This is a genomic window from Streptomyces sp. NPDC005302 (genome assembly GCF_040607345.1).
Classification (GTDB): domain Bacteria; phylum Actinomycetota; class Actinomycetes; order Streptomycetales; family Streptomycetaceae; genus Streptomyces.
In genome coordinates, this window is sequence record NZ_JBEXGN010000020.1 from 1 (window position 1) to 57,383 (window position 57,383).

The 57,383-nt window shown below is 72.8% G+C and carries 49 protein-coding genes, 1 rRNA gene and 3 pseudogenes (1 of these 53 running past the window's edge); 39 read left to right on the forward strand and 14 right to left on the reverse strand.

Features of this window, described 5'->3' with window-relative positions; all coding sequences use genetic code 11:
* The first annotated feature begins 207 nt into the window (after positions 1–207).
* The 3 genes and pseudogenes from rrf (at position 208) to ABZT74_RS26025 (ending at position 2,997) form a co-directional block, all read left to right on the forward strand.
* A 5S ribosomal RNA gene (gene rrf, locus ABZT74_RS26015) occupies positions 208–324 on the forward strand.
* A 123-nt stretch (positions 325–447) separates the two neighbouring features.
* Positions 448–1,497: pseudogene (locus tag ABZT74_RS26020) on the forward strand (hypothetical protein); the annotation flags it as partial.
* A 531-nt stretch (positions 1,498–2,028) separates the two neighbouring features.
* Complete coding sequence (locus tag ABZT74_RS26025; RefSeq protein WP_356438722.1) at positions 2,029–2,997, forward strand: hypothetical protein; 969 nt, start codon at positions 2,029–2,031, stop codon at positions 2,995–2,997.
* A 114-nt stretch (positions 2,998–3,111) separates the two neighbouring features.
* Here the strand turns inward: ABZT74_RS26025 and ABZT74_RS26030 are convergent, their stop codons facing one another.
* Positions 3,112–4,404 carry a DUF1015 domain-containing protein gene (locus tag ABZT74_RS26030; protein ID WP_356438610.1) on the reverse strand — a complete coding sequence of 431 codons (1,293 nt, stop codon included), beginning with the start codon at positions 4,402–4,404 and terminating at the stop codon, positions 3,112–3,114.
* A gap of 72 nt (positions 4,405–4,476) precedes the next feature.
* Between ABZT74_RS26030 and ABZT74_RS26035 the strand changes: the two genes are divergently transcribed.
* From ABZT74_RS26035 to ABZT74_RS26050, 4 genes are all read left to right on the forward strand, one after another.
* On the forward strand, positions 4,477–5,505 hold the full coding sequence (locus tag ABZT74_RS26035) for an HAD hydrolase-like protein (protein ID WP_356177743.1): 1,029 nt from the start codon (positions 4,477–4,479) through the stop codon (positions 5,503–5,505).
* A 117-nt stretch (positions 5,506–5,622) separates the two neighbouring features.
* A complete protein-coding gene (locus tag ABZT74_RS26040; protein WP_355874669.1) occupies positions 5,623–6,666 on the forward strand; it encodes an iron chelate uptake ABC transporter family permease subunit in 1,044 nt (347 codons plus the stop codon).
* Positions 6,667–6,677: 11 nt separating this feature from the next.
* Positions 6,678–7,754 carry an iron chelate uptake ABC transporter family permease subunit gene (locus ABZT74_RS26045; RefSeq protein ID WP_355874698.1) on the forward strand — a complete coding sequence of 359 codons (1,077 nt, stop codon included), beginning with the start codon at positions 6,678–6,680 and terminating at the stop codon, positions 7,752–7,754.
* A complete protein-coding gene (locus ABZT74_RS26050) occupies positions 7,751–8,638 on the forward strand; it encodes an ABC transporter ATP-binding protein (RefSeq protein ID WP_356438613.1) in 888 nt (295 codons plus the stop codon). Before ABZT74_RS26045 ends, ABZT74_RS26050 begins: the two co-directional genes overlap by 4 nt.
* On the opposite strand, the gene ABZT74_RS26055 is transcribed toward ABZT74_RS26050, so the two are convergent.
* Entirely contained in the window at positions 8,622–8,969 is a 348-nt protein-coding gene (locus tag ABZT74_RS26055; protein ID WP_355874664.1) for an SCP2 sterol-binding domain-containing protein, read from the reverse strand. The two genes, ABZT74_RS26050 and ABZT74_RS26055, sit on opposite strands and share 17 nt — an antisense overlap.
* 42 nt (positions 8,970–9,011) lie before the next feature.
* On the opposite strand from ABZT74_RS26055, the gene ABZT74_RS26060 reads away from it, so the two are divergent.
* The 6 genes from ABZT74_RS26060 to ABZT74_RS26085 all read left to right on the forward strand — a co-directional run bounded on the left by ABZT74_RS26060 (position 9,012) and on the right by ABZT74_RS26085 (position 15,465).
* Complete coding sequence (locus ABZT74_RS26060) at positions 9,012–9,323, forward strand: hypothetical protein (RefSeq protein WP_356177741.1); 312 nt, start codon at positions 9,012–9,014, stop codon at positions 9,321–9,323.
* Between the two features lie 7 nt (positions 9,324–9,330).
* Complete coding sequence (locus tag ABZT74_RS26065; protein ID WP_355874660.1) at positions 9,331–10,146, forward strand: TlyA family RNA methyltransferase; 816 nt, start codon at positions 9,331–9,333, stop codon at positions 10,144–10,146.
* A complete protein-coding gene (locus tag ABZT74_RS26070) occupies positions 10,143–11,048 on the forward strand; it encodes an NAD kinase (protein WP_081223629.1) in 906 nt (301 codons plus the stop codon). Before ABZT74_RS26065 ends, ABZT74_RS26070 begins: the two co-directional genes overlap by 4 nt.
* 148 nt (positions 11,049–11,196) lie before the next feature.
* A complete protein-coding gene (gene recN / locus ABZT74_RS26075; RefSeq protein ID WP_356177740.1) occupies positions 11,197–12,927 on the forward strand; it encodes a DNA repair protein RecN in 1,731 nt (576 codons plus the stop codon).
* 136 nt (positions 12,928–13,063) lie between these two features.
* A complete protein-coding gene (locus ABZT74_RS26080; protein ID WP_356438616.1) occupies positions 13,064–13,837 on the forward strand; it encodes a hypothetical protein in 774 nt (257 codons plus the stop codon).
* A gap of 491 nt (positions 13,838–14,328) precedes the next feature.
* Positions 14,329–15,465: a glycosyltransferase family 4 protein gene (locus tag ABZT74_RS26085; protein ID WP_355874653.1), complete on the forward strand. Its 1,137-nt coding sequence runs from the start codon at positions 14,329–14,331 to the stop codon at positions 15,463–15,465.
* A gap of 58 nt (positions 15,466–15,523) precedes the next feature.
* Here the strand turns inward: ABZT74_RS26085 and ABZT74_RS26090 are convergent, their stop codons facing one another.
* From ABZT74_RS26090 to ABZT74_RS26100, 3 genes are all read right to left on the reverse strand, one after another.
* On the reverse strand, positions 15,524–17,152 hold the full coding sequence (locus ABZT74_RS26090; protein WP_355874651.1) for a PucR family transcriptional regulator: 1,629 nt from the start codon (positions 17,150–17,152) through the stop codon (positions 15,524–15,526).
* A gap of 141 nt (positions 17,153–17,293) precedes the next feature.
* Positions 17,294–18,685, reverse strand: coding sequence for an FAD-binding oxidoreductase (locus ABZT74_RS26095; RefSeq protein WP_356177735.1), 1,392 nt, complete (start codon positions 18,683–18,685; stop codon positions 17,294–17,296).
* Positions 18,686–18,828: 143 nt separating this feature from the next.
* A complete protein-coding gene (locus ABZT74_RS26100) occupies positions 18,829–20,631 on the reverse strand; it encodes a glycoside hydrolase family 15 protein (protein ID WP_355874695.1) in 1,803 nt (600 codons plus the stop codon).
* 538 nt (positions 20,632–21,169) lie between these two features.
* On the opposite strand from ABZT74_RS26100, the gene ABZT74_RS26105 reads away from it, so the two are divergent.
* The 15 genes from ABZT74_RS26105 to ABZT74_RS26175 all read left to right on the forward strand — a co-directional run bounded on the left by ABZT74_RS26105 (position 21,170) and on the right by ABZT74_RS26175 (position 38,394).
* Entirely contained in the window at positions 21,170–22,837 is a 1,668-nt protein-coding gene (locus tag ABZT74_RS26105; RefSeq protein ID WP_356177745.1) for a CTP synthase, read from the forward strand.
* Between the two features lie 112 nt (positions 22,838–22,949).
* Complete coding sequence (locus ABZT74_RS26110; RefSeq protein WP_356438621.1) at positions 22,950–23,576, forward strand: NUDIX hydrolase; 627 nt, start codon at positions 22,950–22,952, stop codon at positions 23,574–23,576.
* Between the two features lie 198 nt (positions 23,577–23,774).
* Entirely contained in the window at positions 23,775–25,856 is a 2,082-nt protein-coding gene (locus tag ABZT74_RS26115) for a tetratricopeptide repeat protein (RefSeq protein ID WP_356177734.1), read from the forward strand.
* A gap of 161 nt (positions 25,857–26,017) precedes the next feature.
* Positions 26,018–27,142 (forward strand): alanine dehydrogenase, encoded by a 1,125-nt coding sequence (ald, locus tag ABZT74_RS26120; protein WP_355874643.1) that lies wholly within the window; start codon positions 26,018–26,020, stop codon positions 27,140–27,142.
* 425 nt (positions 27,143–27,567) lie between these two features.
* Positions 27,568–28,704 (forward strand): ParA family protein, encoded by a 1,137-nt coding sequence (locus ABZT74_RS26125; RefSeq protein WP_355874640.1) that lies wholly within the window; start codon positions 27,568–27,570, stop codon positions 28,702–28,704.
* Entirely contained in the window at positions 28,689–29,270 is a 582-nt protein-coding gene (locus tag ABZT74_RS26130; protein WP_355874638.1) for a hypothetical protein, read from the forward strand. The genes ABZT74_RS26125 and ABZT74_RS26130 overlap by 16 nt, the downstream gene beginning before the upstream one ends.
* Positions 29,271–29,288: 18 nt before the next feature.
* Positions 29,289–30,563: a segregation/condensation protein A gene (locus tag ABZT74_RS26135; RefSeq protein WP_356438624.1), complete on the forward strand. Its 1,275-nt coding sequence runs from the start codon at positions 29,289–29,291 to the stop codon at positions 30,561–30,563.
* Positions 30,560–31,216 (forward strand): SMC-Scp complex subunit ScpB, encoded by a 657-nt coding sequence (gene scpB / locus ABZT74_RS26140; protein ID WP_355874632.1) that lies wholly within the window; start codon positions 30,560–30,562, stop codon positions 31,214–31,216. Before ABZT74_RS26135 ends, scpB begins: the two co-directional genes overlap by 4 nt.
* On the forward strand, positions 31,216–32,418 hold the full coding sequence (locus tag ABZT74_RS26145; protein ID WP_355874629.1) for a pseudouridine synthase: 1,203 nt from the start codon (positions 31,216–31,218) through the stop codon (positions 32,416–32,418). The genes scpB and ABZT74_RS26145 overlap by 1 nt, the downstream gene beginning before the upstream one ends.
* A 174-nt stretch (positions 32,419–32,592) precedes the next feature.
* Positions 32,593–33,561, forward strand: a complete 969-nt coding sequence (locus ABZT74_RS26150) for a sigma-70 family RNA polymerase sigma factor (protein ID WP_356177728.1) — start codon at positions 32,593–32,595, stop codon at positions 33,559–33,561.
* On the forward strand, positions 33,558–34,148 hold the full coding sequence (locus ABZT74_RS26155; protein WP_356438628.1) for a TIGR03086 family metal-binding protein: 591 nt from the start codon (positions 33,558–33,560) through the stop codon (positions 34,146–34,148). The genes ABZT74_RS26150 and ABZT74_RS26155 overlap by 4 nt, the downstream gene beginning before the upstream one ends.
* Positions 34,149–34,172: 24 nt before the next feature.
* Positions 34,173–35,651, forward strand: coding sequence for an MFS transporter (locus ABZT74_RS26160; protein ID WP_356438631.1), 1,479 nt, complete (start codon positions 34,173–34,175; stop codon positions 35,649–35,651).
* A 182-nt stretch (positions 35,652–35,833) separates the two neighbouring features.
* A complete protein-coding gene (locus ABZT74_RS26165; RefSeq protein ID WP_355874619.1) occupies positions 35,834–36,589 on the forward strand; it encodes an NUDIX domain-containing protein in 756 nt (251 codons plus the stop codon).
* Entirely contained in the window at positions 36,589–37,611 is a 1,023-nt protein-coding gene (locus tag ABZT74_RS26170; RefSeq protein WP_355874616.1) for an ADP-ribosylglycohydrolase family protein, read from the forward strand. The genes ABZT74_RS26165 and ABZT74_RS26170 overlap by 1 nt, the downstream gene beginning before the upstream one ends.
* Positions 37,612–37,614: 3 nt before the next feature.
* The gene (locus ABZT74_RS26175; protein ID WP_356177224.1) at positions 37,615–38,394 is read left to right on the forward strand and encodes a nucleotidyltransferase domain-containing protein; all 780 of its coding nucleotides are present in this window, start codon (positions 37,615–37,617) and stop codon (positions 38,392–38,394) included.
* Here ABZT74_RS26175 and ABZT74_RS26180 read toward each other — a convergent pair.
* The 4 genes from ABZT74_RS26180 to ABZT74_RS26195 are packed head-to-tail and all read right to left on the reverse strand — an operon-like array spanning position 38,391 to position 40,895.
* Positions 38,391–39,143 (reverse strand): nucleotidyltransferase domain-containing protein, encoded by a 753-nt coding sequence (locus tag ABZT74_RS26180; protein WP_356177223.1) that lies wholly within the window; start codon positions 39,141–39,143, stop codon positions 38,391–38,393. The two genes, ABZT74_RS26175 and ABZT74_RS26180, sit on opposite strands and share 4 nt — an antisense overlap.
* A 21-nt stretch (positions 39,144–39,164) precedes the next feature.
* On the reverse strand, positions 39,165–39,587 hold the full coding sequence (locus ABZT74_RS26185; RefSeq protein WP_356177222.1) for a Rieske (2Fe-2S) protein: 423 nt from the start codon (positions 39,585–39,587) through the stop codon (positions 39,165–39,167).
* Positions 39,584–40,168: a DUF6529 family protein gene (locus ABZT74_RS26190; RefSeq protein ID WP_356177221.1), complete on the reverse strand. Its 585-nt coding sequence runs from the start codon at positions 40,166–40,168 to the stop codon at positions 39,584–39,586. The genes ABZT74_RS26185 and ABZT74_RS26190 overlap by 4 nt, the downstream gene beginning before the upstream one ends.
* Positions 40,169–40,193: 25 nt before the next feature.
* The gene (locus ABZT74_RS26195) at positions 40,194–40,895 is read right to left on the reverse strand and encodes a hypothetical protein (protein ID WP_356177230.1); all 702 of its coding nucleotides are present in this window, start codon (positions 40,893–40,895) and stop codon (positions 40,194–40,196) included.
* A gap of 186 nt (positions 40,896–41,081) precedes the next feature.
* Between ABZT74_RS26195 and ABZT74_RS26200 the strand changes: the two genes are divergently transcribed.
* The 6 genes from ABZT74_RS26200 (at position 41,082) to der (ending at position 46,196) form a co-directional block, all read left to right on the forward strand.
* Positions 41,082–41,513 (forward strand): YidB family protein, encoded by a 432-nt coding sequence (locus ABZT74_RS26200; protein WP_356177220.1) that lies wholly within the window; start codon positions 41,082–41,084, stop codon positions 41,511–41,513.
* 136 nt (positions 41,514–41,649) lie between these two features.
* On the forward strand, positions 41,650–42,012 hold the full coding sequence (gene aroH / locus ABZT74_RS26205) for a chorismate mutase (RefSeq protein WP_081223608.1): 363 nt from the start codon (positions 41,650–41,652) through the stop codon (positions 42,010–42,012).
* Positions 42,009–43,094: a prephenate dehydrogenase gene (locus tag ABZT74_RS26210; protein ID WP_355874599.1), complete on the forward strand. Its 1,086-nt coding sequence runs from the start codon at positions 42,009–42,011 to the stop codon at positions 43,092–43,094. The genes aroH and ABZT74_RS26210 overlap by 4 nt, the downstream gene beginning before the upstream one ends.
* A gap of 178 nt (positions 43,095–43,272) precedes the next feature.
* A complete protein-coding gene (gene cmk / locus ABZT74_RS26215) occupies positions 43,273–43,968 on the forward strand; it encodes a (d)CMP kinase (RefSeq protein ID WP_355874597.1) in 696 nt (231 codons plus the stop codon).
* On the forward strand, positions 43,926–44,639 hold the full coding sequence (locus ABZT74_RS26220) for a lysophospholipid acyltransferase family protein (RefSeq protein ID WP_355874594.1): 714 nt from the start codon (positions 43,926–43,928) through the stop codon (positions 44,637–44,639). Before cmk ends, ABZT74_RS26220 begins: the two co-directional genes overlap by 43 nt.
* Positions 44,640–44,717: 78 nt before the next feature.
* Complete coding sequence (gene der, locus ABZT74_RS26225) at positions 44,718–46,196, forward strand: ribosome biogenesis GTPase Der (RefSeq protein WP_356438635.1); 1,479 nt, start codon at positions 44,718–44,720, stop codon at positions 46,194–46,196.
* 74 nt (positions 46,197–46,270) lie between these two features.
* On the opposite strand, the gene ABZT74_RS26230 is transcribed toward der, so the two are convergent.
* Complete coding sequence (locus ABZT74_RS26230) at positions 46,271–46,717, reverse strand: hypothetical protein (RefSeq protein ID WP_355874588.1); 447 nt, start codon at positions 46,715–46,717, stop codon at positions 46,271–46,273.
* A gap of 267 nt (positions 46,718–46,984) precedes the next feature.
* Positions 46,985–47,758 carry a hypothetical protein gene (locus tag ABZT74_RS26235; RefSeq protein WP_356177219.1) on the reverse strand — a complete coding sequence of 258 codons (774 nt, stop codon included), beginning with the start codon at positions 47,756–47,758 and terminating at the stop codon, positions 46,985–46,987.
* Positions 47,759–48,301: 543 nt separating this feature from the next.
* On the opposite strand from ABZT74_RS26235, the gene ABZT74_RS26240 reads away from it, so the two are divergent.
* Positions 48,302–48,979, forward strand: a complete 678-nt coding sequence (locus ABZT74_RS26240; protein WP_356177218.1) for a transglycosylase family protein — start codon at positions 48,302–48,304, stop codon at positions 48,977–48,979.
* Positions 48,980–49,095: 116 nt separating this feature from the next.
* On the forward strand, positions 49,096–49,806 hold the full coding sequence (locus ABZT74_RS26245) for a transglycosylase family protein (RefSeq protein WP_356177217.1): 711 nt from the start codon (positions 49,096–49,098) through the stop codon (positions 49,804–49,806).
* Here the strand turns inward: ABZT74_RS26245 and ABZT74_RS26250 are convergent.
* The 3 genes and pseudogenes from ABZT74_RS26250 to ABZT74_RS26260 all read right to left on the reverse strand — a co-directional run.
* Positions 49,757–50,422, reverse strand: coding sequence for an ATP-binding cassette domain-containing protein (locus ABZT74_RS26250; protein WP_356177216.1), 666 nt, complete (start codon positions 50,420–50,422; stop codon positions 49,757–49,759). The genes ABZT74_RS26245 and ABZT74_RS26250 overlap by 50 nt on opposite strands.
* Positions 50,419–54,000: an ATP-binding cassette domain-containing protein gene (locus tag ABZT74_RS26255; protein WP_356438638.1), complete on the reverse strand. Its 3,582-nt coding sequence runs from the start codon at positions 53,998–54,000 to the stop codon at positions 50,419–50,421. Before ABZT74_RS26255 ends, ABZT74_RS26250 begins: the two co-directional genes overlap by 4 nt.
* Before the next feature lie 116 nt (positions 54,001–54,116).
* Positions 54,117–54,590 (reverse strand): annotated as a pseudogene (locus ABZT74_RS26260) (hypothetical protein); the annotation flags it as partial.
* A 123-nt stretch (positions 54,591–54,713) separates the two neighbouring features.
* Here ABZT74_RS26260 and ABZT74_RS26265 point away from each other — a divergent pair.
* From ABZT74_RS26265 to ABZT74_RS26275, 3 genes and pseudogenes are all read left to right on the forward strand, one after another.
* A complete protein-coding gene (locus ABZT74_RS26265; protein ID WP_356177214.1) occupies positions 54,714–55,256 on the forward strand; it encodes a hypothetical protein in 543 nt (180 codons plus the stop codon).
* 6 nt (positions 55,257–55,262) lie between these two features.
* Positions 55,263–56,543 carry an ABC transporter substrate-binding protein gene (locus tag ABZT74_RS26270; RefSeq protein ID WP_356177213.1) on the forward strand — a complete coding sequence of 427 codons (1,281 nt, stop codon included), beginning with the start codon at positions 55,263–55,265 and terminating at the stop codon, positions 56,541–56,543.
* A 142-nt stretch (positions 56,544–56,685) separates the two neighbouring features.
* Positions 56,686–57,383: pseudogene (locus tag ABZT74_RS26275) on the forward strand (YafY family protein) (its annotated part continues 265 nt past the right edge of the window); the annotation flags it as partial.

The following is a 57,383-nucleotide window of genomic DNA, read 5'->3' on the forward strand; positions in this document are numbered from 1 at the left end:
GGTTGATAGGCCAGATCTGGAAGGCGGGTAACCGCTGGAGGTGACTGGTACTAATAGGCCGAGGGCTTGTCCTCAGTTGCTCGCGTCCACTGTGTAGTTCCCAGACAACGAACGGTTGTGCTGGCTGAACAGTTCCACTTAATTGAAAAGTGTGCTTGTTCGCTGCCCGTTCGAGACCTCTCTTTATTGAGAGGTGTCTGACAGGGTTTCGGTGGTCATAGCGTGAGGGAAACGCCCGGTTACATTCCGAACCCGGAAGCTAAGCCTCACAGCGCCGATGGTACTGCAGGGGGGACCCTGTGGGAGAGTAGGACGCCGCCGAACAATCTTTGGAGGACCCCTGGTCCCAGCGACTCGCTGGGACCAGGGGTCCTTTTGTTTTTCCGAAGCGCGCCGGGTACCCGGCTGCGCGAGAATGACTTGCGGTACCGAAGACAGGAGTCACCCATGTCCACCAACTCTCCCGACGAGCGACCGGAGCGCGACGAGCGCCGTCGTGACAGTGGTGACCGCGGTGGCTACCGCGGGGGCCCGCGCCGAGACAACGACCGCCGCGACAACGACCGTGCCGGCTCCGGCCGTCGTGACGACCGCGGCGGCGACCGCGGTGGGGACCGTGGCGGTTTCCGTCGCGACGACAACCGCGGCGGCAGTGGCAGCGGCGGCGGTGGCAGCTTCCGCCGTGACGACAACCGTGGCGGCGGCGCCGGCGGTAGCCGTCCGCCGTTCCGCCGTGACGACCGTCCCACCGGCGGTCCGCGTCGCGACGACAGGCCGAGCGGGCCGCGCCGTGACGACCGCGGCGGCTTCCGCAGGGACGGTGACCGTCCCGCCTTCAACCGCGACGACCGTCCCACCGGTGGCCCCCGTCGCGACGACAGGCCCAGCAGCCCCCGTCGTGATGACGACCGCGGTGGATTCCGCCGTGACGACCGTCGTGATGACCGTGGCGCCGACCGCGGTGGCGACCGTGGCGGTTTCCGCCGCGACGACAACCGCGGTGGCGGCGCCGGTGGCAGCTTCCGCCGCGATGACAACCGTGGCGGCAGTAGCAGTGGTGGCAGCTTCCGCCGTGATGACAACCGTGGCGGCAGTAGCAGTGGTGGCGGCTTCCGCCGTGATGACAACCGTGGCGGCAGTGGCAGCGGTGGCGGTTTCCGTCGCGACGACAACCGTGGTGGCTCGGGTGGGGGCGGCTTCCGCCGTGACGACAACCGCGGCGGCGGCGCCGGTGGCAGCTTCCGTCGCGATGACCGTCCGACGGGTGGCCCGCGTCGCGACGACCGGCCCAGCACCCCGCGTCGTGACGACGACCGTGGTGGATTCCGCCGTGACGACCGTCGTGATGACCGTGGCGGCGACCGCGGTGGGGATCGCGGTGGTTTCCGTCGTGACGACCGCGGCGGTGACCGTGGGTTCCGTCGCGACGGCGACCGTCCGGCCTTCCGCCGTGACGACCGTCCGACCAGTGGCCCGCGTCGCGACGACCGGCCCAGCAGCCCCCGTCGTGACGACGACCGCGGTGGATTCCGTCGCGACGACCGTCGTGATGACCGTGGCGGCGACCGCGGTGGATTCCGTCGTGACGACAACCGTGGCGGCGGCAGCGACTTCCGTCGTGACGACCGTCCGACCGGTGGCCCGCGTCGCGACGACCGGCCCAGCAGCCCCCGTCGTGACGACCGTGGCGACTTCCGGCGTGATGACCGCGGTGGTGACCGTGGTGGTTTCCGTCGCGATGACAACCGTGGTGGCGGCAGCGACTTCCGTCGTGACGAGCGCAGGGACGGCGACCGTCCGGCCTTCCGTCGTGACGAGCGCCGCGACGAGCGCGGCGGCGACAGCCGGGGTGGCGGCTTCCGTGGCCGCGACGACCGCGGGCGTGACGACCGTGGCCGCGGCGGACCGCAGCGTGACGACCGGGGCGGCCGCCCCGGGAGCTTCCGCGGCCGTGACGACCGCGGTGGCGACGACCGCCGTGGCGGCTACCGCGACGAGCGGGACCGCGACCGTGAGCCGATCAAGCGGCTGCCGATCCCGGACGACGTCACGGGCGACGAGATCGACAAGGACGTACGGCAGGAGCTCCTCAGCCTCCCCAAGGGGCTTGCCGAGGAGGTCTCCCGCAACCTGGTGATGGTCGCCCGTCTCATCGACGACGACCCCGAGGGTGCCTACGCGTACTCGCGGATCGCTCTGCGGCTCGCTTCGCGTGTCGCCGCCGTGCGAGAGGCCGCGGGGTTCGCCGCGTACGCCAATCAGAAGTTCAGCGAGGCACTGGCGGAGTTCCGTGCCGCGCGTCGGATGACCGGCAGTGTCGAGCTGTGGCCCGTCATGGCCGACTGCGAGCGCGGTCTCGGCAGGCCCGAGAAGGCGCTGGAGATGGCCGGCGCCCCCGAGGTGCAAAAGCTGGACAAGGCCTCCCAGGTCGAGATGCGGCTTGTCGCGGCCGGTGCCCGGCGTGACATGGACCAGCTCGACGCGGCCATCGTCACCCTGCAGAGCCCGGAGCTGGCGTCGAACTCCGTCCAGCCCTGGAGCGCGCGTCTGCGGTACGCCTACGCCGACGCGTTGCTCGCGGCCGGCCGTGAGGGCGAGGCCCGTGAGTGGTTCGCCAAGGCTGTCGAGTCCGACAAGGACGGCAGCACGGACGCCTCCGACCGGCTCGCCGAGATGGACGGTGTCGAGTTCGTCGACGCGTTCGTCGAGGACGAGGACGATGAGGAAGGCGAGCGCGCACAGGCGGTCGTCTCCGAGGAGGCCGGCACCGACGTCCTGGCCGACGACGAAGATGATGTCGACGACGACGCGGACGACGCCGAGGTCGCGGACATCGCCACGGACGGCGTGGCCGACGACACCGACGACACCGACGAGATCGACGGTGGCGACCTCGAGGACATCGAGGACATCGAGGACGACGAGGACGACGACCTCGACGACAACGAGGCCGAGGACGACGGCAAGGGTGACGCTCCTCAGCGTCCTCAGAGCTGACGTCCGACACAGCGGTTCATCACGTGGGCGGCGGGACTCCGGAAGGAGTACCGCCGCCCACGTGGCGTTCCGGGCGTCCTCGGCGACGTCGTTTCCGCGAATCCGCCCGGCGCGTCAGGAGGTGAGAGCGCGCAGGACCAGTCCCGACGCAGGCTTGGGGCCGAAGGACGTCGACTTGCGGGGCATCGTGACGCCCTGGCGGGCGAGATCGCGGACGACCTCCTCGCGGACCGGGTGCATCAGGACGGCCGTGCCGCCGTCGTGCTCGGCCTTCTCCACCGTGGCGACGGTGTCGTGGATGTACGCGATGTGCTCGGGCGAGTCCTCCGGGATACCCCAGACATGGTCGAGGAGCGTGGCGTGCAGGACCGTCGCGTCCAGCGTGCGCCAGGCCTCGGGGTGGCCGGCCGGGATCGTACCGGCCAGAAGGTCCCGTGACGGGCGGTCGATCAGGTGGAAGGCGCCGTCCCCGGCGAGGAGGAAGGCGTTCCCGTCGGAGGCCGCGGACGCCAGGGACTCCAGGGCCTGTGTGAGGGGCACGTCGAGGCGGCGGACCCTGAAGGTGTCGCCGAGGGCGGCCAGCGCCTCGGCGACCGGCAGGCGGTGCAGCAGGCGGTGGATGGCCCGGACCCGCAACGGGTACCGGGCGGTGTCCACCAGGAGGACGAGGCCGTAGTCCCAGGGGCTCGGCGAGGGATGCTCCGCGCGTAGACGCAGATAGGTCGCCCAGCGGTGATGGCCGTCGGCGATCATTGCCTGGTGGCGGCCGAGGTCCTTCCGGATCTCCGCGAGGCCGGCCGGATCGGTCACCGACCACAGACGGTGGCCGATGCCGTCCTCCGTCGTGGTCGCCAGCAGCGGAGGCAGTGCCGCGGTCTTCTCGATGACGGCGGCCGTGCCGCAGCCGGAGCCGTTGCCGCGGTAGGTGAGCAGCAGCGGTTCGAGGTTGGCGGAGGTGGCGCGCATCAGGTCCGCGCGGTCCGCGACGATGTGCGGCATCACGTCCTCGTGGGGAAGCACGACGCCGTCCGCCGGTTCGGACAGCCGCAGGGTGCCGATCACGCCACGCTGCAGCAGGTCGCCGTCCCGTTGCTCGTACACGTACAGGCCCGGCTCGGTGTCGGTCGTCAGGACGCCCTCGGCCCGCCAGCGGCGCAGGGTGTCGGCGGCCTGCTGGTTGCGGGCGGCGGGCGAGTGGTCCTGCGGGAGGATCAGCCGCACGATGTTGTACGGGTCCGCGGACTCGAGTTCGAGCAGGCCGTCGGGCCGGACGATCACGTCGTACGGCGGGGATGTCACGGCGGCCAGGCTGCCGACCCGGTCGGGGTCGTAGCGAAGGCCTTGGAACGGGGTCAGCTCGAGGCCGTTCCGTGCCGGTGTTTCCTCCTCGGGACCCGCATAGTTCATTGAGGCATCGTAAGTGTGTCAGTGGCATGAGCGATGATCGGGGCAAAGGGATCGAGCGAGGAGCGATGCGTAATGAGCCAGACCGTCAGGACGAGGCCGGAAGCCAGCAGTCAGGCCCTGAGCGAGGCGTACGACACGGCCCTGCTCGACCTGGACGGAGTGGTCTACGCGGGTGGGAACGCGATCGCGCACGCCGTGGAGTCCCTCGGGACGGCGAGCTCCGGCGGAATGCACCTCGCGTACGTCACGAACAACGCGCTGCGGACGCCGGACGCGGTCGCCGAACACCTCACGGAGCTGGGCATACCGGCGGCGGCCTCCGACGTGATCACCTCGGCGCAGGCCGTGGCCCGGCTCATCAGCGAGCAGGTGCCCGACGGCTCGCGGGTGCTGGTCATCGGCGGTGAGGGCCTGCGGGTCGCGCTCCGCGAGCGCGGGCTGGAGCCGGTCGACTCGGCGGACGACGAGCCGGTGGCGGTCGCGCAGGGGTACGGCGGTCCCGACCTGGTCTGGTCGCGCTTCGCCGAGGCCTGTTACGCCATCGCGCGCGGAGTGCCGTGGTTCGCCTCGAACACCGACCTGACGATCCCGAGCGCCCGCGGTATCGCGCCGGGGAACGGAGCGGCGGTCGAGGTCGTCCGAATCGCGACGGGCGCCGAGCCGCAGGTGGCGGGCAAGCCGCTGCCCCCGATGCACCGCGAGACGGTTCTGCGGACCGGCGCGAAGCGGCCTCTGGTGGTCGGCGACCGGCTGGACACCGACATCGAGGGCGCGTTCAACGGCGAGGTGGACTCGTTGCTCGTCCTCACCGGGGTGACGGACGGCGCGCAGTTGCTCGCCGCGCCGCCGCGGCACCGGCCGACCTACGTCGACGCCGACCTTCGCGGGATGCTCACCGGCCAGCCCGAGGTCGAGGAGGAGGGCGAGGGGTTCCGCTGCGGCGGCTGGACGGCGAAGGCGGGGAGCGAGGAGCTGGAGCTGTCCGGCGACGGCGAGGCCATCGACGGACTGCGGGCCCTGTGCGCCGCCGCCTGGACGGCCGCGGGGGAGTCCGGGAGCGAGTTGGACGGGGGGAAGGCGCTCGCGCGGCTGGGACTCTAGAACCGACGGGCCGAGCCGACGGGCCGTCCGGTGCGGGCTCTCATCTGGTCGTTGGTGCGTGGGCGTCGGGGCGGAGGCGGAACGAGAGCAAATACGAGGGTAGGCTAACCTAACCTCGTGTTGGTCGACAGTCCTCCAGAACAGCGCGCGGAAACCGCCCCCGCGCCCCCGAACCGACGGGCGATACGAACCCTCGGACTCCTGCTCTCCGTGGGGCTCCTGGTGCTCGTCGCGTTGGCGAGTATCGCGATCGGCGCGAAAGCGCTGCCGTTGGACCAGGTGTGGCACGGCCTGTTCCACGACTCGGGGACGTACGCCGACGTCGTGGTCGGCGACCGGATCTCGCGCACCGTCCTCGGACTGCTCGTGGGAGCGGCGCTCGGACTCTCCGGTGCCGTCCTCCAGGCGCTCACCCGCAATCCGCTGGCCGACCCGGGTCTGCTCGGCATCAACGCGGGGGCGTCCGCGGCGGTCGTCACCGCGATCACCTTCTTCGGCGTCACCTCGCTGAGCGGCTATGTCTGGTTCGCCTTCGCCGGCGCCGCGGCCGTCGGCGCGCTCGTCTGGTTCCTGGGCGGCAGCCGGGGCGCGACCCCGGTACGGCTCGCGCTCGCCGGTACGGCGATCAGTGCCGCGCTCTACGGCTATCTGCAGGCCGTGATGATCACGGACGACGCGGCGCTCGGCAAGATGCGCTTCTGGACGGTCGGTTCACTCGCCTCGGCGACCGACTCGACGATCAGGCAGGTCGCTCCCTTCCTCGCCGTCGGCACGCTGCTGGCGCTGGCGCTGGCCCGTCCGCTGAACGCGATGGCCATGGGCGACGACACCGCCCGTGCCCTCGGCGCCAACCTCAACCGCACCCGCGCGCTGTCCATGGCCGCGGCGACCGTGCTGTGCGGCGCCGCGACCGCCGCCTGCGGGCCGATCGTGTTCGTCGGGCTGATGGTCCCGCACGCCGTGCGGTCGTTCACCGGACCCGACCTGCGCTGGATCCTGCCGTACGCCACCGTCCTGTCGCCCGTGCTGCTGCTCGGCGCCGACGTCCTCGGGCGGATGGTCGCCCGGCCCGCGGAACTCCAGGTCGGCATCGTCACCGCGATCCTCGGCGGGCCGGTCTTCATCTTTCTCGTACGGCGACGGAGGACGGCGCAGCTGTGACGACCCCACGTATCCGAACCTCCCGCGCGCACGGCGATCCCGCGCCGGTCACCCGACGCGTCCGGTCGGTCCGCACGGCCGGAGGGCTCTCCGTCCGCCTCGACGTCCGCACGTTCGTCGTGGTCGCTCTGCTGCTCGTGGCCGCGGCCGCCGCGAGTGTGGTGCTCATCGGCACCGGCGACTTCCCGATCCCCGTCGCCGACGTGATCAGGACGCTGTTCGGCGACGGCAACGCAAGCCAGGAGTTCATCGTCAACGACCTGCGGCTGCCGCGGGTCCTGGTCGGTCTGCTGGTGGGTGCCTCGCTCGGGCTGGGCGGCGCGATCTTCCAGTCCGTCTCCCGCAATCCGCTGGGCAGTCCCGACGTCCTCGGGCTCGGACAGGGCTCCACGGCCGGCGCGCTCGTCATGATCGTCCTCTTCTCGGGCAGCGCCACCGAGGTGGCCCTCGGAGCACTCGCCGGAGGCCTCGTCACCGGTCTCGCCATCTACCTCCTCGCCTGGAAGCGGGGAGTGCACGGATACCGGCTGGTCCTGGTCGGCATCGGTGTCTCCGCGATCGTGACCGCGGTCAACGGCTATCTGCTCACCAAGGCCGACCTCGTCGACGCGGCCCGCGCCGTCGTCTGGATGACGGGCTCCCTCAACGGCCGTGACTGGGCACAGGTCTGGCCCCTGCTCATCCTCTGCGGCGTCCTGGTGCCCCTCGTCCTCGGCAACGCCCGCGGGCTGCGCATGATGGAGATGGGCGACGACGTGTCGTACGCCCTCGGAGTGAGCGTCGAGCGGACCCGCCTGCTGCTGATGGTGGCCGCCGTGCTGCTCACCGCGGGTGCCACCGCCGCCGCCGGCCCGGTCGGCTTCGTGGCGCTCACCGCGCCCCAGCTGGCCCGCCGGCTCACACGGTCGCCCGGCCCCAACCTGGTGCCGTCGATGTGCATGGGCGCGACCCTGCTCATCGTCGCGGACTGGGCCTCGCAGCGCGCCTTCGGCGCCGACCAGTTGCCCGTCGGCGTCGTGACCGGAGTCCTCGGCGGCGTCTACCTGCTGTGGCTCCTGGTCACCGAGCGCAAGGCGGGCCGGATATGAGCCGCCCGGCGAAGACCACCCCCGTGACCGCGGACGAGAACATCCCAAGGAGCACTGTGAACCGCCTGTCCGCCGACAACGTCACCCTCGGCTACGACCAGCGCGTCATCGCGGAGAAGCTGTCGGTGGAGATCCCCGACAACTCCTTCACGGTGATCGTCGGCCCGAACGCCTGCGGCAAGTCCACGCTGCTGCGCGCCCTTTCGCGCATGCTGAAGCCCTCCGAGGGCCGCGTCCTGCTCGACGGGCAGGCCATCCAGTCGATGCCCGCGAAGAAGGTCGCCCGCAGCCTCGGACTGCTGCCGCAGTCGTCGATCGCCCCCGACGGCATCACGGTCGGCGACCTCGTCGGCCGCGGCCGCTACCCGCACCAGGGCCTGCTGCGCCAGTGGTCCGCACAGGACGAGCGGGTGGTCCAGGAGTCGATGGCCTCCACCGGGGTCGCCGAACTCGCCGACCGCTACGTGGACGAACTCTCCGGCGGCCAGCGCCAGCGCGTGTGGATCGCCATGGCCCTCGCGCAGCAGACCCCGCTGCTGCTCCTCGACGAGCCGACGACCTATCTCGACATCCAGCACCAGATCGACGTCCTCGACCTGTGCGCCGAGCTCCACGAGACGCAGGGCCGCACCCTCGTCGCCGTGCTGCACGACCTCAACCACGCCGCCCGGTACGCCACTCACCTGATAGCGCTGCGCGACGGCGAGGTCGTGGCCGAGGGAGCGCCGAACGACATCGTCACGGCCGACCTGGTCGAGGAGGTCTTCGGTCTGCGCTGCCAGGTCATCGACGACCCGGAGACCGGGACACCTCTCGTGGTGCCCGCGGCCCGCAGGGCGCGCGTGGCCGCCGTCGCGGCACCGGCGGCTACAGAAGGGTCCTGAGCCGGAACAGGTCCCGCAGGCCCGCCTCCAGCTTCACCCTGCCCGAGCCCCAGGCCTTCGCGAAGTTCAGTCTGCCGTCCACCATCGCCACCAGATCGTCGCCGGCCATGGCCAGCCGGATCTGGGCCTTGTCCGGGGGCGGGCCCTGGAGCGTGTCGAGCACCTCGATCCGGCCGCCTTTGAGGCGGCCCACGAAGGTGACGTCCAGGTCGGTGACACGGCAGCTCAGCGACCGGTCCAGGGCCGCAGCGGTGCGTACGTCCCCTTCCGCGCTCGCCATGTTGTCCGAAAGCTTGTCGAGTGCGGCGCGGCACTCCTCAATCGTCGCCATCGTGATCGACGGTACCGCAGGCCTTCGCGGTAGCGTCGGGGCATGAGCGACTCAGTTCCCGAGGGCGAGGTCCCGCAGGCCGCGACGCCCGCGGACCCCGGCGGACCCGCACCGGCCCCGCCGGAACCGGCGTACGACCCCGCCGCACCGGCCCCGCTGAACGTCCCGCGTGTGCCCACGGGCGACGCCGACGTCGACGCCCGGCTCGACCGGCTCGCGGACGCCGACCACCTCGCGACGGACGGGCACGTCGAGGTGTACGAGGATGTACACCGGGGGCTGCGCGACGCGCTCACCGAGCTCGACGCCCGCCCGGGACCTCCGGCGCCCCCATCGACGTACACGAGGAGCTGAACCGAACGTGGCAGGAGTGGCGCGCCGACGCCTCGACGCCGAGCTGGTCCGCCGCAAGCTCGCCCGCTCGCGCGAGCACGCGGGCCAGCTGATCGCCGCGGGGCGGGTCAGCGTGGGCAAGACCCTCGCGACCAAGTCCGCCACCCAGGTGGAGACCGCGGCCGCGATCGTCGTCACGACGGACGACAGCGATCCCGACTACGTCTCGCGCGGCGGGCACAAGCTCGCCGGCGCCCTCGCCGCCTTCGTGCCCCAGGGCCTGAAGGTCGAGGGGCGGCGGGCGCTCGACGCCGGCGCCTCCACCGGAGGCTTCACCGACGTCCTGCTGCGCGCGGGCGTCGCCCACGTCCTCGCCGTCGACGTCGGTTACGGACAACTCGCCTGGTCTCTGCAGAGCGATGAACGCGTCACCGTCAAGGACCGTACGAACGTACGCGAGTTGACGTTGGAGGCGATCGATGGGGAGCCCGTGGACCTGGTTGTCGGGGATCTGTCCTTCATCCCGCTCGGACTGGTGCTGCCCGCCCTCGTGCGGTGCGCGGCGCCGGATGCCGACCTGGTGATGATGGTCAAGCCGCAGTTCGAGGTGGGGAAGGACCGGCTGGGCAGCGGCGGTGTCGTGCGCAGCCCGGAGCTGCGCGCCGAGGCCGTGCGCGCGGTGGCCGGACGCGCCCACGAGCTGGGGCTCGGAGTACAGGGTGTGACCGCAAGTCCGTTGCCCGGACCCTCGGGCAACGTCGAGTACTTTCTGTGGCTGCGGGCCGGGGCACCCGACCTCGACCCGGCCGACGTTGACCGTGCAGTGGCGGAGGGGCCGCGTTGACACAGACCCGAGCTCGTACTGTTTTCCTGCTGGCCCACACCGGGCGTCCGGCAGCCATCCGCAGCGCCGAGCTGGTCGTCGAGGGGCTGCTGCGCTCCGGGATCGGCGTGCGGGTCCTGGAGGCCGAGGCGGCGGACCTGCCCCTGCCGGACCAGGTGGAACTCGTCAAGGAGGCCACCCCGCAGTGCCTCGACGGCTGCGAGCTGCTCATCGTCCTCGGCGGTGACGGCACGCTGCTGCGCGGCGCCGAGTTCGCCCGGGCCTCCGGAGTCCCGATGCTCGGCGTCAACCTGGGGCGCGTCGGCTTCCTCGCCGAGGCCGAGCGCGACGACCTGGACAAGGTCGTCGACCGGGTCGTCACCAAGGCGTACGAGGTCGAGGAACGCATGACCGTCGATGTCGTCGTCCACCAGAACGGCGACATCGTGCACACCGACTGGGCGCTGAACGAGGCGGCCGTGCAGAAGGTGTCCGCCGAGAAGCTCCTCGAAGTGGTGCTGGAGATCGACGGGCGGCCCGTCACCGGGTTCGGCTGCGACGGGATCGTGTGCGCGACGCCGACCGGCTCGACGGCGTACGCCTTCTCCGCGGGCGGACCGGTCGTCTGGCCCGAGGTCGAGGCGCTCCTGATGGTGCCGATCAGCGCGCACGCGCTGTTCGCCAAGCCGCTGGTCACCTCGCCGGACTCGGTGCTCGCCGTGGAGGTGCTGCCGCACATCCCGCCGGGGGTGCTGTGGTGCGACGGGCGGCGCACGGTGGAGCTGCCGCCCGGCGCGCGCGTCGAGGTCCGGCGCGGGGCCGTGCCCGTACGCCTGGCGCGGCTGCACCACGCCTCCTTCACCGACCGGCTGGTCGCCAAGTTCGCCCTGCCGGTCGCCGGCTGGCGCGGGGCGCCCCACTAGACGTGCGCACGACGTGGGCTCCGGAAGGGCCGGAGCCCACTCACGCGGGTGACAACGGCCTCTTTGTGCGGCCTTGTCACCTGCGCCTTCGCACCTGCGGGGCGGGGCCCGTCGCACACCCCGCCCCTGACCTCGTAAGGTCGTGTCCGTGTTGGAGGAGATGCGGATACGGTCGCTCGGAGTCATCGACGACGCGGTGGTCGAGCTGTCGCCCGGCTTCACCGCCGTGACCGGTGAGACCGGCGCGGGCAAGACGATGGTGGTCACCAGCCTCGGGCTGCTGCTGGGCGGGCGTGCGGACCCGGCCCTCGTGCGGATCGGCGCCAAGAGCGCCGTCGTGGAGGGACGGATCACCGTGCCCCCGGGCGGGACGGCCGTCGTACGGGCCGAGGAGGCCGGTGCCGAGCTGGACGACGGCGCGCTGCTGTTCAGCCGTACCGTTTCGGCCGAGGGGCGCTCACGGGCCCACCTGGGCGGACGCTCGGTGCCGGTGGGCGTGCTCGCCGAGCTCGCCGACGAACTCGTCGCGGTGCACGGCCAGACCGACCAGCAGGGACTGCTCAAGCTGTCCCGGCAGCGGCAGGCCCTGGACCGGTACGCCGGCGACGCGGTCGCCGTGCCCCTCGCCAAGTACGCGGGCGCCTACCGCCGGCTGCGGGCCGTCTCGGCCGAACTGGACGAGATCACCACCCGCGCGCGGGAACGCGCCCAGGAAGCCGACCTGCTGCGCTTCGGGCTCGAGGAGATCGCGGCCGTCGAACCGCGCGCCGGTGAGGACACCGAGCTGGCGGCGGAGGCGGAACGGCTCGGCCACGCCGAGGCCCTCGCCTCGGCCGCCACGGTCGCCCACGCCGCCCTCGCGGGCAATCCCGAGGACCCCGAGGGCATCGACGCGGCCACCCTCGTCGCGGGCGCCCACCGCGCCCTGGAGGCCGTACGGTCCCACGACTCGGCCCTCGCCACCCTGTCCGGGCGGATCGGCGAGATCGCGATCCTGCTCGGCGACGTGGCGGGAGAACTCGCCGGGTACGCCGACGACCTCGACGCCGACCCGCTGCGGCTGGCGGCGGTCGAGGAACGCCGCGCGGCGCTCACCCAGCTGACCCGCAAGTACGGCACGGACATCGACGCCGTGCTCGCCTGGGCCGAACAGGGCGCCGCCCGGCTCACCGAACTGGACGGCGACGACGACCGGCTCGGCGATCTGACCGCCGAAAGGGACGCGCTCCGTGCCGAACTGGGCGGACTCGCACAGGCGTTGACCGACGCCCGCGCCGAGGCCGCCGAACGGTTCGCGGCCGCCGTCACCGCCGAACTGGCCTCGCTCGCCATGCCCCACGCGCGCGTGTCCTTCGACATCCGGCAGACCGAGGACCCGGAGGGGGTCGAGGTCGGCGGACGCACGGTGGCCTACGGCCCGGCGGGCGTCGACGAGGTGGAGCTGCTGCTCGCCCCGCACCCCGGTGCGCCGCCGAGGCCCATCGCCAAGGGCGCGTCGGGCGGTGAGCTCTCGCGCGTGATGCTCGCGGTGGAGGTCGTGTTCGCGGGGACGGACCCGGTGCCGACCTACCTGTTCGACGAGGTCGACGCGGGTGTCGGCGGCAAGGCCGCCGTCGAGATCGGGCGCCGGCTGGCCCGGCTCGCCAAGACCGCTCAGGTGGTCGTCGTGACGCACCTGCCCCAGGTGGCCGCGTTCGCGGACCGCCAGCTGCTCGTCGAGAAGACCGTCGACGGGTCGGTGACCCGCTCCGGCGTGAAGGTCCTGGAGGGCGAGGAGCGCATCCGCGAGCTGTCCCGGATGCTCGCCGGCCAGGAGGACTCGGAGACGGCCCGGGCCCACGCCGAGGAACTCCTGGCGACGGCCCGCGCGGACGGCTGAGACGGCCGCCGCGCCACTCCCGGCCGACGCTTCGGGGGAGGCGCGGGCCGCGACGCGGAGAGGGGCCGGACGGGGTGAACGGAGTGGACAGGGTGGTCGTGGTCCCGGCTCCGGCGCGACCTTCCGGAGGGGGCGCATGATCACGCCTCGGGAGCGACGGACCGTCGGATTCATCGCCGCCGCGGCGGCCACGCGCGCGTGCCTCGTCGCCCTGCGGGCCGAACCACCCGGAGGACGGGCCCGTTGGGTCCGCAGCAACCACGCGGGGCGGACCGTCGACCTTCTCGCGGGCCCCGCGACCGCCGTGGGCGCGACCTTCGCCGCCGCCCGGGTCCGGCCCGCCGCCGGGCTGGCCGTCGCCGTCGCCGGCGCGTGCGGCGTGTACGACGACCTCGTCGGAGCCGGTGACCCGCGGCGCGGCTTCCGGGCTCACCTGGGCGCCTTGCGCGACGGCGAGGTGAGCAGCGGGGCGGTCAAGCTGTTCGGGATCGCGGCGGCGGGGCTGGTGACGGGGGCGCTGCTCAGGAAGCGGCCCCTGGACAAGCTGCTCGCCGGTGTCGTGATCGCCGGCACCGCGCACTTCGTCAACCTGGTCGACGTACGGCCGGGTCGCGCCGCCGGCGCCGTCCTCGCCCTCGGCGTGCCCGGGGTGCTGCGCGGCGGTGACGCGGGCCAGGTGTCGGCGGGGGCACTGGGGGCCGTCGCCGCCGTCGTGGGTGACGATCTCGCGGAGCGCGCCATGATCGGCGACGCCGGGGCGCACGCACTGGGTGCCGCGCTCGGCTGCGCCGTCGTCCTCGGCACCGGGCGAGCCGGTCTCGCCGCCCACGCGGCGGCGCTGGTGACCGCGGCGGCCTTCGGACGCCGGGTCAGCGCGGCGGTGGGGGCGGCGGGGCACCCGGGGGAGTGAGGGGCGCGGACACGTGAGGGGACGCCTTGCGGGCCCTCCGGCGTTCGGGCGAGGAGCACCGAGCGGCCGAGCGCGCCGCCGCGGCGCACCGACGCGGCGCCTCCGGTCGACCCCGGCGGCGCGGTGCGGGGGAGCCGTCTCCGCGCGGCGGGCGCGGCCGTGCGGAGGGGCGCGCGGTGCGAGGGATGCGACCCGTGGTGGTCGTGTGAACCAGGAGGGTCCCGGGGCTCAGGGACCTCTTGGGGCCGGAGTTGGCCGACGCGGGGTCGGAGGCGGCCGGACCGGGGCGTTTCTCACTCGTGCGGGTGATCGTCGTCGCCGAGTTGCCTTCTCTGACGTGCCCTCGTCGCGATGGCTGTGCCGGAACACCCGTACGGCCTGGCATCCTTGGCGTAGATACGCCGTGCACGACGTGCGGTACGCCCCCTCCGCGCGAACCTTCTGTACGTTTCTTCGTGACGGTCCGACGCCGAACCAGGAGCCCCGGCCACGTGAGCCACGTGAGCAGCCACTCACCGCACGGCCAGTCGCCGCTGCGCACCGTGCAGGTGCTCGGCGGCGGCAGCGCGGGCAGCAGCGCGCACGTGCGGTCGCTGGCCTCGGGCCTCGTCGCCAGGGGCGTGCGGGTCACGGTGTGCGCCCCCATCGAGGCCGACCGCGCGTACGGGTTCTCCGGGGTCGGCGCGCAGCACGTCCCCGTCCCCCGCAGCAGCGATCCCTCCTCCGTGTCGGCGCTGCGGGCGGCCTGCGCGGAGGCCGATCTGGTGCACGCGCACGGACTGCACGCGGCGCTGCGGGCCGCTCTGGCGCTCAGCGGGCGGCGGGTACCGCTCGTCGTCACCTGGCACACACGTGCGGACGCCGAGGGGGCGCGGGCCCATCTGCTGCGACTCCTCGAACGACGGGTCGCGCGGGCCGCCTCCGTGGTCCTCGGCACCTCCTCCGACCTGGTGGACCGGGCGCGCCGCAGGGGCGCGCGGGACGCCCGGCTCGCCGCGGTCGCGCTGCCCGCGCAGCGGCCGCCCGTCGAGCCCACCGACCCGGACCGGTACCGGCACAAGGCGCGGGCCGAACTCGGTTCGACCGACCGTCCGTTGCTCATGGCCGTCGGCTCGCTCGACCGGCAGCGCGGATACGACACGCTGCTGGACGCGGCGCGCGCCTGGTGCCGGCTCGATCCCGTGCCGCTGCTCGTCATCGCGGGGGAGGGGCCGCTGCGTGCGGTCCTCCAGCGCCGCATCGAGGACGAGGAGCTGCCGGTCCGGCTCATCGGGCGGCGCGACGACATCACGGAACTGCTCGCGGCCGCCGACCTCGCGCTGCTGCCCAGCAGTTGGGAATCGCGGTCGGTCCTCGCGCAGGAGGCGCTGCACGCGCGCGTACCGCTCGTCGCGACCTCGGTCGGCGGCATCCCCGAACTCGTCGGAGACGCCGCGGAACTCGTCCCGTACGGCGACGCGAGGGCGCTCGGCGACACGGTCGTACGGCTGCTGGCGGACCCGGCGCGCCAGGAGGAACTGCGCGAGCGCGGCACCCGGCAGGCCGCGACCTGGCCGACCGAGGATGAGACGGTGGCCCAAGTACTCAGCGTCTACGACGAGTTGACGCAGCCCAGGCCGTTGGGCTGATCCGCGGTTCTCTCCGGGTGGCGGTGCCGCCCGGCCCGGGTCGGGCCACGCCGTCCCGCTACGGCACGTGCCTGCGGGCCCGCAGGGCCAGGCTCAACGCCAGGACCGTCTGCGGGTCGTCGAGGTCGGTGCCCAGCAACTCCCCTATCCTCGCCAGCCGGTTGTAGAGGGTCTGCCGGTTGAGGTGCAGTTCGCGGGCGGTCTCCGCCTTGCGGCCCGCGTGTGCCAGATAGGTCTCCAAGGTGGGCAGCAGCGGCGGCTTGGAGCGGCGGTCGTGATCACGCAGCGGGCCGATCGCCCGGTCCACGAAGGCGGCCAGGTCGGGATGTTCGCGCAGCCGCCACAGCAGCAGGTCGATGTCCAGGCGGCGGGCGTCGTACCAGGGGCGGTCCGACAGGCCCTGGGCCGCCGTCGCCGTCTCCGCCGCGTGCCGCAGGCCCGCCGACGCGGCCGCCCAGCCGCCCGCGACCCCGACGACCACCACCGGCGGCTGTGCTCCGGGCCGCTGCATGCCCGCGCGCTCCACGCCCGCGCGCAGCGCCGCCGCGACCCGGTCCGCGACGGTCGAGCGTTCCGACTCCGCGCGCAGGCCGAGGAGCAGCGGGACGCGGCCCTCGACGGGACGGACGCCCAGCAGGACCGGGACGCCGACCGAGGCCAGCTCCTCGGCGACCGCGCGGGCGAGGACCGCCCAGCCGCCGCCCGGGGCGAGACCGTCGGCAAGGCGCATCACGACCGGCAGGAGCGGGCTGGTGCCGGGCTTGAAGCCGAGCACGCGGGCCTGTGCGGGCGCGTCCCCCGCCTCGATGCGGCCCTCGGCGAGATCCGTGAGGAAGTCGCCGCGTCCGCGCGCGGCCAGCTCCTCCTCCTGGCGGGCCTGCATCAGTACGACGGCCAGGATGCCGGCGGCGCGTTCGGCGGCGAGCCGGTGCACCGGAGTGACGGGGCCGCTCACCGGCAGCACGACCAGGCGAGCCCGTACGGAACCGGTGCCCGGTCCGCCTCCGGGCACGTCCACCAGAGTGGTCCCCGCGGGCGGCTCCTCCTTGTGCTGACCGCGCATCCCTTCCCAGACCTGGAGCGGGTCGGCGCCCGCGGCACCGGCGCCGGCCGAGTACAGGAGCTGCCCGTCGGCGGTCTCCAGGAAGACCGGGTTGCCGCTGAAGTCGGCGAGAATGCGCAGCACTTGGGGCACTCCACCGCCGCCGAGGAGGGCCTCGGTGCAGCGCCGGTGCACCTCTTCGGCCTGCTGCAACAGGGTGTAGTGGCCGTTGACGATCTCGGTGTGGATCTCCTCCGTGACCGTCACGAAGGGCACCTCGCGGTGCAGCTGGACCAGCGGCAGGCCCGCGGAGCGCGCCGTCTCCACGAGGGCGGCGGGCAGCCGCGTGAAGCGCGGGCCGAGTTCCACGACGAGCGCGGCGATGCCCCGTTCGGCGAGGGTGCGGACGAACGCCCGCTGCTCGGCGGGGCGGGTGCCGAGGCCGTACCCCGTGGTGAGGAGCAGTTCGCCGCCCTTGAGGAGCGAGGCGATGTTCGGCACCTCACCGGCGTGCACCCAGCGCACGGTGCGCTGCAGCCGGTCGGCCCCCGCGAGGATCTCCGGCAGACCGCTCCGCAGACCGGGCAGCTCGAGGGCCCGCTGCACGGTGATTCCGGCGCCCTGGGTGTCGTAACGGCTGTCCATGCTGCGGACGCTACCCGCGGACGGGTCCTGGAGGCATCTCCGGGCGGCCCTCCTGCCCGTCCCGGGAGCCGGCAGCGGGACCGGACCGGCCGTCCCGGGGGCCCGGAACGGGACGCCACGCCCGGTCGGGGACCGTCGTGGTCAGGCCGCCGCCGCGGGCGCGATGTTGTGGTTGAAGCGGAAGACGTTGTCCGGGTCGTACGCGCTCTTCACCGCGGCCAGCCGCCGCAGGTTGTCCGCGCCCAGTCCGGCCACCACCCGGTCCCGGCCCTCGTCGCCGATGAAGTTCAGGTACACCGCGCCGGTGCTCCACGGGCGGACGTCCGCGCGGACCCTCCGCACCCAGGCGACGCACCGTTCGTCGTCGGCCGGGTCCTCCCAGATGCCGAAGGGGTGCACGGCCCACGGCGCGTCCCGGTAGGGGACCGGGAAGCGGGACGGTCCCGCGGCGATGGCGCCGCCCTGCGGGAACAGCACGTGCTGATTGCCCGTCGGCACCGGCATGGCGTCGCCGAGGGCGCAGAACACGGACACGAAGTCGTCGGGCGCGCCGGTCAGGTACTCCGCCGACCAGTAGTTCCGCAGTCCGGGCGGGTCGTCGAGCATGCACTGGAGGTCCGGGTAGGGAACCGCGGTGACCATCTCGACCTCGTGCGGCAGGGCCAGCAGCGGCTGCGCCACCTTGCGCAGGTCCTCCTCGCCGCCCGCGTACGTGACCAGGGCGGCGCACATCCGCCTGCCGACCAGGTGCTCGGGGACGAACTCCTCGGGCGGGGCGGTCAGATACAGCACCCCGCCGCTCACCTCCGGCGGCGCGCTCTCGATGACGTCCCGGTAGACGCGCACCACGTCGGGGCCGGTGTCGGGCTCGAACATCATGAGGGCGATGGAGAACTCCGGCAGCGGATGCAGCTTGAGGGTGAGCGCGGTGGCGACGCCGAAGTTCCCGCCTCCGCCGTGCAGGGCCCAGAACAGCTCGGGGTTCTCCTGGTCGGAGGCGCGGACCGTCGAACCGTCCGCGGTCACCAGCTCGACCCCCAGCAGGTTGTCGGCGGCGAGCCCGAACAGCCGGTCCAGCCAGCCGGTGCCGCCGCCGAGGACGAAGCCGCCGACCCCGGTGGTCGAGACGCGGCCGCCGGTCGTCGCGAGCCCGTAGGGCTGGGTGGCCTGGTCGAGCTGTCTCATCAGGGCTCCGCCCTCGACCCGTACCGTCTCGGAACCGGGGTGGACGGTGACCCCCCGCATCGGGCCGAGGTCGATGACCAGACCGTCGTCGTTGAGCGACATGCCGGAGACGCTGTGGCCGCCGCCCCGAACGGCGATGGGCAGGTCCAGCTCGCGGGCGAAGCGGACCGAGCGCGTCACGTCGGCCGCGTCCGCGCACCGTGCGATCACGGCGGGCCGGCGGTCGATCATCGCGTTGAACACGGTTCTGGCGTCGTCGTAGCCCGGGTCGTCCGGGGTGAGGACCTCACCGGTGAGAGCGGCGCGAAACGCGGTGAGCGCCGCGCCGGAACGCGAAAGGGGAGCCATGGCAGCCGCCCCCTTCCATGAGGGGACAGATGCTCTCATTCTAGGCCCGTCGCGCGGACCGGGCCGGACGCGCGAGGTCCGGGCGGACCCGGTGGACCGGGCGCGGCGGGGCGGATGCCCGGGCGCGCCCGATCCGGCCGGGATCAGCCGCCGTACGCCCCGCTCGCGGTCAGCCGCAGCGCCGTGTCGATCAGCGGGACGTGGCTGAAGGCCTGCGGGAAGTTCCCGACCTGCCGCTGGAGGACCGGGTCCCATTCCTCGGCCAGCAGCCCGAGGTCGTTGCGCAGGGCGAGCAGCCGCTCGAAGAGCTTGCGTGCCTCGTCGACCCGCCCGATCATCGCGAGGTCGTCGGCCATCCAGAACGAGCAGGCGAGGAACGCGCCCTCGTCGCCCTCCAGACCGTCCACTCCGGCGTCCTCGCCGGCCGTCGGGTAGCGCAGGATGAAGCCGTCCGCGGTCGACAGCTCCCGCTGGATCGCCTCGATGGTGCCGATCACGCGCTTGTCGTCCGGCGGCAGGAAGCCCATCTGCGGGATCAGCAGCAGCGAGGCGTCCAGCTCCCGGGAGCCGTACGACTGCGTGAACGTGTTCCGCTCCTTGTCGTAGCCCTTCTCGCAGACGTCCCGGTGGATGTCGTCGCGCAGCTCGCGCCACTTCTCGAGCGGGCCGTCGGCGTCACCGGACTCGATGAGCTTGATGGTGCGGTCGACGGCGACCCAGGCCATCACCTTGGAGTGCACGAAGTGCCGGCGCGGACCGCGGACCTCCCAGATCCCCTCGTCCGGCTGGTCCCAGTGGTCCTCCAGGTAGCGGATCAGCTTCAACTGGAGCAACGAGGCGTAGTCGTTGCGGGACAGGCCCGTCATGTGCGCCAGGTGCAGGGCCTCGGTGACCTCGCCGTAGACGTCGAGCTGGAGCTGGTGCGCCGCGCCGTTCCCGACGCGGACCGGCGCCGAACCCTCGTACCCCGGAAGCCAGTCGAGCTCGGCCTCGCCCAACTCCCGTTCCCCCGCGATGCCGTACATGATCTGGAGGTTCTCCGGGTCGCCGGCGACCGCGCGCAGCAGCCACTCGCGCCAGGCGCGGGCCTCCTCGCGGTAGCCGGTGCGCAGCAGCGAGGAGAGGGTGATGGCCGCGTCGCGCAGCCAGGTGTAGCGGTAGTCCCAGTTGCGCACGCCGCCGATCTCCTCCGGGAGGGAGGTGGTCGGCGCGGCGACGATGCCGCCCGTCGGCGCGTACGTCAGCGCCTTCAGCGTGATCAGGGAGCGCACGACGGCCTCGCGGTAGGGGCCGTGGTACGTACATTGGTCGACCCAGTCGCGCCAGAAGTCCTCGGTCGCCTCCAGGGACTGCTCCGGCTCGGGCAGCGCGGGCGGCTCCTTGTGCGAGGGCTCCCACGAGATCGTGAAGGCGATCCGGTCGCCCGGCGCCACCGTGAAGTCGGCGTACGTCGTCAGATCCTTGCCGTACGTCTCGCAGTCCGTGTCGAACCAGACCGAGTCCGGTCCGGCGACGGCGACCGTGCGGCCCTCGTGCTTGTGCACCCAGGGCACCACGCGGCCGTACGAGAAACGCATCCGCAGCGCGGAGCGCATCGGCACCCGGCCGGTGACGCCCTCGACGATCCGGATCAGCTGCGGGGCGCCGTCACGCGGGGGCATGAAATCGGTCACCCGGACCGTGCCGCGCGGGGTGTCCCACTCGGATTCGAGGATGAGCGAGTCGCCGCGGTATCTGCGGCGCGCCGCCGCGGGGGGTTCGGCGTCGGCCGCGTGAGCGGGCCCGAGCCGCCAGAATCCGTGTTCCTCCGTGCCGAGCAGTCCTGCGAAGACGGCATGGGAGTCGAAGCGGGGCAGGCACAGCCAGTCGACTGTGCCGTCCCGGCAGACCAGCGCGGCTGTCTGCATGTCTCCGATGAGTGCGTAGTCCTCGATGCGCCCGGCCACGTGCATCTCCAGTCGAACGGCCACGGCGCCCCTGCGCGGGGCGGTCGCTCTTGCGGTCAAGGGAACGTAGGTAGTGCGGAAAAGTAGGCAATGCGGAAGTTCGGTACTGCGGAGGTCGGGGGGTGGGGGGACGTAGTTCGTACGTCGCTGCGGAGCGTCCGTTTCAGTGTGATGGGCGATCCGATTGTCGTCTCGAAACGAACTGACAAGCCCTCTTTGTTCCGGATACGGACGGGATGATGCCGTGAACCGGCGGGACTCGGCAGCGAGTGTCCGAGCAGGATACGACGCACCTGGAAGATCCGCGTGCCGCTCCCGGCAACCCGGCTGGGCCGATCGAGTGAGCGGTGTGCGGGGTGTGTGCCGAGGTGTGCGCGGAGCGTGGCCGGAAGCAGCCTCGTTCGGTCGCTGATACCCTGGTAGCCCGTGGACCGGTGGGCAAGAAACCCCCGAACCGCAGCGACGGCGCCTCCGGAGATCTCCGGACCCCACGCCGGTACGCACCCCAGACCGCGACCACGGGAGCCCCCTCTTGGCCATGCCGCCCGCTGCTTTCCGAAACAGCACTGCCACGACGACCAAGCACATCTTCGTCACCGGGGGTGTCGCCTCCTCCCTCGGCAAGGGACTGACGGCCTCCAGCCTGGGCGCGCTGCTCAAGGCGCGGGGTCTGCGGGTCACGATGCAGAAGCTCGACCCGTACCTGAACGTCGACCCGGGCACCATGAACCCGTTCCAGCACGGTGAGGTGTTCGTCACCAACGACGGCGCCGAGACCGACCTGGACATCGGTCACTACGAGCGCTTCCTCGACGTCGACCTCGACGGCTCGGCCAACGTCACCACCGGCCAGGTGTACTCCACCGTCATCGCCAAGGAGCGGCGCGGCGAGTACCTGGGCGACACGGTGCAGGTCATCCCGCACATCACCAACGAGATCAAGCACCGCATCCGCCGGATGGCCACCGACGACGTCGACGTCGTCATCACCGAAGTCGGCGGCACGGTCGGCGACATCGAGTCCCTGCCCTTCCTGGAGACGGTCCGCCAGGTCCGCCACGAGGTCGGCCGCGACAACGTGTTCGTCGTTCACATCTCGCTCCTCCCGTACATCGGCCCGTCCGGCGAGCTGAAGACCAAGCCCACCCAGCACTCGGTGGCGGCGCTGCGCAACATCGGTATCCAGCCGGACGCGATCGTCCTGCGCGCCGACCGCGAGGTGCCCACCGCCATCAAGCGCAAGATCTCGCTGATGTGCGACGTCGACGAGGCCGCCGTGGTCGCGGCGATCGACGCCAAGTCGATCTACGACATCCCGAAGGTCCTGCACACCGAGGGCCTGGACGCCTACGTCGTCCGCAAGCTGGACCTGCCGTTCCGCGACGTGGACTGGACGACCTGGGACGACCTGCTCGACCGCGTCCACAACCCCGCCCACGAGATCACCATGGCGCTCGTCGGCAAGTACATCGACCTGCCCGACGCCTACCTCTCGGTCACCGAGGCGCTGCGCGCCGGCGGCTTCGCGAACAAGGCCCGCGTCAAGATCAAGTGGGTCACCTCCGACGACTGCAAGACCCCGGCGGGTGCCGCGGGACAGCTCGGTGACGTCGACGCGATCTGCATCCCCGGCGGCTTCGGCGACCGCGGTGTGTCCGGCAAGGTCGGCGCCATCCAGTACGCCCGCGAGAACGGGATCCCGCTGCTCGGCCTCTGCCTCGGCCTGCAGTGCATCGTGATCGAGGCCGCGCGGAACCTGGCGGACATCCCGGACGCCAACTCCACCGAGTTCGACTCCGCCACCGGGCACCCGGTCATCTCCACGATGGCCGAGCAGCTCGACATCGTGGCCGGCGAGGGCGACATGGGCGGCACCATGCGGCTGGGCATGTATCCGGCCAAGCTCGCCGAGGGCTCGATCGTGCGCGAGGTGTACGACGGCAAGGAGTACGTCGAGGAGCGCCACCGTCACCGCTACGAGGTGAACAACGCCTACCGCGCCGAGCTGGAGAAGAAGGCCGGTCTGCAGTTCTCCGGCACCTCCCCGGACGGCAAGCTCGTCGAGTACGTCGAGTACCCGCGCGACGTCCACCCGTACCTGGTCGCGACCCAGGCGCACCCCGAGCTGCGCTCCCGTCCGACCCGGCCGCACCCGCTCTTCGCGGGCCTGGTCAAGGCCGCGGTGGAGCGCAAGACGGGCAAGTAGCACAAGGGTTGTACGGTGGCCGGGGTGCGGGATCCGCGGATGAATCCGCAGGTCGCGCGCCCCGGCTCCGTCGACGGACCGGCTTTTCGTGGGCACGTGTGGGAGGACAGCCATGACGATCAAGGACACCCCCGAGGAGTGGGAGGTCCGGGCGACCGAGACCCCCTTCAAGGGCAACAAGACGTCGGTACGCACCGACGACGTGGTCATGCCCGACGGGTCCGTCGTACGCCGCGACTACCAGGTCCACCCGGGCTCGGTGGCGGTCCTCGCCCTCGACGAGGAGGGCCGGGTGCTGGTCCTGCGCCAGTACCGCCACCCCGTGCGCCAGAAGCTGTGGGAGATCCCGGCGGGCCTGCTCGACATCCCCGGTGAGAACCCGCTGCACGCCGCGCAGCGCGAGCTGTACGAGGAGGCGCACGTCAAGGCGGAGAGCTGGCGTGTGCTGACCGACGTGTACACCACGCCCGGCGGCTGCGACGAGGCCGTCCGCATCTTCCTCGCCCGCGACCTCTCCGAGGCCGAGGGCGAGCGGTTCGACGTCGAGGACGAGGAGGCGGACATGGAGCTGGCCCGCGTTCCCCTCGACGACCTCGTCCGCGGTGTCCTCGCCGGCGAGCTGCACAACAACTGCCTGGTCGTGGGCGTTCTCTCGCTCGTCGCGGCACAGCAGGGCGACGGACTGGACGCGCTGCGTCCCGCCGAGGCCCCGTGGCCGGCACGCCCCTTCGAGGCCTGACACCGGTTCCTCGCGCCACTCTCCGGACGGGGAGTACTCACCCGTCCGGAGGTACCGGTCCTACGATCGCCTGATCCGATCGGGGGACGCCCCCGCCGCGCTCCTCCCGGATCGTCGCAGAGCGTGAACTAGGCTCTGGAAACGCCCGAACCGGAGTCCCGGCGGGCTTGCGCGCTCAGTGGAACGGGAGTGTGGCCCGTGGCGGATCAGGCAGTGGACGACGGCGGCACGAAGGTGTCGGCCAAGGGGCGGCGCCCGGCTGCCGGGTCCGCTCCTACGGAGAGTCAGTTCCTGGGCCGTACCAGAGAGTTGAAGGAACTCCGGGCCGACATCGAACGCGCCGGGCTGGACACGCTGTCCGGCCGCAAGGCGCCCCGCGCGCGGGTTCTCCTGATCGCCGGGAAACCCGGATCGGGCCGTACCGCGCTCGCCGCGGAACTCGCCGCGCAGGTCGCCGAGAGTTACCCCGACGGCATACTGCGAGCCCGGCTCACCGAACCCGACGGCACCCCGGTGCCCACCGAGTCCACCGCGCGGGAGCTGCTCACCGCCCTCGGGCTGCCCACGCCCCCCGGAGCCGACGCGGACGATCTCGGCGAACGGCTGCGCGAGGCCCTCGCCGTCCGCCGCGCGGTGCTCGTCCTCGACGACGCGGCCGACGCCGGGCAGGTCGACGCGGTGCTGCCCGACTCCCCGGACTGCCTGGTCGTCGCCGTGTCCGAGGGGCCGCTGACCGGGATCGCCGACGTCCGCCCCTGCACCCTCGGCGGGCTGGACACCAAGTCCGCCCTCGAACTCCTCGGCCACTTCACCGGCTCGGTGCGCATCACCGTCGACCCGCTCGCCGCCGAGGGACTGGTCGAACTCTGCGCGGGCCAGCCCGCCGCCCTGGTGCTCGCCGGCGGCTGGCTCGCCGCGCGCCCCGCGTCCGCCGTGGCCGACCTCGCCAAACACCTGCGCTCCGAGGGCGAGGACGGCACCGCCCTGGCCCGCGTCTTCCGGCTCGCCTACACCTCGCTGCCGAGCACGGCCGCGCGGATACTGCGCCTGCTCTCGCTGGCGCCTGCGGGCCTCGTGGACCCGCACACGGCCTCCGCGCTGGCCGGCTGCTCGGTCCAGGCCGCCCGCACCACCCTCGACGACTTCGCCGCCCTCGGCCTGCTCCACGCCGTCCCCTCGCCGCTGCCGCAGTACGAGGTCCCCGGCTGCCTCCAGCCGCTGCTCCAAGGGCTGATCGAGACGCACGACCGCCCCGCCGAGGTGCAGCTGGCACGCGCGCGGATGCTGGAACGGACCGTACGGCTGCTGGTGTCCTGCCGTGCCATCACCGAGACCGACAGCTCGCCCGCCCAGGAGAAGCTCGCCGGGATGCCGCGCGCCCTGCGTTTCCCGAGCCCGCGGGCGGCGGAGGACTGGCTGAGCGTCCGCAAGCCCGCGCTGCTGGCCTCCGCCCGGCTCGCGGTCGCCGACGGGGAGCTGGACACCCTCGCCCGGCGGTTGATGGCAGCCCTGGTGCGGGCCATGGTCGCCCACTTCGGCACCCAGTCCGCCGCACCCGAGCTCTACGGCATCCACCGGCTCGTCCTGGACGTCGCCGAGCGCCGCAAGCTGCCCCGCGAGAAGGCCGCGGCCCTGCTGAACCTCGCCGACCTCGACGCGCAGACCGGCCGGACGACGGACGCCCTGGCCCGCTACCGGTCCGCGCTGGACGCCGGACGGGAGGCGAACGACCCGTACGCGACCGGCCGCGCGATGGAATCCGTAGGCGGCGCCCACCAGGAGCTGGGCGACTACGACCGGGCCGCCGACTGGTACGGCCGGGCCCTCGCCGAGCGGCTCGCCCGCGGAGAGCGGGTGGACGCCGCCCGGCTGTACGGACGCATCGCCACCGCGCACACCTACGCGGGCCGGTACGGCGAGGCGCTGGTCAACTGGCGCGCCGCCGTCGCCGGACACCGCAAGAACGGCGATGTCGCCGCGCAGGCCCGCGCGTTGAGCGAGACCGCACGCGTCCAGGAGTACGCCGGACGGCCCGAGGAGTCACTGCGCACCTGCCAGGAGGCCGTCGAGTGGGCGCGCCGCGCGGACGACGTACGGCTGCAGGCCGCGCTGCAGCTCCGGCTGGCCGACACCCTGGACCGGCTCGGCGACCCCGCGGCCGCCCGGCTGCACCGGGCCGCGGCCGAGCGCATGCTGGGAGATGAGCTCCCGGAGAGCGCGATCGACCCGGAACAGGACGCGAATGCCTGCGAAATCCGTAGTGCATCCTCAGAAGATTGATGCATTGAAAGGCTAGACAGAGAGAATCCCTTCATTAGACTGGCTCCGCCGCGTTCTTCCGTGGTGTCTCCCGGTGTGCTCCCGTATGCCAGGTATGACATGCATCGCCTGGCTTGCATCGCCTCGGCATGCATAGCCCCGAACCCTCTGAGCCAAGGACCGTGATCGACGTGAAGGTCGGCATCCCCCGCGAGGTCAAGAACAACGAGTTCCGGGTGGCCATCACCCCCGCCGGCGTGCACGAGCTGGTGCGCCACGGCCACCAGGTCTTCGTCGAGCAGAACGCCGGTGTCGGCTCCTCGATCACGGACGAGGAGTACGTCTCCGCCGGTGCGCAGATCCTCGGCACCGCCGACGAGGTCTGGGCCACCGCCGACCTGCTGCTCAAGGTCAAGGAGCCCATCGCGGAGGAGTACCACCGCCTCCGCAAGGACCAGACGCTCTTCACGTACCTGCACCTCGCCGCCTCCAAGGAGTGCACGGACGCCCTGCTGGAGTCGGGCACCACGGCGATCGCGTACGAGACCGTCGAGCTCCCCAGCCGCGCGCTGCCGCTGCTCGCCCCGATGTCCGAGGTCGCGGGCCGGCTGGCCCCGCAGGTCGGCGCCTACCAGCTGATGCGCGCCAACGGCGGCCGCGGCGTCCTGCCCGGCGGTGTGCCCGGCGTGCTCGCCGCGAAGGCCGTCGTCATCGGCGGTGGCGTCTCCGGCTGGAACGCCGCGCAGATCGCCATCGGCATGGGCTTCCACGTGACCCTGCTCGACCGCGACATCAACAAGCTCAAGGAGGCGGACAAGATCTTCGGTACGAAGATCCAGACCGTCGTCTCCAACACCTTCGAGCTGGAGAAGGCCTGCCTCGAGGCCGACCTCGTGATCGGTGCCGTGCTCATCCCGGGTGCCAAGGCCCCGAAGCTGGTCACCAACGAGCTCGTCTCGCGGATGAAGCCGGGAAGTGTCCTTGTCGACATCGCGATCGACCAGGGCGGCTGCTTCGAGGACTCGCGTCCCACCACGCACGCCGAGCCGACCTTCACGGTCCACAACTCGGTCTTCTACTGCGTCGCCAACATGCCCGGCGCGGTGCCCAACACGTCGACGTACGCGCTGACCAACGCGACGCTGCCGTACATCGTCGAGCTCGCCAACCGCGGCTGGGTCGAGGCGCTGCGCCGCGACAACGCCCTGGCCAAGGGCCTCAACACCCATGACGGCAAGGTTGTTTACCGCGAGGTCGCCGAGGCCCTCGGCCTCGAGCACGTCGCCCTGGAGAGCCTGCTCAGCTAGGACTCGCGCAGGCTCCGGGAGTCGACTTTTCAGGTCGACTCCGGGCCGACAAAAGGCGATACGTCAACACAGGTCGTCAACAGCGCGCACCCGGCCGGACCTTGCCCGACAAGGTCCGGCCGGGTGTGTGTCGGGTCACTTTGCGACACTCGTTCAACTCGCCACGAACGTAACTCTTTAACCGATTCGCACACCGGTGAAACCTGCTGTGCGACGGCCTTACGCCCTTGACAGAGGGGTGTTCGGTTGCCGACACATCGGGTCGGGTCCGGCGGATTGTGTTGCTGCGGAGCGGTGACACGCCATAGAGTCGCCAACCGTCGGCATGGTGCCACGCTGACCTATCGAGAAGTTTCCTGGTCACCAAGGAGGTAAGACGACTTGTGAATGAGTCGACATTTACTCCCGGGGGTGGTCAACCAGGAATGCCGGCGCGGGGCCAGAGCCCCACGGGGCTCGAGGCTGTCGGCTCCGTCGCTGTCCGCACCTTCGCGGCCCACCAGAGTCCCCCCAGAACAGGGCTGACCCAGCCAGCACACCAGAGCATGGATGGCCATCACGTGAACGCCATGGCCGGCAACGGAAGTGGCGAGAACCACACCCACTTCGCCGACTACGACGAACTGCCCGAGGGGCACTTCTACGACCCCGACGCCGAGTACGAGCCCGATCCGGAGTACGCGGCCACGCTCGCGCCCGACGCGGCCCGCCAGCGCCGTGAGCGCATCGGCCCGACGGGGCGGCCCCTGCCCTACTTCCCGATCCCGGGCCCGCTGACCAGTCACGGCCCCGCGACGATCATCGCGATGTGCAACCAGAAGGGCGGCGTGGGCAAGACCACGTCGACCATCAACCTGGGCGCGGCCCTCGCCGAGTACGGCCGCCGCGTGCTCCTCGTCGACTTCGACCCGCAGGGCGCGCTGTCCGTGGGACTCGGCGTCAACCCGATGGAGCTCGACCTCACCGTCTACAACCTGCTCATGGAGCGGGGCATGGCGGCCGACGAGGTGCTCCTGAAGACGGCGGTCCCGAACATGGACCTGCTGCCCAGCAACATCGACCTGTCCGCCGCCGAGGTGCAGTTGGTGAGCGAGGTCGCGCGCGAGTCCACGCTCCAGCGGGCCCTGAAGCCGCTGATGGCCGACTACGACTACATCGTGATCGACTGTCAGCCCTCGCTCGGTCTGCTCACCGTGAACGCGCTGACGGCCGCGCACAAGGTGATCGTGCCGCTGGAGTGCGAGTTCTTCGCACTGCGTGGTGTCGCGCTGCTCACGGAGACCATCGAGAAGGTCCAGGAGCGGCTCAACCCCGACCTGGAGCTCGACGGCATCCTCGCGACGATGTATGACTCCCGCACGGTGCACAGCCGTGAGGTGCTTGCACGCGTCGTGGAGGCCTTCGACGATCACGTGTACCACACCGTGATCGGCCGGACCGTGCGCTTCCCGGAGACCACCGTCGCCGGTGAGCCGATCACCACGTACGCCTCCAACTCCGTCGGTGCCGCCGCCTATCGCCAGCTCGCCAGGGAGGTGCTCGCCCGGTGTCCCGCCGAGTGAGTCTGCCGGGGGCCGACGAACTGTTCCGTACCACCGGGGGAATGGCGCTCCAGTCGTCCACGCCCTCGCGCCGGACCAACGGCGAGGCCCGGGTGCCGGCTCCGGCCGGTGAGAGCGACGCGGCGGCCGCCGGGGAGGACGCACCGCATGCGGTGCCCGTCCAGGGCGGTGACGGCGAGGGCGACGAACACGTCGCCGCCGACGCCGAGTCGTCCGACGCGGGGGAGTCCCGCAGCCGGGGTGGTGCCCCGGACCGTTCGGGGCGGCGCCCGCAGGCGCAGGAAGGTTCTGCCGCCCCCTCCGGGGGGCAGTCGTCCCGCAAGCGGGGGCGAGCCGCCGCCAACCGGCGGCCCAGCGGACGGGAGCGGCACGACGAGAAGATCACGGTGTACGTGTCCGCCGAGGAACTGATGGACCTCGAACACGCCCGCCTGGTCCTCCGTGGTGAGCACGGGCTCGCCGTCGACCGCGGGCGGATCGTCCGCGAGGCGGTCGCCGTCGTCCTCGCGGATCTGGAATCCCGCGGGGACGCGAGCATCCTCGTACGACGTCTGCGCGGGCGGTAGCGGTAGCCTGCGACGGCCATGACCTCGAACGACCCGCCTCCGACCGCCGCCTCCGGCGGCCGTAGGCGTGCGCTGGGGCGAGGACCGGGCACGGCACCGGAGCCCGGTTCGCAGCCCTCGCCGGCCCCGGACCCGGACGGCGTCTCCGCCGGGTCGCCCGAGCCGCCCGTCGAACCCTCCGCCGAGGAGCCCGGTGCGCCCGAGGCGACGGGCGTCCGACGCGAGATCCCCACCGAACCGCCTGAGACGCTCCCAGAGGCCCCCGACGCGTCCGACGGGCCCGCGAGCCCGGCCGGACGGCCCGAGGCGCTCCAGAGGCCCGCACAGGCCGTCGAGACGCTCCCGGAGTCCGGAGGCTCCGTCGGACCCGCCGAAGCCGCTCCGGCGAACGGCGCCGCCGCGGCCGACACGGACGCCACCGCCGCCGCGGCCGACGCGGCCGATGACGGTGTCTTCAAGGTGCGGCTCTCGAACTTCGAGGGGCCCTTCGACCTGCTGCTCCAGCTCATCTCCAAGCACAAGCTCGACGTCACCGAGGTCGCGCTGTCGAAGGTCACCGACGAGTTCATGGCGCACATCCGGGCGATGGGCCCGGACTGGGACCTCGACGAGACGACCGAGTTCCTGGTCGTCGCGGCGACCCTGCTCGATCTGAAGGCCGCCCGCCTGCTGCCGACCGCCGAGGTCGAGGACGAGGCCGACCTGGCCCTCCTGGAGGCACGGGACCTGCTGTTCGCACGGCTGCTCCAGTACCGCGCCTACAAACAGATCGCCGACATCTTCAACACCCGGCTCGACGAGGAGGCCCGCCGCTATCCGCGTACGGTCGGCCTGGAGGCGCACCACGCCGCGCTGCTGCCCGAAGTGGTCATCAGCATCGGGCCGGAGGGCTTCGCCAGGCTCGCCGTGAAGGCGATGCAGCCCAAGCCCAGGCCGCAGGTCTACGTCGACCACATCCACGCGCCGCTCGTCAGCGTGCAGGAGCAGGCGGGGATCGTGGTGGCCCGGCTGAAGGAACTGGGCGAGGCCAGCTTCCAGGCACTCGTCGAGGACACCGACGACACCCTCACCGTCGTCGCCCGCTTCCTGGCCCTGCTGGAGCTCTACCGGGAGAAGGCCGTCGCCCTGGACCAGGAGGAGGCCCTCGGGGACCTCATGGTGCGGTGGACGGGCGGTGAGGGCGAGGACCGGCCGAGGGTGACGGACGAGTTCGACCGGCCCCCGGAGCCGGCGGACGACGGGAACGGACGGGCGGCGAGGAAAGCCGCGGAGCCCGAGGAGCAGAAGACGTGAGCGAGGACACCATGGAGACCCCCGCGGGGCCGCGCACCGTCGCCGACCTCGACCTCAGGCCCGCCCTGGAGGCCGTCCTGATGGTCGTGGACGAACCCGCGACCGAGGAGCACCTCGCGAAAATACTGGAGCGGCCCAAGCGGCAGATCGCGGACGCCCTGCGCGCGCTGGCCGACGACTACACCGTCCAGGGGCGCGGATTCGAGCTGCGGCTGATCGCCGGCGGCTGGCGTTTCTACAGCCGGCCCGAGTACGCGGCCGCCGTCGAGCGCTTCGTCCTGGACGGGCAGCAGGCCCGTCTCACCCAGGCGGCCCTGGAGACGCTCGCCGTCGTCGCGTACCGCCAGCCGGTCAGCCGTTCCAGGGTCTCGGCGGTCCGCGGAGTCAACTGCGACGGCGTGATGCGCACCCTTCTCCAACGCGGTCTGGTGGAGGAGGCGGGCGCGGAACCCGAAACAGGTGCGATCCTGTACACGACGACGAACTACTTCCTGGAGCGAATGGGCCTGCGCGGTCTGGACGAGCTCCCGGAGCTCGCGCCCTTCCTCCCCGAGGCGGACGCGATCGAAGCAGAGACGCTGGAAGGGGTCCCGTCGTTCGATCCGGATGCACCGGATACAGACGCAGACGACACGACGACGACGGAACTTTGATGCGAAGCAGTGGCAGTGGCAGCGGCAGGAACAGCGGGCGCGGCAACCCGCGGGGAACCGGCGGGAGCGGTGGCGCGCGCGGAAGCGGCGGCAGCTCGCGTGGGACCGGCGGAGGTGGCGGCCCGCGTGGGACCGGCGGCTCGCGTGGGTCCGGCGGGAGCGCCGGCTCGCGCGGAACCGGCTCCCAGCCGAGGAGCGATGCGGGGCGCGACGACCAGCCGAAGCGTCCCAGCAAGCCCCGTCCCGAGGAGCGTCGCTACGACGTAGGCCCCGGGGGCACGCACGAAGGCCCGAAGTCCGGGCGCGGCGCCTCGGCACGCGGCGGCGCCAAGGGCGGCCCCAAGCAGGGCCAGCAGCGCGGCGGACGCACGGAGCCCTCGCGCTCCCGTGAGTACGAGACGCGGACCGAGGAGCGCAACCGCGACCGGTACGCGGGCAAGCCCGAGATCAAGCTGCCCAAGACCTTCCCGGGCGCCGAGGAGGAGGGCGAGCGACTCCAGAAGATCCTCGCCCGCGCCGGCTACGGTTCGCGCCGTGCCTGCGAGGAGCTGGTCGACCAGGCCAGGGTCGAGGTCAACGGCCAGATCGTCCTGGAGCAGGGTCTCCGGGTCGACCCGGAGAAGGACGAGATCAAGGTCGACGGCCTGACGGTCGCGACGCAGTCGTACCAGTTCTTCTCGCTGAACAAGCCCGCGGGCGTCGTCTCCACGATGGAGGACAACGAGGGCCGTCAGTGCCTCGGCGACTACGTGACGAACCGCGAGACGCGGCTCTTCCACGTAGGCCGGCTCGACACCGAGACCGAGGGCGTCATCCTGCTCACCAACCACGGTGAGCTCGCGCACCGCCTGACCCACCCCAAGTACGGGGTGAAGAAGGTCTACCTCGCGCACATCGTCGGCCCGATCCCGCGTGACCTGGGCAAGCGGCTCAAGGACGGCATCCAGCTGGAGGACGGGTACGCCAAGGCGGACCACTTCCGCGTCGTCGAGCAGACCGGCAAGAACTACCTCGTCGAGGTGACCCTGCACGAGGGCCGCAAGCACATCGTGCGCCGCATGCTCGCCGAGGCCGGCTTCCCGGTCGACAAGCTGGTGCGCGTCTCCTTCGGCCCGATCACGCTGGGCGACCAGAAGTCCGGCTGGCTGCGCCGCCTGTCGAACACCGAGGTCGGCATGCTGATGGCCGAGGTCGGCCTCTAGGTCCCCGAGGGGCGGTCGCACGACCCCGCCGCCCTCCACGCCTCGCGCGTACGACGGCCGGTTCCGGAAGTTCTCCGGGGCCGGCCGATTCGTTTTCGCCGCACCGACGGTCTGTACCGGTGAACGGACCACCGGTGTGCCGCCGTGCGGCCGGTGCGAACGAAGGGAGCGGCGATGACCGCGACGACGGACCGTGACGAGTTCGTCCGGCTGACCGACCCGTACCGGCGGGAGCTGCTCGCCCACTGCTACCGCATGCTCGGCTCCGTGCACGACGCCGAGGACCTGGTGCAGGAGACGTACCTGCGGGCCTGGCGGTCCTACGAGGGGTACGAGGGCCGGGCCTCCCTGCGCACCTGGCTCTACCGGATCGCCACCAACACGTGTCTGACGGCCCTGGAGGGGCGGGGGCGCCGTCCGCTGCCCACCGGGCTCGGCGGGCCGGGAGACGCGCCGGAGGGTCCGCTGGGGGCCCCGGCGACGGACGTTCCCTGGCTCCAGCCGCTGCCCGACTCGCTCCTCGACCCGGCGACGGTCGTCGCCGCGCGCGGCACCCTGCGGCTGGCGCTCGTCGCCGCGCTGCAGAACCTGCCCCCGCGTCAGCGGGCGGTGCTCATCCTGCGGGACGTGCTGGCCTGGCGGGCGTCCGAGGTCGCCGCCGTGCTCGACACGTCGACGGCGGCGGTCAAGAGCACCCTCCAGCGCGCGCGTGCCCGGCTCGACGAGGTCGCGCCGGAGGAGGACCTGGTGGTCGAACCCGACGGGGCCGACGACCGCGAACTGCTCGACCGGTACATGCGGGCCTTCGAGAACGCCGACATGGAGTCCCTGCTGGGGCTGCTGCGCGACGGGGTCGAGCTGGAGATGCCGCCGCACCTGGAGTGGTTCAGCGGCAGGAAGGACGTCCTGCGGTTCCTGCGGGTGCGGGTCCTCTCCGGCCGCGCGCCGGGATGGATCCGCATGCTGCCGGTCCGGGCCAACGGGCAGCCCGCGGTGGCCGCGTACGAGAGCGGTCCCGACGGTGCACTGCGGGCGCACTCCGTGCAGGTGCTCACCGTCGAGGAGGGCGCCGTCGCCCGGCTCACCGTCTTCCTGGACCCCGGCCTGTTCCCCGGCTTCGGACTGCCCGGGGTTCTCGCGTGAACCCCGGTGAACTGCTGGAGCGGTCCCTCGCCTACGCGCTGGGCGGTGTCGCCGCCGTCCCGCGCGCGGGTCTCGGCCGTCCGACGCCGTGCGCGCGGTGGGACCTCGGGGAGCTGCTCCAGCACCTCGACGACTCGCTGGACGCGCTCTACGAAGGGGTCGCCGAGGGCCGGGTCGGGCTGTGCCCCGTCGCGCCCGCCGCCGATCCGGTGTGCGCCTTCCGCGCGCGGGCCGGGGCGCTCCTCGGTGCCTGGGCGGCCGTGTCCGCCGCGCCGCCCGCCCCGGCCGTGGGGGACCGGTCCCTCGATCTGGGACTGCTCGCCGCGGTCGGCGCCCTGGAGATCGCGGTGCACGGCTGGGACGTGACGCAGGCGTGCGGCAGGCCGCGGCCGATCCCCTCCGCGCTCGCGGCCGAACTGCTGCCCCTCGCACCGGTCGTGGTGGCGGACGCCGACCGCGGGGTGCGGTTCGCCGATCCCGTCGCGGTGCCCGCGGGAGCCGGTCCCGGCGACCTGCTCCTCGCCTTCCTGGGACGCGGGCCCCGGCCACGATTCCTTTCCGGGGCGGCGCCGGTCCGTCTTCCGTGAGTGATCCTCACGGAAGGAACCGTCATGACCGACACCACCGCACGCGCCCCCGTCCAGCAGCCGACCCCCGTACCCGCACGCCGTACGTGGACCGTCGTGCTCGCCGGGCTGGGGGCGCTGCTCTGTTCTCTGGACGTGGTCGTCGTGGCCACCGCGCTGCCCTCGCTGCGGGCCGACTTCGGGGCGAGCCTGTCCGACCTGGAATGGACGATCAACGCCTACAACCTGGTGTTCGCCTGTCTCACCCTGACCGGTGCCGCGCTCGGCGACCGCTTCGGCCGGCGCCGCATGTACGTCGCCGGGCTCGCCGTCTTCACCCTGGCCTCGGCGCTCGCGGCACTGGCCGGGGGGCCGGGGCAGCTCATCGGCGCGCGGGTGCTCCAGGGCGCCGGCGCGGCCGTCCTGCTGCCGCTCACCCTGACCCTGATCAGCGAGGCGTTCCCGGCCGAGAAGCGGGGCGTGGCCATCGGGGTGTGGGGCGGGGTGACCGGCCTCGGGGTGGCGGCAGGACCCGTCCTCGGCGGGGCGGTCACCGAGGGCCTGTCCTGGCAGTGGATCTTCTGGCTGAACGTGCCCACCGGGCTGGTGATGCTGCCGCTGGCCGCGCTGAAACTGCGGGAGAGCCACGGGCCGCGTCCGCAACTGGACGTCGTGGGACTGCTGTTGGCGGCCGTGGGGCTGACCGGACTCGCCTGGGCGCCGGTGCGGGCCCCGCAGGCGGGCTGGGGGAGCGCCGAGGTGCTCGGCGCGCTGGCCGTCGGAGTCCTCTTCGCGACGGCCTTCCTCGGCTGGGAGCGGTCGCGGGCGCGCTACCCGATGCTGCCGCTCGGGTACTTCCGCAGGAGGGCCTTCTCCACCGCCAACGGCGTCGCCTTCCTGACGTTCATGTCGCTGCTCGGCTCCCTGTTCATGATCACGCAGCTGTTCCAACTGGGGCTCGGGAACTCGCCGTTGCAGGCCGGTGTCCGCATCCTCGTGTGGACCGGCATGCCGCTCGCCGTGGCCCCGCTCGCGGGCGCGCTCGCCGACCGGTTCGGCAACCGGCCCTTCATGCTCGGCGGACTCGCCCTCCAGGCGGCCGGCCTCGGTCTGCTGGCGTGGCAGGTGGAACCGGGCGTGGACTACGAGCGGCTCGTGCTGCCGCTGATCGTCGCGGGCATCGGCATCTCGATGGTCTTCCCCACCGTCGCCAACGCGGTGACCTCGTCGGTCCCGCCCGCCGACGCGGGGGTCGCCGCGGGCGTCAACAACGCGCTGCGCGAACTCGGCGGAGTGTTCGGGATCGCCGTCGCCGCGGCCGTGTTCAGCCGGTACGGGGGCTACGGCTCGGCCGAACGCTTCGTCGACGGCTGCGGTCCGGCGCTGTGGGTCTCCGCGGGCGTCGCGGCCGTGGGAGCGCTCGTGGCGGCTCTCGCCCCGGCGCGCACACCGGCGCAGGGACACGACGTACGCCGGTCCGGGGCTCGCGGGGCCGAGGCTTCGAACGCCGGGACCGGCGGGTGACCGAAGCGGCCCTCGGCCGGGTCCCGCATCCCTTCCGCCGCCTCCGCCCCAGGCGCCGACAGCTCTCCCGCGGCTGCCGGGAGAATCCGTAACTTCCCTGGTTGTGAACCTTGTTGGGGCCCTCGCACCCCCTTTATAGTCGTACTGACCATAGTCATGCTGACCATAAAGGGGGTGAGGGTGTGGCGTCAGAGGACGGCCGCGCGCCGGGCGGTACGAGGCCCGAGGGATACGACAAGTACGCCTTCGAGCCGTTCGCCGTCACCGTCGACCTGGCCGTCCTGACGGTGCGCGCGGGCGCACTCCAGGTACTGCTCGTCGAGCGCGGCCAGGAGCCGTACGCCGGCCACTGGGCCCTGCCCGGCGGCTTCGTGCTGCCCCACGAGTCCGCGGAGGCCGCCGCCCGCCGCGAACTCGCCGAGGAGACCGGCCTGTCGGACATCTCGGGGCTCCACCTGGAACAACTGCGCACCTACAGCGAACCCGACCGCGACCCGCGCATGCGGATCGTCTCCGTCGCGTTCGCCGCGCTCCTCGCCGACGCCCCCGAACCGCACGGCGGCGGCGACGCGGCGCAGGCCCAGTGGCTGCGGTTCAACGCCCTCGCGCCGCTCGCCTTCGACCACGACCGCATCCTCGCCGACGCCCACGACCGCGTCGGCGCCAAGCTTGAGTACTCCTGTCTCGCCACCTCCTTCTGTCCGTCCGAGTTCACCCTCGGAGAGCTGCAGCAGGTCTACGAGACCGTGTGGGGCACCGCTCTCGACCGGCCCAACTTCCGCCGCAAGGTCCTCGCGACGCCGGGTTTCGTCGAACGGGTCCCCGGCGCCGCCCGCCTCACCGGCGGACGCGGCAAGCCCGCCGCCCTCTACCGCGCCGGCGGCGCGAAAGCACTGCACCCACCCCTGCTGCGCCCCACCTCGGAAGGACGGCCCTGATGACCACCACGACCCTCGCGAAACGCGCCGCCACCGGCTCCCTGATCGGCCTGGCCCTCGGTGACGCGCTCGGGTTCCCCACCGAGTTCAACTCCGTGCCCGCCATCCTCGACAAGTGCGGTCCCTGGCGGCAGATGGCGCTGCCCCGGCCCGCGATCGTCACCGACGACACCCAGATGACGCTGGCCCTCGCGCGGGGACTGCGTACCGCCATGGACCGCGGCCTGCTCGGCCCGCTGCGGATGGAACGGCCGGTGCGCGAGGAGTTCGTGGACTGGTACCAGTCGCCGCAGAACAACCGGGCCCCCGGCCGGACCTGCCTCACCGCCTGCAACCTCCTCAAGAACGAGAAGCGCCGCTGGCAGGAGGCCAGCCAGATCGGCTCCAAGGGCTGCGGTGCCAACATGCGCGTCGCACCCGTCGGACTCGTCCGCGGACTCAGCGACGAACAGCGCGCCGGAGCGGCGCAGTTGCAGGCCGCGCTCACCCACGGCCACCCCACCGCACTCGCCGCCTCGGACCTCACCGCCCACGCGGTCTGGCTGCTCGCCCAGGGCACCGAGCCGATGGGACTGATCGGCCGGCTGCGCTCGTACGCGTACGAGAACCGGCACCGCTATCACGTCCGCTGGCTCGGCGACCTGTGGACGTTCAGCGAGGACGCGACGCCGGAGCAGTACATCTCCCGCGGCTGGGACGAGTGCCTCGACGTCCTGGACAACCTCCGGCACGCGGTACGCACCGTCTCGCCCGAGACCGACCCCTGTATGGCCACCGGCGGAGGCTGGGTCGCCGAGGAGGCGCTCGCCACCGGCCTGCTGTGCTTCCTCCTCCTCGTCGACGAACCCGTCACCGCGCTGCGCCGGGCCGCCTGCACCTCGGGCGACTCGGACTCGATCGCCTGCCTGACCGGGGCCTTCGCCGGCGCCTACCACGGCTCCGGCGCCTGGCCCCGGGAGTGGGCCGACCGGATCGAGTACCAGGGCGACCTGATGTCCCTGGGGGCGCTCTGGGACGCTTGAGGGATGACAGACGCCCTGGACCTCGGTACCGACCTCGCGAGCGTGGTGGCCGAACAGCCCGACCCCGTGCTCTTCGCCACCGTCTCCGGGGCGCACCTCTACGGCTTCCCCTCGCGCGACTCCGACGTCGACCTGCGCGGTGTCCATCTGCTGCCCACGGCCGATCTGGTCGGACTGCGCGAGCCCGAGGAGACCCGGTCGCGCATGTGGCTCCGCGAGGGCGTCGAGATGGACCTGGTCACCCACGACCTGCGCAAGTTCGTCCGGCTGATGCTGCGGCGCAACGGCTACGTGCTGGAGCAGCTCCTCTCGCCGCTCGTCGTGCACACCGGTGACGAACACCGGGAACTGGTCTCGCTCGCCCCCGGCGTCCTCACCCGTCATCACGCCCACCACTACCGGGGGTTCGCCTCGACGCAGTGGCGGCTCTTCGAGAGGACCGGCGAACTCAAGCCGCTGCTCTACACGTTCCGTGTGCTGCTCACCGGCATCCACCTCATGCGCAGCGGCGAGGTCCAGGCCGATCTGCCGACGCTCGTCGGGCAGGTCGCCTCCCCCGACTACCTGCCGGACCTGATCGCCGAGAAGGCCGAGCGGGAGCACGGGGCCGCGGACGTTCCCCGCGCGCGCGTGGAGGCGGACGTGGAGCGGCTGCACAGCGTCCTCGACGAGGCCCAGGACGCCTCGGCGCTGCCCGACGCCCCCTCCGTGCGTGACGCCCTGCACGAGTACGTCGTCCGGGTCCGCCTCGACGCCGACCGGCAGGCCGCGACGCTCTCCTAGGGCATGTCCGGCGCGCCGGAGTTCCGGAGCGCGGAGGCCCGGCGCACCCGGATCAGGAAGTCCTCCACGCGTGCGTGGTCCGGCCCGGGCGGAAGCGGGCTGCGGGACTCCGCCTGCTCGGCCTCCGCCGCCAGCCGGGACATCCACGTCTCGACCCCGGCCCAGGACACCTCGCCCCGCCGCACGGCGAGGAGCGGTTCGCGCTGGTCGCCCACGTCGACCGTGAGGACCCCGGTGCGCAGCAGATCGCGCGAACTCATCAGGAGCCGCAGCAGATGCATGGCGTGCTTCCAGCGCGGGACGCCGTGCCGCCGGACGTCGGCCTCCAGCTTCTTTCGCTGGCCGAGGGCGTAGCGGGCGAACGACTCGTACACGAGGCGGGACAGGAACGCCCCTCTGAGCGCGAGGAGTTCGCGTCCCACCTCGTCCGTGTACGCGACGAGGGGGGAGTGCAGGCACTCCAGGATGTTCGGATTGGCGCGCAGCGCGAGCGCGCAGAACCGCTCCAGCTCCCAGCTGAACTGCTCCTCCGCCGGACCCTCGACGTGGGTCGGCGGCTTCTCGAAGCGCCAGAACATCGGAGTCGGGGCGAGGAAGACACCCCGGCGGTCCGTGTCGCTGCCGTCCGTGGCCAGCCCGAAGGCCCGCGACCCCGTCACACAGGAGTAGACGGTGTGATCACGCACCAGGGAGAGCGGGGGGACGGGGGACGCCGCGCCGGGCTGCCGGGCGCCGGGTTCTGAACGCATGCCCGGAGCGTACGGGCCGTCTCACGCCGTGCGGATCGAATTTCCTTCCACGACGATCTTCTCCGCGGGCAGCGGACGCGGGGCGGGACCGGCCTTCACCGCGCCGTTCTCGACACTGAACCTGCTCCCGTGGCACGGGCAGTCGATCGTGCCGTCCGCGACGGCGTTCACCGTGCAGCCCTGGTGCGTGCAGATCGCGGAAAAGGCCTTGAACTCGCCCTTCTTCGGCTGGGTCACCACGATCTTCCGGTCCTTGAAGATCTTGCCGCCGCCGACCGGGATGTCGCCCGTCGAAGCGAGCTTCTCGCCGCTGGACGCCTTCGGCGAGGTGTTGTCGGAGGAACTGTCCGAGCCGCCTTCGTCCCCGTACTTGCTGCATCCCACGAGCAGCGCGGACGCCCCCGTCGCGAGGATCACGGTGCGCCGCGTCGAGCGGTGGGTCATGTCGTCACTCCGAACGTACGGAAGAACCAGAGGGCGGACGTCAGCCAGATGGCCGTGAGCACGGCGAAGACCAGGCCGCCGACGATCGGCAGCAGCCAGCCGGGCAGGCGCTCCCAGCGGAGCAGCAGCATCTTGGCACTGAAGGCACCGAAGAAGAAGCAACCGAGGAGCGAGTGCAGCAGGACGCGCGTTTCGTACGTCTGATAGCCCAACGCGTACAGACAGTGCACGGCGACCGGCACGGCCACCAGGAACGCGATCCGCCCCGACCACCGGTGCAGCGTCGCCGCCCAGCCCGGCCCCGGCAGTTTTCCGTACATCATGAGCGCCGACGCGAACTGGACGAGCGCGAAGAGGAACGCGGCCGTCGCGAGCCACGACTTCACGGCGCCGGTGCTGCTGAAGCCCGCGAGGTTGAAGGCCGTCCCGGCCGGGTCGTGCAGTCTGCCGTAGACGCCGAGGCCGAGGGCGACCGCGGCGGCGACCAGGGCGGGGACGAGATAGCGGGCCGCACCGCGCCGGCGGTGGGCGGGCGGCGGAACGGGGAAGCCCCGGGTGGCGGCGTTCGGGTCCACGGTCATGAGCTGCTCCCTGCGAGAGAGGGGGTCAGGGTGTGACGGGCCGCGCGACGATCCTGTGTCCGTCGATGGTCACGGCACCGGTCTCCGGGTCGATCGCCGGAGCCTTCGAGGGGGTGCCGTCCCGGTCGACGACGCCGACCTGTTTTCCGCCCGGCAGCACGATCCAGCCGCCGTCGATCTTCGCTCCGCGCACGGTCGAGGTCGCCCGGTACAGACCGGACGGCTTGACCGCCCGGTCGGCCGTGAAGCGATAGCGCCGGCCGCCGAGGTCGACGGCCCCGCGGATCCGCTTGCCGTCCTCGAGCGTGCCGTTCAGCTCGGCGCCGTCGCGGCTCGTGAGCTTCATGACCCCGTCGCCGCCGACGTCGCCCTTCAGCCAGGACTCCTTGTCGTGTCCGTCGCAGAAGTACGCGATCGCCTTCCCGTCGCGCAGGGAGACGGCGACCGCCGACGAGTCGTCGTCGGTGCGGCCCGCGTAGTCGGCGTCGGGCACCGGGCGGACCGTGGGCGAGGAGGAAGGGGACGACGAACGGGGCGACGACGACGAGCGGTCCGGTGAGGACGGGGACGCGGAGGCCCCGGGTGCGGCGGGCGACACCGTGGCGCCCCGTGGGTCCTTCTGGTCGGCCGACGCGGTCCTCGTCCCCGTCGCCGCGTTGAGCGACAGCAGGAACACGCCGAGCACGAGGCCCGCGAGAAGGGTGAGAAGGGGTCCTGGACGCTTCATGCGGGTCATACGGGCCTCCCCCGAGGCGAGTCTCCTGCCATGAGAGCGGACCCGCGCCCCCGCGTCCAGAGGCGCACAGGGGCGTTCTCACCACAAGTGGCGGAAAGGGGTGATTCCGGTGACATTGACAGGGCCTGAGGCCGGGTGGGCGCCTCCACCCCGGCCGCACTCACGAAAGGCGGGACCATGGCGGGTAACGATCTCGGCAGTCTGCTCGGCGGCCTTCTCGGCGGAGGCGGCCCGTCCGGCTCCTCCAACGGCGGCGCAGGCAACATCCTGGGCGCGCTGCTCGGAGCCCTCGGCGGCAGCGGCTCGGGAAGCGGCGGCGGCAGTCCGCTGGGCGGCCTGATGGACATGCTCACCAAGTCCGGCCTGGTCGACCAGGCGCAGTCCTGGGTCGGCAACGGCGAGAACAAGGCCGTCAGCGGTCAGCAGATCGCCGAGGCACTGCCCGACGAGACCCTCCAGAAGGTCGCCGAGCAGAACGGTGTCAGCCCCCAGCAGGCCGCCGACCAGATCGCCCGGTCGCTGCCGCAGGCCGTCGACAAGCTCACCCCGAGCGGGCAGATGCCGTCCGGCACCTCGCTCGAGGACCTCATCAAGCAGCAGGCCCTCTGACCCCGGGGCCCGGCTCGCGGACAGCCGGGTCCGGTGCGCGGCGCCGTCTCGTCAGGCGGGCGCCGCGCACTCCCGCTCCGGGCGCTGACTAGGCTGGTGACGAGACGACAGACGCAGACCAGCGAGGAGCATCACCGTGGCGGTACGAGCGGTCCGGGGCGCCGTCCAACTGGAACGGGACGAGGCCGGTCACATGGACGAGCAGGTCAGCGAGCTGCTCACCGCCGTCCTGGAGCGGAACGCGCTCACCACGGACGACCTGATCAGCATCTGGTTCACGGCGACACCGGATCTGCACAGCGACTTCCCGGCAGCCGCCGCGCGCAAGCTCGGCATCGTCGACGTCCCGCTGATCTGCGCGCAGGAACTGGACATCGAGGGGGCCATGCCGCGCGTCGTCCGCGTCCTCGCGCACATAGAGTCCGACCGGCCGCGCGCCGAGATCGTGCACGTCTACCTCGGTGCCGCCGGCGCACTGCGCAAGGACATCGCCCAGTGAGGACCGCGCTCGTCATCGGCACCGGCCTGATCGGCACGTCGGCCGCCCTCGCGCTCGCCGCCCGCGGCGTCGTCGTCCACCTCACCGACCACGACCCGGAGCAGGCCCGTACGGCCGCCGCACTGGGCGCGGGCACCGACGAACCGCCCGCCGGACCCGTCGACCTCGCCATCGTCGCCGCGCCGCCCGCGCACGTCGCCGCCACCCTCGCCGACGCCATGCGCCGCGGTCTCGCCCGCGGATACCTGGACGTCGCCAGCGTCAAGGGCGGCCCGCGCCGCGAGCTGGAGGCCGTCGGCCTCGACCTCGCCCCGTACATCGGCTCGCACCCCATGTCCGGCCGCGAGAAGTCCGGCCCGCTGGCCGCGACCGCCGATCTCTTCGAGGGGCGCCCCTGGGTGCTCACGCCCACCCGCGACACCGACACCGAGGTCCTGAACCTCGCCCTGGAACTGGTGTCGCACTGCCGTGCCGTGCCCGTCGTGATGGACGCGGACGCCCACGACCGCGCCGTCGCCCTCGTCTCCCACATGCCGCACCTGGTGTCCAGCATGGTCGCCGCCCGCTTGGAGCACGCGGAGGAGGCCGCCGTACGCCTCTGCGGTCAGGGCATCCGCGACGTGACCCGCATCGCGGCCTCCGACCCCCGGATGTGGATCGACATCCTCTCGGCCAACCCGGGCCCCGTCGCGGACCTCCTCACGGACGTCTCCGCCGACCTCGACGAGACGGTACGTGCGCTGCGCGCCCTGCAGTCCGCCGACGACACCAAGCGCCGCGACGGAGCCACCGGCATCGAGGACGTCCTGCGCCGCGGCAACGCGGGCCAGGTCCGTGTCCCCGGCAAGCACGGCTCCGCGCCGCGCGCCTACGAGGTCGTGGCGGTCCTCATCGACGACCAGCCGGGCCAGCTCGCCCGCATCTTCGCCGACGCGGGGCAGGCCGGGGTCAACATCGAGGACGTACGCATCGAGCACGCCACCGGTCAGCAGGCCGGTCTGGTGCAGCTGATGGTCGAGCCGAAGGCGGCGCCGGTGCTCAGCGCCGCGCTGCGGGACCGCGGCTGGGCACTGCGCCAGTAACCCCGGTCCCGGCCGGGCGGGCGGTCCGGCAGGCTCCCGGAGCACCGGGGCGGGGACGGCCCGCTCGCGGGGCCCGGGAAGGGCCAGTAATACGGGGTCCGCGGAGCCAGTAACCTTGTGCGGGGCGCGATCGTGCCCCGCACAGACCTCCACCCCGCACCAGGAAGGTGTTCCCACCGTGGAAAACGGCGCCGCCCGGACCGCTCCGACCGTCATCGTGGCCATCGACGGCCCCTCGGGCACGGGCAAGTCGAGCACCTCGAAGGCCGTGGCCGCCAAGCTCGGTCTGAGCTACCTGGACACCGGGGCCCAGTACCGCGCGATCACGTGGTGGATGGTCAGCAACGGCATCGACGTGACGGACCCCTCCGCGATCGCCTCCGCGGCCGGGAAGCCGGAGATCATCTCCGGGACCGACCCGTCCGCCCCGACCATCACGGTCGACGGCACCGACGTCGCGGGCCCGATCCGCACGCAGGAGGTCACCTCCAAGGTCAGCGCGGTCAGCGCCGTGGCCGAGGTGCGGGCCCGGATCACCGAGCTGCAGCGCACGCTCGCCGCGTCCGCCGCCGACGGCATCGTCGTCGAGGGCCGGGACATCGGCACCACCGTGCTGCCCGACGCCGACCTCAAGATCTTCCTCACCGCCTCCCCGGAGGCGCGCGCCGCCCGCCGCAGCGGCGAGCTGAAGGGCGCGGACGTCGCGGCGACCCGCGAGGCGCTCATCCGGCGCGACGCCGCCGACTCCAGCCGCAAGACGTCCCCGCTCGCCAAGGCGGACGACGCCGTCGAGGTGGACACCTCCGACCTCACGCTCCAGCAGGTCATCGAGTGCGTCGTCACCCTCGTCGAGGAGAAGCGGGCCGCCAAGTGACCGCACCCTCCGCGAGAGGCGCCGAGGTCGGGCGCCGTATCGGCGTCGGCCTGATGTACGGGCTGTGGAAGCCGCGTGTCCTCGGCGCCTGGAAGGTCCCCGCGACCGGCCCGGCGATCCTGGCCGTGAACCACGCGCACAACATCGACGGACCGATGGTCATGGGCGTGGCGCCCCGGCCCACCCACTTCCTGATCAAGAAGGAAGCGTTCATCGGGCCGCTCGACCCCTTCCTGCTGGGCATCGGCCAGCTGAAGGTGGACCGCCACACCACCGACCGCACGGCCATCACCGACGCCCTCGGCGTCCTGACGTCCGGCGGCGTCCTCGGGATCTTCCCCGAGGGCACCCGGGGCGACGGCGACTTCGCCTCGCTGCGGGCCGGTCTCGCCTACTTCGCGGTGCGCAGCGGCGCCCCGATCGTCCCCGTGGCGGTGCTGGGAAGCTCCGAGCGGAACAGCCGGTTGATAAGGGGGCTGCCCCCGCTGCGCAGCAGGGTCGACGTCGTCTTCGGCGACCCCTTCGAAGCGGGCGACGGCAGCGGACGGCGCACCCGCAGCGCCCTGGACGAGGCCACCGGCCGCATCCAGAAGCAGCTCAGCGCCCACCTGGACCATGCCAGGCGTCTCACCGGACGCCCGGAAAACGCCGGGCGCCCCACCGGGCGTTAGGCGACACTTGAGTAGTGGATCGGCCGGTTTGCGGTCGTTCCACCGATCACCACGATGGAACGACGAGGTACGGACTTCATGAACGACCACATCCAGCCCGAGGGCTCGGCAGAGCACGAGCACGGGGCGCTTGGCGATGCCGAGTACGCGGAGTTCATGGAGCTCGCCGCGGAAGAGGGCTTCGACGTCGAGGACGTCGAGGGCGCCATCGGAGAGGCGGGCCACGGCCCGCTCCCCGTCCTCGCCGTCGTCGGCCGCCCGAACGTCGGCAAGTCGACCCTGGTGAACCGCATCATCGGCCGCCGCGAGGCGGTCGTCGAGGACAAGCCCGGCGTCACCCGTGACCGCGTCACGTACGAGGCCGAGTGGGCGGGCCGCCGCTTCAAGCTCGTCGACACCGGCGGCTGGGAGCAGGACGTCCTCGGCATCGACGCGTCCGTGGCCGCCCAGGCCGAGTACGCGATCGAGGCCGCCGACGCCGTCGTCTTCGTCGTCGACGCCAAGGTCGGCGCCACGGACACCGACGAGGCCGTCGTCCGGCTGCTCCGCAAGGCCCGCAAGCCCGTCGTCCTGTGCGCCAACAAGGTCGACGGCATGAGCGGCGAGTCCGACGCCTCGTACCTGTGGGCCCTCGGTCTCGGCGAGCCGCACCCGGTCTCCGCACTGCACGGCCGCGGCACCGGCGACATGCTCGACGCCGTCCTGGAGGCCCTGCCCGAGGCTCCCGCCCAGACCTTCGGCGGCGCGGTGGGCGGCCCCCGCCGTATCGCCCTCATCGGCCGTCCGAACGTCGGCAAGTCCTCCCTGCTGAACAAGGTGGCCAACGAGGACCGCGTCGTCGTGAACGAGGTCGCGGGCACCACCCGTGACCCGGTCGACGAGCTGATCGAACTCGGCGGCATCACCTGGAAGTTCGTCGACACGGCGGGCATCCGCAAGCGCGTCCACCTCCAGCAGGGCGCCGACTACTACGCCTCGCTGCGTACCGCGGCCGCCGTCGAGAAGGCCGAGGTCGCGGTCATCCTGATCGACGGGTCCGAGACCATCTCGGTGCAGGACCAGCGCATCGTCACCATGGCCGTCGACGCGGGCCGTGCGATCGTGCTCGCCTTCAACAAGTGGGACACCCTCGACGAGGAGCGCCGCTACTACCTGGAGCGGGAGATCGAGACCGAACTCGCCCAGGTGGCCTGGGCCCCCCGTGTGAACGTCTCGGCCCGCACCGGCCGGCACATGGAGAAGCTCGTCCCGGCGATCGAGACGGCGCTGGACGGCTGGGAGACCCGCGTCCCGACCGGCCGGCTGAACGCCTTCCTCGGCGAGCTGGTCGCCGCCCACCCGCACCCGATCCGCGGTGGCAAGCAGCCGCGCATCCTGTTCGGCACGCAGGCGGGAACCAAGCCCCCGCGCTTCGTGCTCTTCGCCTCCGGCTTCATCGAGCACGGCTACCGCCGCTTCATCGAGCGCCGGCTGCGCGAGGAGTTCGGCTTCGCGGGCACGCCGATCCACATCTCGGTGCGGGTGCGTGAGAAGCGCGGCGCCAACAAGAAGAAGTAGCGTCCGGTGACACGGGTGAGGGGCGGCTCCGGATGGAGCCGCCCCTCACCCGTTGTCGCGTGGGGAACCGTTTCTCACAGGCCCCGGCGCGGTGCCGGCGGCAGCGCGGCCGGGATGTGGTGCATCCCGGTGCTGTGCTGACGACTGCCCGCCTGCCAGACGGCGGTCGCGCCCTGCCCGTTCTGCGCCGCGATCTGCCGGGCGGTGTGCGCCCCCGCGCTGTACGAGCTGTAGGAGTTGTACGAACTCGACGGGCTGTACGAGTTCGAACCGCGCGCGAGCCCTCCGAACGCCGTGAACCCCAGCTCCTCCTCGCCGTGCCGGTCGCCCGGCAGCGTCCTGAACGAGCGGACCCACTCGGCGTAGAGCGCGTCGTAGATCGGCGTGGCCGAGGGGCCGCCCGAGGCGTCCTGGGCCGATCGGGACGCCGCCACCTCCCTGCCGGAACGGAGCGGTAGAGGCGAGCCGGACGGGGGTACCGGCTGGAAGGGCCGGCGGCGGGGGGCGTCGTAGGTGTGCACGTACGTGCCAACGACCCCGCTGCGCAACAGATGCGGTCCGGCAACTGATTTCGCAGGTCACCGGGAGTGAGTGGCGCTCGCGGGGGCGCGGGCGACCGCGCGGACGACCGTCCGCGTCGGGTGCGCCCGTCCCCGCGCCCCCGGCCGCCCGGCTCCCGAGCTCTCGGCTCTCCCGCGCAGCAGGATGCGCCCCGCCGGGTGTGGGGATGCCCGGCGGGGTCGGGTGCGCGCCCGCCGTGGGGGTTCGGGCGCGCTACCGCGGTCGGCTCAGGTGCCGGCCAGCGGCATCGTGGCCGCGACCAGCTTGCCGTTGGCCGCCGCCTTGTCGAGCGCGTCGCGCAGCAGGTCCTCACGGGGCTGACGGCCGATCGAGCCGACGGGCGCCGCGAACAGCAGCACCTGCTGGTGCTTGTTGGCGGCCGCGCGCCAGCTCTCGGCGACCTGGAGGGCCTGGTGGGCCTGCCACCAGGCGACGGGGGAGCCGCCGCCGGTGCCCGGCTGGAGTACGGCGTGCAGCTGGCCCATGGCGAGCAGCACGGACCAGCCGTGCAGGACCGGCGGCACCGCGTTCAGTTCGGTCACCGGCATGAAGCCCTGCTCGATCAGCAGCGGCAGGAAGTCGTCGCCGATGTCGGTCGAGCCGGGGCGCACGATCGGGCCGGTCGGCTCGACCACGAGCGCCGGGTGCAGATCGCCGTTGATCAGCACGAGTCCGCTGGTGACACCCAGAACGGCCTGCTCGGGCGAGGTGTCGGTCGGATCGCCGTCGGGGTGGATGGAGCGGACGGCGCCCTGCAGTTGCTCCTCGGTGACCTGCACGACCTGCGAGGGCAGGCAGGTGGCGTGGGCGAACGCGAGGACGGCGGTCTCGTCGCCGATGAACAGGACCGTGCTGGTGCGCTCCTGTTCCGAGTCGCCCGGGGTGCGGCACGACGTGCAGTCGTAGCTGCCGGGGGCGTTCTCTCCGGCGAGCAGCCGGTCGGCTTCTTCGTCGCCGATCTCGGCGCGTACGTCGTCGCCGACGTCGAGCATGCGCGGCACGGTGGCTCCTCGGGATGCGGTGCGTGGCGGTGCCGGGGTGGCGCCCGGCCCATGAACCCGGGGGTTCCCGGCTCATGAAGATGACAACGGGTGACCTGTGGCCGGAGTCACGCTCGAGAGCGAACGGAATCGAACCAACCGCCGCCCAGGGTGAGGTGCGGCCCGGAATCGGTCACTCCATGTCAACTTGTCGCCGTGCAGAGGAAGTTGAACGGGTGAAGTAGCTCACAGGTCACCAAGGGGGCAGGTCGACAAATCATGAAATCACCCCATGAAGTGGGTGGCTGAAAATCGACGATACCCGCGGTAACGGGGAACTGGCCTCGAATGACGGGGAATTGGTTGATACCAGGGCGCCCCGCTCCCTAGATTCCTCCGCCGTGTGCACAGAGCACCGCTCGGGTACGTCCGCCGGCCGATCACAGAACGACCGCACCACAGCACAGCCTCCGGCGGACGGGGCGGAGCGCGACGACCGCGTCCTACACGTGGCACGTCGCGCCTCGGCCTTGGGGGATCCCGGGTGTTCGGAGAGGGAAATACATGTCCGCATGTGCCGATAGCGCTCACGGCAACAGTTCCAAGGCCCGTACGGCGAACAAGGCCCGTACGACGGCGGTTCTCGCCGGGGCGGCACTGCTCGCCCCGCTCGGCGTGCTCGCCGCCACCGGCGACGCCGCCGCGGCCGACAGTGGAGTGTGGGACCGTATCGCCCAGTGCGAGAGCGGCGGCAACTGGCACATCAACACCGGCAACGGCTACTACGGAGGACTCCAGTTCTCCGCCGGCACCTGGCGCGCGTACGGCGGCACGGCCTACGCGCCGACCGCCGACCAGGCCTCCAGGAGCGCGCAGATCGCCGTAGCCGGCAAGGTGCAGCGCGCGCAGGGATGGGGGGCGTGGCCCACCTGCTCGGCCCGCGCCGGAGCCTACGGAGGCGCACCCGCCTCCTCGGCCGGAGGCACGGCCGCCACGAAGTCGACACCGAAGTCGACACCGAAGCCGACGACGAAGTCGGCCCCCGCGAAGGCGCCGGAGCGCCCCGCGGCCCACACCAACCGCAGTGCGTCCCGCGGTGACTACACCGTCCGCGAGGGCGACACCCTGAGCGTCATCGCCGCTCGGCACGGGACCACCTGGCGGAAGATCTACGCCGCCAACAAGGCCGTCATCGGCGGCGATCCCGACCTGATCGTGCCCGGACAGCGCCTCGACATCTGAGCCGCGCTCCCGCACGCCGCGTGACGGGCCCCGCCCGGTCGTCCGACCGGGTGGGGCCCTGGGCGTGCCGGGCGCGGCTGGGCGGGCCCGCCGGGCGGGCTGCTTAGCGTGGCCCGATGTCTCCCATGTCGAACAGGTGCACCCCGCAGGCCTCCAGGACCGTGCCCGCGCCCGGACCGCTGAGCGGGCCCGCCCGGTACGCGGCCGTGACCGCCCTCGCCGCCGCCGTACTGGCCGCCCTGGTCCCCCAGGACGCGGTCGCCGCACCCCCGCCCCCGCTGCCGGCGGCCCGGACCGCGGGAGTCTCGTACGCGTGTGCGGCCAAGGGCTGGCCCTGGGGCTGTCTCGCCGACTGCGAGAGCAGCGGCCGCTGGAACGCGAACACCGGGAACGGCTTCTACGGCGGGCTCCAGTTCTGGCAGCCCACCTGGAAGGAGTTCGGGGGGCTCCGGTACGCCGCGCGGGCCGATCTCGCCACCCGCGCCGAGCAGATCAAGATCGCCGAGAAGGTCCTGGCCGTCCAGGGATGGGGAGCCTGGCCGGCCTGCTCCAAGAAGTACAAGCTGCGGGGCCGGGCGCACATCGTGAAGAACGGCGACACGCTGTCCTCGATCGCCCGCAAGTACCGGATCAAGGGTGGCTGGCAGGCGCTCTACCAGGCCAACAAGAAGATGATCGGGGCCAGTCCGGACAAGCTGAACCCGGGCACGCTGCTCTCCCTCCCGAAGGCCGGGAGCGGCACGCGCGTCCTGGAGCCCGCCGGGTTCGGCCCGCCCGTCACCTCCGGTGCGGCCTCCCGGGCATCCGCTCGGCCGCCTCTCCGCTGAACACGACCGCTCCCCGGCTCAGTTCGTGGACGCAGACGAACCGGCCCGTCCGCTGCCGCAGGGCCGGCGGCAGCCGCTGCTCGGCGACGACCACGCACGCGTCGAGGGCGCCGAGCAGTTCGTACGTCCGGGCCGCGACCGTCGGTGACATGCCCTGCGCCGGCTCGTCGACGAGCAGCACCCGTGCGCGTGCCAGCAGGGCGCGGGAGAGGGCGACCATGCGCTGTTCCCCGCCGGAGAGGGTGCCGGCGCGGCGGGGGAGGAGCGGAGCCAGCTGCGGGTAGGCGTCCAGGGCGGGGGCGAGGTCGGCCCCCGCCAGCTCCAGGTTCTCCGCGACGGTCAGCGAGCCGAACACGGCCCGGCGTTCGGGTACCAGGCGCAGTCCGCGCCGGGCGCGCTCGAACGCGGTCAGGCGCGTCACGTCGGTGCCGTCCCAGACGACGGCGCCGGCGGACAGGGGGACGGTTCCGGCCAGGGCGCGCAGCGCCGTCGTACGGCCCGAGCCGTTGCGGCCCAGCAGGACGGTGAGTCCGGGAGCGGGCGCGACCAGCGTCACGCCGTGCAGGGCCTCCAGGGGGCCGTAGCGCACGCGCGCGTGGCGCAGGGCGATGCTCATCCGCCGGGCCCCGTCTCCAGGACGCGGTCGGCGGGCCCGGACGTCACGACGCGGCCCGCCGCCATCACGTGGACGGTGTGCGCCAGGCCGGCGACCAGGTCGAGGTCGTGCTCCACGACCAGGAGCGCCATGCCGTCGGCGGCCAGTGCCCGCAACACCTTGGCCAGGGCGGCCACCTCACCGCCGTCGAGTCCGGCCGCGGGTTCGTCGAGCAGCAGGACCCGGGGGCTGCCGGCGAGTGCGCGCGCCAGTTCGACGCGCCGCAGGGTCCCCGTCGGCAGCCCCGCCGCGGGCAGTGACCGCACCGGTCCGTCCAGGCCGAGCAGCAGCGACGTGCGGGCCACCGCCGCCGGATCGGGGATCCGTCCCTGGTCGGCCCCGACCCGTACGTTCTCGGCCACGGTCAACGACGGGAAGACCGCCAGGTCCTGGAAGGTCCGCGCGATCCCCAGCCGTGTCCGCGCGTGTGCCGCGAGGCGGGTGATGTCGTGCTCCCCGAGCAGCACCTGGCCGCCCGAGGGACGCAGCGTCCCGGCGAGACAGTGGAAGAGCGTGCTCTTCCCGGCCCCGTTCGGCCCCACCACCGCGGTGATGCGCCCCGGCCGGACGTCCAGGGAGACCTCGTCGAGAGCGGTGAACCCGCCGTAGGCGACGCGGAGTCGGCGGGCGGACAGCGCGCGCGGGGGAGCGGGGCGAGGCGGAGGAGAGGTGCGCGGGAGGAGAGGAAGGGCAGGGGGAGAGGGGGCGGCGGGGCGAGGGACGGGGCGACGGGAGGGACGCGGGGACGAAGGCGAGTGCGCCGCGCCCGACGGCTCCCGCCCTCCGTCGCCCACCCCCGGACTCCCCGCGGCAGCCGCCGCCGTGGGCGCCCGGGACGGTCGCGATTCCGCCGGCACCGACCCGGGCGGCGCCGCCTCGGCCGTCGGCGAGCGGGACGGTCGCGCCTGTGCCGTGGTCGGTTCGGACCGCATCCCGTCCGCCGTCGTGGGTGCCCGGGAGGGCCGCGCTACCCCGGGGTGCGCCTCGGAGGGTCGCGCTTCTGCCGTGGTCGGCTCGGACCGCATCCCCTTCGCCGCCGTGGGTGCCCGGGACGGTCGCGATTCCGCCGACACCGACCCGGGCGGCGCCGCCTCGGCCGTCGGCGAGCGGGACGGTCGCGTCTCTGCCGTGGTCGGTTCGGACCGCATCCCGTCCGCCGTCGTGGGTGCCCGGGAGGGCCGCGCCACCCCGGGCGGCGCCTCGGACGGTCGCGCCTCTTCCGTGGCCTGCTCGGACCGCATCCCCTCCGCCCTCGTGGGCGCCCGGGACGGCCGCGCCACCGCGGGGGGTGCTCCGGACGGTCGCGTCTCTGCCGTGGTCGGCTCGGACCGCATCCCCTCCGCCGCCGTGGGTGCCCGGGACGGTCGCGATTCCGCCGGCACCGACCCGGGCGGCGTCGCCTCCGCCGTCGGCGCCCCGGACGGTCGCGCTTCTGCCGTGGTCGGCTCGGACCGTATCCCGTCCGACGCCGCGGGTGCCCGGGAGGGCCGCGCCACCCCGGGCGGCGCCCCGGACGGTCGCGGCTCTGCCGGGGGTGCGCCGGACGCACGTGTCCGCGTCGTGGGTTTTCCTGGCGGCCCGGCCTCCGGCGACGTCGAGCGGAACGGTCTCGCTTTCCTCGCGGGTGCCTCTGGCCGCCGCGCGAACGCCCGAACCTCCGCCGTGGGTACCCCGGACCGCGGCGTCTCCACCGCCGGGCGCAGCCGTCGACGGACGCGTGATCCCAGCGGGGTGAGAGTCGCCGGGCGGCGCAGCCGGGTCCTCGCCGCGTGCAGGGCCTCGTGCGGGCCACCGGGGAAGCGGCCGACGAGGACGGCCAGCACGCCGATCAGGGCGGCCGCCAGTCCGCCGCGGGCGCCCGCGTCGAGGCCGACCAGCAGAGCCGCCGCGGCGAGTGCGCCCAGCACGCTGTCGGCGCCGAGCACGACGACCGCGGCGAACCAGAGCAGCCCGCGCACGGGGTCGTAGGCGGTGGCGTCGAACGCGCGCACGCCCATGCCGAGCATGCCGCCGCCGAGTGCCGCCAGCGCCGCCCCCGTGACGAACGCGGCCAGTTTCAGGGCCGGTACCCGGACCCCCGCGGCGGACGCGCCCGCCTCGTGGTCGCGCAGGGCGGCCAGGGCGCGGCCCGTACGGCCCCGGCGCAGACCGCTCACGGCGAGCACCGCGACGGCCAGGAGCACGAGTTCGAGCACGTAGTACGCGCGGTCGCCGTCGAAGCCGGCCGGGCGGTCCAGGGACAGACCCGACACGGCGTACGGCTGCGCGAAGACGAACCGGCTGACGCCCACACCCACCGCGAAGGTGGCGAGCGCGAGCGCGAGACCGTGCCGGCGGATGGCGGGCCATCCCGTCAGCAGGCCGAGCGGCGCCACAAGGAGTACCGCCACCGCGAGGGCGGCCAGTTCGGGCAGTCGGGGCACGCCGGGGACGCGGCCCGCCGCCAGCAGCGCGGTGAAGAGGGCGCCCAGACCGGCGTACGCGGCCTGGCCCAGGGAGACCTGCCCGCCCCGCCCGGTGACGACCACCAGGGAGAGCAGGACGACGCCGAGCGCGGGCACCTGCACCGAGGTGTGCAGGTCCGAGCCCGCGAAGCCGAGGGGCAGCAGGAACAGCACCAGCGCGACGGCCCCGGCGCCGGGTGGGGTCCGCACGCGGGGCGCCGCCGGGCGCGGGAGCGCGTCGCGGCCGCCGATGCCGGGCAGCACGAGCGCGGCCACGAGCAGCGCGACCACGAACAGGTTGGCGCCGACCGCCTGGAGCAAGGGCCCCGCCGGGCCCGACGGATGCAGCCGGGTCAACTGGCCCTGTGCGACGCCGATTCCGAGGGCGACCACGACGGCGACCGGGAGACTCCGCATCCTGGCGGCGACCGCGACCGCCATCACCTCCATCACGAGCAGCGGCATGCCGTACGGGTCGAGCCGCACGTACGGGGCGAGGAGCACACCGGTCAGGCCCGCCGTGAAGGAGCCGAACGCCCAGCCCGCCGCGGCCACCCGGTCGGCGTCGACGCCGCCGAGCACCGCCAGCGCCGGGTCGTCGACGACGGCCCGCAGCTCCAGCCCGAACCGCGTCCGGCGCGTGACCGCGCCCACGACCACCGCCAGCACCCCGGCGACCGCCAGTTGGCCCCACGGGTCCGCCGGGACCGGCGCCGGCACGTCGGCCCGCGCTCCGGGACCCCACACCAACGCGGCCGCGCCGACGAGCAGGACGAAGACACCGATGGACGCGACGAGGGTCCGCGCCGGGTCGCCGCCGACAGCGGACAGCGGCCGGAACACGAGGCGTTCCAGCGTCACGCCGATCGCCGGCGCCACCACGAGCAGGGTCACCGAGGTACCGAGCGCGAGCGGCCAGCCCCACTCGACCGTGAACTGCCGCAACAGGTAGGCGCACACCATCGCGATCGCGCCGTGCGCGAGGTTCAGGACGCCGGTGGCGCGGTGCGTGACGATCAGACCGATCCCGGTGAGCGCGGCGGCCCCGCCGACCGAGAGTCCGGCGAGGGTGAGGTCGTACGTCAGCGACGCCATCAGTGGTCCGGGCCGCCGACGCCGTCCCGCGCGTCGGGCGAGGGCCGTTCGACGAGCGGCTCCGCGGGTCCCGCCGAGGGTGCCGGTGGCGCGGACTGCCCTTCACCGGCGGACAGTTCGTCCTCGGCATCCGGTTCGCAGATCGGGCAGGGCCCGAGATCGCCCCCGGCGAGGGCGTGCGAGTCGACCGGTACCGCCTCCGGTTTCCCCTCGACCAGGGGGCAGTCCGCCCGGTGGTACAGCGTGCCGCCGGGCACCATGAGGAGGCCGCCGCCGAGCGGGAGGGGACCGGCCGCGGCCCGAGCGGACTCCTCGGCATCGCCCGGATCCGAGGCCACGAGCAGCGCGTACAGCTCCTCGACACGGGAACCGGCCGCCGCGCTCCTGCCCTGTGCGACCAGCACCGCGCCGGCGACGATCAGGGCGGCGCCGGGGACGGTGCACGAGGCGAGGTAGGGGAGTTGGCGCTCCGCGTACCGCTCGCCGGAGATTCCGTACCAGCCGATGACGCACAGCACCGCACCGGCGGCGAGCGCGGCCCAGCCGGCCCACAGGACGGGCCGCACGGTCCGCAGTCGAGCTGTCCGCATCCGGACTCCCCCACGTCGTGTGTCTGTCCATGTCGGCCGATGGCTTGCACTATGCCTTCTGGAAGCTGACCCTGAAAGCGCCGGGCGCGCACCGCCCGGACCGACACCCGGCGGTGAGCCACGATGGTTCTCGGGAGCGACCCGAAGCGCTTACGCGGAGCGGGAGTTGTGGCGACGGCGGTCCTCGCCCTCGCGGCGTCCCTCACGGCGTGCGGCGACGACAGCGGCGGCGCGAGTACGACTCCGCCCACCCCCTCCGTGGAACGGACCACCGGCGCGGAGCCGAGCGCCACCGCACCGGCCGACCCGGCGGCGGCGGAGGCCCAGGTCCGCCGGAACTGGGAGAAGTTCTTCGACCCCGACGTCGCCACCAAGGACAAGCAGGCCGTCCTGGAGAACGGCGAGAGGATGACCCCGGTGCTCAAGGGGTTCAACGGCGACAAGCGCGGCCAGGAGGTGCGGGCCGAGGTCGGGAAGGTCGAGTTCACCTCTCCGACCGCCGCGAACGTGACCTACACCCTCACTCTGAAGGGGGCCACCGCGCTGCCGGACGCCGCCGGGACCGCCGTCGAACAGGACGGCACCTGGAAGGTGTCCGTCAACACCCTCTGCGCACTGGTCGAGTTGAGCGGCGACCCGTCGGCCGGCCCCGCCCCGGGCTGCTGAGCGGCCGTGCGCCGCACAGCGACCGGGGCCGCCGCCGCGGGGCTGCTGCTCCTGCTCGGCACGGCCTGCGGCAGCCGGCTGCCCGAGAGCGACTTCGGCCACCGCTCCCCGACCGGGCCGGCCCGCGGTGCCGAGCCCATCCGCGTCGGCATCGTCACCAGCGCCACCAGCCCCGTCGGCGGCTCCGCGTTCACGGGGCCGCGCGACGGGGCGAGGGCCTACTTCGACCGGCTCAACGCGCGCGGCGGCGTCGACGGGCGACGCGTCGAGGTGCGGCTGTGCGACGACGGCGGCAGCGGAGTCGGCAACAACACGTGTGTGCGCCGGCTGATCGACGAGGACAAGGTCGTCGCCCTCGTCGCCACGACCGTCCTCGACTACGCGGGCGCCTCCCACGTCTCCCACGCGCGCGTGCCCGACATCGGCGGCCAGCCCATCGGGCCCGCGTACGACACGTATCCGCACCTCTACGGGATCTACGGGAGCCTCGCGCCCCGCGACGGCACGCCCGGCTGGGGCGGGAAGCTGTACGGCGGCACCGAGGTCTACCGCTACTTCCGGCGTGTCCAGGGCGCCCGCACCGCCGCCGTCGTCTCCTACAACCAGTCCGCCTCCGCCGCCTACGCCCGGCTGGTCACCCAGGGACTCCAGGCCGAGGGCTACCGGGTCGTCACCGAACAGGTCGACTTCGCGCTGCCCAACTTCCGTGCCGCCGCCGCCGATCTCAAGGAGCAGGGCGCCGATCTCGTCTTCGACGCCATCGACACCCATGGCAACGCCCAGTTGTGCAAGGCCATGGACCAGGTCGGCGCGCACGTCGTCGCCAAGGTCACCAACGTGCAGAACTGGACGTCCACCGTCCCCGAGGACTACGCGGACTCCCCGCGCTGCCGCAACACCCTGTGGGCCACGGGTGCGAGCCGCGACTACGAGGACGCCGGGAACGCGGCGGTGCGGGAGTTCCGGGACGCCACCAAGGGGCTCAAGACGCGTTCCCAGTGGCAGCTGGAGGGATGGGCGGCGGCGCGGTGGTTCGCGGACGCGGCACAGGCCTGTGCGGGGAGCGGGGTCACCCGGGGGTGTGTCGACTCCTTCATGAACCGGGGCGAGCCGTACACCGCCGGAGGTCTGCTGCTTCCCGTCACGTACCGGCGTCTGACCGGGCCTCCGGCGACGCGGCGGGCGTGTCTGTCGGTGGCCCGCTGGCGCGACGGCCGCGGCTGGGTCTCCCAGGGGGACATGAACCGGACCTGCTTCGAGGTCCCGCAACTCGGCTACCGCCCGTGACCCGCGCGTACTTCGCCCCTCCGTATCGGCCTGGCGGTCTCGTCGCAGGTGGTCGGTCCCCGGACGCCGGACGGGCCGGGGCTCTCCGGGGCCGCGGGGCGGGCGCCAGGGACAGGGTGGCCCGGCTGGCAGACTCTGGGGCATGTTGGAGACCTCCGCACGGCTGCTGAGGCTGCTGTCACTGCTGCAGGCCCACCGGGAATGGTCGGGCGCGGACCTGGCGGGACGGCTGGGCGTCACCCCGCGTACGGTCCGCCGCGACGTGGACCGCCTCCGCGATCTGGGCTACCCGGTCCACGCCAGCCCCGGAACCGGCGGCGGCTACCAGCTCGGCGCGGGCGCGGAACTGCCCCCGCTGCTGCTGGACGACGACGAGGCGGTCGCCGTGGCCGTCGGACTGCGCACGGCCGCGGGGCAGGGCATCGAGGGCATCGGCGAGGCCTCCGTCCGCGCGCTCGCCAAGCTGGAACAGGTCCTGCCGAACCGGCTGCGCCGCCGCGTCGGCGCCCTGAACGCCTTCACGGTGCCGATGCTGCGCGGCCCCGAGCCCTCCGCCGTCGACCCGGCCGTCCTCACCGACCTGGCCAACGCCTGCCGCGACAGCGAGCGGCTCCGGTTCGAGTACCGCGACCACGAGGGCTCCTCGACGCGCCGCACCGTCGAGCCGTACCGGCTGGTGTGCACCGAGCGCCGCTGGTACCTGGTCGCCTGGGACGTCGACCGCGACGACTGGCGTACGTTCCGCGCCGACCGCATCACGCCCAGGCCGCCGCACGGACCACGTTTCCCGTCCCGCACACCGCCCGCGGAGGACCTCGCCGCGTACGTCTCCCGGGGCGT

Coding starts and splice junctions, on each gene's coding strand:
- ABZT74_RS26030 (WP_356438610.1), bottom strand. CDS start 4,404: ATGAACTATGCGGGTCCCGAGGAGGAAACACCGGCACGGAACGGCCTC.
- ABZT74_RS26035 (WP_356177743.1), top strand. CDS start 4,477: ATGAGCCAGACCGTCAGGACGAGGCCGGAAGCCAGCAGTCAGGCCCTG.
- ABZT74_RS26050 (WP_356438613.1), top strand. CDS start 7,751: ATGAGCCGCCCGGCGAAGACCACCCCCGTGACCGCGGACGAGAACATC.
- ABZT74_RS26055 (WP_355874664.1), bottom strand. CDS start 8,969: ATGGCGACGATTGAGGAGTGCCGCGCCGCACTCGACAAGCTTTCGGAC.
- ABZT74_RS26060 (WP_356177741.1), top strand. CDS start 9,012: ATGAGCGACTCAGTTCCCGAGGGCGAGGTCCCGCAGGCCGCGACGCCC.
- ABZT74_RS26080 (WP_356438616.1), top strand. CDS start 13,064: ATGATCACGCCTCGGGAGCGACGGACCGTCGGATTCATCGCCGCCGCG.
- ABZT74_RS26090 (WP_355874651.1), bottom strand. CDS start 17,152: ATGGACAGCCGTTACGACACCCAGGGCGCCGGAATCACCGTGCAGCGG.
- ABZT74_RS26095 (WP_356177735.1), bottom strand. CDS start 18,685: ATGGCTCCCCTTTCGCGTTCCGGCGCGGCGCTCACCGCGTTTCGCGCC.
- ABZT74_RS26105 (WP_356177745.1), top strand. CDS start 21,170: ATGCCGCCCGCTGCTTTCCGAAACAGCACTGCCACGACGACCAAGCAC.
- ABZT74_RS26110 (WP_356438621.1), top strand. CDS start 22,950: ATGACGATCAAGGACACCCCCGAGGAGTGGGAGGTCCGGGCGACCGAG.
- ABZT74_RS26125 (WP_355874640.1), top strand. CDS start 27,568: ATGCCGGCGCGGGGCCAGAGCCCCACGGGGCTCGAGGCTGTCGGCTCC.
- ABZT74_RS26135 (WP_356438624.1), top strand. CDS start 29,289: ATGACCTCGAACGACCCGCCTCCGACCGCCGCCTCCGGCGGCCGTAGG.
- ABZT74_RS26145 (WP_355874629.1), top strand. CDS start 31,216: ATGCGAAGCAGTGGCAGTGGCAGCGGCAGGAACAGCGGGCGCGGCAAC.
- ABZT74_RS26150 (WP_356177728.1), top strand. CDS start 32,593: ATGACCGCGACGACGGACCGTGACGAGTTCGTCCGGCTGACCGACCCG.
- ABZT74_RS26160 (WP_356438631.1), top strand. CDS start 34,173: ATGACCGACACCACCGCACGCGCCCCCGTCCAGCAGCCGACCCCCGTA.
- ABZT74_RS26170 (WP_355874616.1), top strand. CDS start 36,589: ATGACCACCACGACCCTCGCGAAACGCGCCGCCACCGGCTCCCTGATC.
- ABZT74_RS26175 (WP_356177224.1), top strand. CDS start 37,615: ATGACAGACGCCCTGGACCTCGGTACCGACCTCGCGAGCGTGGTGGCC.
- ABZT74_RS26180 (WP_356177223.1), bottom strand. CDS start 39,143: ATGCGTTCAGAACCCGGCGCCCGGCAGCCCGGCGCGGCGTCCCCCGTC.
- ABZT74_RS26185 (WP_356177222.1), bottom strand. CDS start 39,587: ATGACCCACCGCTCGACGCGGCGCACCGTGATCCTCGCGACGGGGGCG.
- ABZT74_RS26190 (WP_356177221.1), bottom strand. CDS start 40,168: ATGACCGTGGACCCGAACGCCGCCACCCGGGGCTTCCCCGTTCCGCCG.
- ABZT74_RS26195 (WP_356177230.1), bottom strand. CDS start 40,895: ATGAAGCGTCCAGGACCCCTTCTCACCCTTCTCGCGGGCCTCGTGCTC.
- ABZT74_RS26200 (WP_356177220.1), top strand. CDS start 41,082: ATGGCGGGTAACGATCTCGGCAGTCTGCTCGGCGGCCTTCTCGGCGGA.
- der (WP_356438635.1), top strand. CDS start 44,718: ATGAACGACCACATCCAGCCCGAGGGCTCGGCAGAGCACGAGCACGGG.
- ABZT74_RS26240 (WP_356177218.1), top strand. CDS start 48,302: ATGTCCGCATGTGCCGATAGCGCTCACGGCAACAGTTCCAAGGCCCGT.
- ABZT74_RS26245 (WP_356177217.1), top strand. CDS start 49,096: ATGTCTCCCATGTCGAACAGGTGCACCCCGCAGGCCTCCAGGACCGTG.
- ABZT74_RS26250 (WP_356177216.1), bottom strand. CDS start 50,422: ATGAGCATCGCCCTGCGCCACGCGCGCGTGCGCTACGGCCCCCTGGAG.
- ABZT74_RS26255 (WP_356438638.1), bottom strand. CDS start 54,000: ATGGCGTCGCTGACGTACGACCTCACCCTCGCCGGACTCTCGGTCGGC.
- ABZT74_RS26265 (WP_356177214.1), top strand. CDS start 54,714: ATGGTTCTCGGGAGCGACCCGAAGCGCTTACGCGGAGCGGGAGTTGTG.